This is a genomic window from Paraburkholderia nemoris (assembly GCF_905221015.1).
Lineage (GTDB): Bacteria > Pseudomonadota > Gammaproteobacteria > Burkholderiales > Burkholderiaceae > Paraburkholderia > Paraburkholderia nemoris.
On sequence record NZ_CAJNBO010000008.1, the window covers coordinates 229,361 to 285,023 of the forward strand.

Here is a 55,663-nt window from a genome sequence, read left to right on the forward strand (position 1 = left end):
ATCGATCGGTTTTGCGTAGGTGGGTGACGGGCGTTGACACGGGTCTGCCGGGGAAGGAGTATGCGTGCCCACAGACTCATCGACTATCGACGATATCTTGTCCGTAGCGAAAGAAAATCTTTCGCGTGGCACGCGATATCCCTCCACGGCTTACCCGTCATTCACCGCCTACGCATAAAACCGAACGATCGAGCAAGGGCATGCGGGCCGGACAGCAAGTGCACATGAAATGACCGCCCTGCCCCTGCTCCAAAGATCAGTACGATCCCATATAGTCGCGCTTGCCGATTTCAACACCGTTGTGGCGCAGAATCGCGTAGGCCGTCGTGACGTGGAAGAAAAACTGGGGCAGACCGTAGTTCTGCAAATAGGCGCTGCCGACCAGCTTCTTCTCTTTCGGCGTACCCGGGCGCAGGACGATTTCCTTGTTCTCGCTACCCTCGAACTGGGCGGCGTCGAGCGTACCGAGGTGGGCCAACGCTTTGGCGATCAGCGCTTGCAGATCGGCAAACGTCACTTCAGTGTCGGGCCACGACGGCACTTCTACGCCGGCCAGGCGCGAACTGACGCCCTTGCTGAAATCCGCGGCGATCTGCACCTGGCGCACCAGGGGAAACATGTCCGGGAACAGGCGCGCCTGCAGCAGCGCGTTCGGCTCAATGTTCTTTCCGGTGGCATGCGCTTCGGCTTTCTTCAGCACGTCGGACAATGCAGTCAGCATTTGCTTGAAGACGGGGACGGATGCGCTGTAGATGGAACTGGTCATGATCACTCTTTCGGTCGATGTTGGATGCCGGCGCGGAAGATGCCGCGCCGGCCGGTTGAATAGGCGGGGGGAAGGTTACCACCAAGCCGCGTAGAATCACGCAAGCTGGCATCACGACAGGGATGGTCCGGTCATGGCTGCGTTGCTCACGATACTCAAATTCGCTATCGTCATCGTCCTCGCCTCTTCATTGGTCGAGGCGCTAGTGCTTTCTGTTCGCCACGGCTGGCGCCGCTACGACTGGCGGGCGGCCAGTGTCTCGGTGGTCGACTATCTCGTGCGTGAGTATCCGTTGCGCTGGTTGCTCCCGCTCGTATTCTGGAGCGACGCCATGAACTGGTTCTGGCGGCACAGGCTCTGGACGCTACCGATGAACCATTGGAGCGCCTGGCTGGCGTGCTTCGTCGGCCAGGAATTCTGCTACTACTGGTACCACCGGGCAGCCCACCGCACACGCTGGTTCTGGTGCACCCACGCTATTCACCATTCACCCAATCAACTCAACCTGTCCGCCGCATACCGTTTCGGCTGGACCGGCCGTCTTACGGGTTCCTTGCTGTTCTTCATGCTTGCGCCGCTAGTCGGCATGCCACCCCAGATTGTGATGGTGCTGCTTTCGCTCAACCTGCTCTACCAGTTCTGGCTGCACGCAACCTGGATTCCTCGCCTCGGGCCGCTGGAATGGATTCTGAACACGCCTTCAGCACACCGCGTGCATCACGCGTCCAACATCGAATACCTCGATGGAAACTATGGCGGCGTGCTGATCGTATTCGATCGGCTGTTTGGGACCTACATCGCGGAACGGCGCGACGTACCGTGTCGCTACGGTCTGGTCCGGCCGATGACGACCTACAACCTGCTGACCATCGAGTTCGATCATTGGCGCGCGCTGTGGCGCGACCTGCTGGCCGCGCGCTCCATCGGCGAGGCGTGGGGCTATGTCGCCAAGCCACCGGGCTGGCGGCCCGATAACACCGGGGAAACGACCGAAGATCTAAGACGCCGTGCGGATCCGCACGCCTTCGGGGCGGAACAACAATAGCAGTCTCACATTGCCGGAACTCGGCCTGATGCCCGATGCCCGGTGTGCGTTTCCCCTCAGGTTGATCGATGAACAGAACGTCGGCATTTTGACGCGCGCTTGCGGTTGTGAAAAATGAATGGTATTTTTTCATGAAATTTACCTAGGTATTTTTCACGAGAGTCACTATGTTCGACCAGTCTGCCGAGCACGTCGCGAGCTACTACGCACGCACCTATCCTGCCCCGATCCCCCTACGGCCGGCGCTGGAAGAGCGTCTCGACACGGAAGTGCTGATCATCGGCGCGGGTTTCAGTGGCTTGCACACAGCGCTGCGTCTGGCTCTCGCGGGCAAGCGTGTCACGGTGCTCGAAGCCAGCCGGGTAGCCTGGGCGGCGTCCGGGCGCAACGGCGGCCAGGCCCTGCTCGGCTGGTCCTGCGACATGCCTCCACTGGAGGCAGCGTTGGGTCTGGAGCGTGCCCGTCGACTGTGGGACAGCATGCGTTGGGCCGCCGCAGAGATACGGGAGCTGCCGGCGCGACATGGCTTCGATGCGGACTACCGTGCGGGAAGTCTGTGGGCCGCGGTACTGCCGCGCCGCACCGCGCTCCTCGAACAGGCCCAACGGGAAGCCGAGGAAAAGTGGGGCTACGACAAGATGCGCTTCATCCCTCGCGAGGAAATGCCTCAATGGATTGCAAGCGAACGCTATCAGGCGGCACTCTACGATCCCGAGGCGGGCCATCTGAATCCGCTGAAACTGGCCCAGGGCCTGGCCGCGGCGATCGAACAGGCCGGTGGACGCATCTTCGAGCAGAGCCAGGTGCTGGACTACCGCGAGACGCAGGGCGGCTATGTCGCGCGCACCGATAAAGGCGAGGTGCGGGCGGACGTGCTGGTACTCGCCTGCAACGCCTATATCGACCGCCTCGACCGCAAACTTTCCAGGCGCATGCTGCCGGTTGGCACCTATCAGGTGGCCACGTCGCCGCTGCAGCCGGAGGTGGCCCGCTCGCTACTGCCACGCAATAGCTGCGTGATCGACAACCAGTTCGTTCCCGACTACTTCCGTTTAAGTCCTGACAACCGCCTGCTATTCGGCGGCGGCTGCACCTACGCGGGCGGCATTCCAAAGGATATTGCGGCGGCTACCCGGCCTTATCTGGAGCGCGCATTCCCGCAACTGCGCGGAGTGGAACTGGAGTTTGCGTGGGGCGGCCATATCGACATCAGCATGAAACGCACACCGGATATCGGCCGACAAGGTGAGCGCTACTGGTTGCAAGGTTTTTCGGGGCACGGCGTGCTGCCCACGCTCGCCGCCGGCCGGGCGGTCGCCGACGCTATCCTCGGTGACGACGAACTGCTCGACCTGTACCGGGCCATCGACAATCCGCCTTTTCCCGGCGGTACGCTACTGGCCGCGCCGCTGGAGGTCATTGGCAAGACCTGGTATCGTCTGCGCGACAGAGTCTGAGAGAAGAGGCAGAAGATGAACAAGCAGGAAGAAATTGAAGGTCTCGCGATACTGATTCGGGACCTGCGCAAGCATAAGAAGGTGACGTTGGGCGCGTTGGCGGAAAAGATCGGCCGCTCGGTGGGTTTCCTTTCCCAGATCGAGCGCGGCCTCTCGCGTCCGACCGTGGGCGATCTAACCGCCATCGGCGAGGCGCTCGGCGTACCCACCACCTATTTTTATAGCCTGAGCAAGCCGCGTGCGCTGCCTTGGGTGACCCGCCCGGATGAACGCCGCACGCTGTATTACGCCGAAGGCGTGACTGACGTGCTGGTGTCGCCGAATATGTCGGCAGGTTTTTCGATGCTGGAGAGCCACCTGGCGCCGGGCGCCAGCAGCGGCGACAAACCGTTGAATGACAGTGACGAGCAAGGCGGCTTCGTCCTTGAGGGCGAGTTGACCATCTGGCTGGACGACGAAGCGCAACCGGCAACGCTCGGCCCTAACGACGGCTTCCAGGTGCCCGCGCACGCCCGGTTCCGCTACGCCAATCTTTCCGACGAACCTACGCGAGTACTTTGGGTGTTCACCTAGGGTTCAGGCAGTACGTGACGCAGCAGCGAACGCTGCGCTGAGTGTCAATTCGGATGACTAATGGACGGCGTTGTGATTATCGCGTTCAGTTCTGTTATGTCGTCGACTTGCCTACGTTTCCCACGACAGCTTTTAACTAAAGCTCAATCATCGCGTCATTTTTGCGTGAGAAGGACAACAATATGACTTCCCCCAGCGCCGACCTGCTCAGCGAAGTACGCGCCTTCCGCGCGGCGTATCCCGAGGTGCGTTACGTCGACCTCATTTGCCTGGATATCCCCGGGCACTTCTACGGCAAGCGCTACCCCATAGACATGCTCGAGAAAGTCGCTGCCGGCAGTCTCCTGAAACTGCCGCAGAACTGCATTTTGCTCGGCGCGCAAGGTGGCGTGTTCCCGATCGGCGACTATTGCTTCAACGACGGCGATCCGGATGCGCAGCGCCGCCTGATAGCCGGCACTCTCAAGCCCGTGCGATGGGAAAGCCAGCCATTGGGACAGATGCTGATCAGCTCGGACGGCACCGAGGCGCCCATCGAGTTCGAGCCGCGCGAGGTATTGGCGCGCGTGCTGAAACGCTTCGAGCGGCGCGGCATCCGCCCGGTTGTCGCCTTCGAACTGGAGTTTTATCTGTTCGACGCGAGGCTGGCGGACGGTCTTCCGCAATTCCCACGCGACCCGTTCTGCGACGATCCGGACGACCAGTCCAACATGCACATCGAACGATTGTCGCGCTTCTCCAGTGTGCTCAACGAGATGGTCGACGCGACGCGCGAGCAAGGCGTAGACGCTACCGTGATCACTGCCGAGCTCGGGCCCGGGCAGTTCGAGATCAACTTTGGCCACAACGACGACACTCTGCGCGCCGCCGACTGGGCCGCCCTGTTCTGCCGCAGCACGCGCGGCGTGGCGCTGAAACACGGCTACCGCGCGAGCTTCATGAGCAAGCCGTACCTGCACGCGCCGGGCAGCGGCATGCACGTACATGTGAGTCTCTACGACGAGGCAGGAAACAACCTGCTAGCCGCTGACGGCCAGCGCCCGCTGCGCCATGCAGTGGCCGGGTGCCTCGCCTTGCTGCCGCATTGCATGCCTGTCTTCGCCGCCAATCACAACGCGTTTCGCCGCTATGGCTGGAAGACGAATGCGGCCAGCCGTGCCAGCTGGGGTTTCGAGGACCGCGACGCCTGCATTCGCATTCCCGAATCGGATGACCGCAACTTGCGCATCGAACACCGCCTGGCGGGCGCCGACGCGAACCCTTACCTGGTACTGGCCGCTATTCTCACCGGTATGGAACACGGGCTGGATGCAGGCCGTGAACCCATCGCGCCGCTCAACGAAGACCGCAGGAGCGGCGTCGACTTTCCGCAAGACATGCTCACGGCCGTCGCCGCGATGCAAAGCCATTCGGTCGTAGGCAGAGGCATGGGCGAAGAGTTCGTGATGGTCTACTGCGAGAACAAACGGCAGGACCATCTGGATTTCATGAACGAGGTGAATGCGCGGGAATACCGCTGGTTCCTTTGAGCGAGCAGCTAGGTATTGGCTACCAGCAGCTCCTCAGCATTCTTTGGCGGCCGCAGACCATCGGTTCTGCCCATGAAGTAGCGCTCGGTAAGATCGGCCGCCGAGACATGCCGTGCTTCTCTAAAGCCTGCTTCGCGGGCCAGCGCCAGAATCTCCGGCGGGGTGAAGAAGCTGATGAACGGTGTCCCGCTTGCTCGTGCGCCCTTCTCCGCCATCTCAAGTCCGGGGCGCACCTCAGGGTCTGCCATCTCAAGCGGGAGCAGGAACGTCATGGCGAGCGTCGATCCTGGAGCAAGGGACGCGACTTCGCGTAGCGTGGCCGCGTTCGCGTCCTTGGTGAGATACATGCTGACGCCTGTGGAAACCACGATTGCCGGCTTGCTCTCATCGAAGCCGGCAGTCACGAGCCCGTCTCGCCAGCTTCCCCCCGACTCGAAATCGACCGGCACGAAACGCAGCCAATCCGGAACGCCGAAGCCTAGCTCGGTCAGGCGCTGACGCTTCCATGCTTGAGGACCTGGCTGGTCAACTTCGAACACCTTGAGATGGGATGCGATCTCCGGCCGCCGCTGCGCGAAGCTGTCGAGGCCGGCGCCGAGGATGACGTACTGGTCAAGCCCGCGGCCTGCCTGTTCCACAACCAGATCTTCGATGAAGCGAGCACGCGCCACGATCGAAGCGCGAAAGGGTCGCGTGAATTGAGGGTCCATGTCACCGCGGCTGCGCCAACCCTCGTCCGGGGCCAGCAGCTTAAGGCCGATTACGTCTTCCAGAACATGCGGCGGCGGGTCGGACTGGACATGGAGAGCGCGCCACAAGGCGACTCGCGCTGCTGTACTGTCTGGCGCTGCATCTTGCTTGTCGGTCATGACTTTCGATCCTCCTGTAGGCGAATGTTGTTGACGTTACCCCATTTGATGCCTACGAGGGCAAGAGCGCTTTTTTCATCGACGGTGCGGGATGGACCACGTAATTCTGTCGCTCATAAAAGGGAACGGCATCCGGACGGGCATCTAGAAACACCGCAGTCATATTGCGAGCTCGTGCGTCGGTTTCAGCATAGTCCGTCAAGGCGCGGCCCGCGCCGCTGCCCCGTGTCGCCTCATCGACGACGAGATCGTCGATGTGCAAGTGCGCCCCGCGCGCCAATGTGTGGACCGGCCTCATCCCCATCACGCCAATCAGCTTGCCACCCTGAAACGCGCCGACAAGCTCATAGCCAGAATGCGATTGCAGCCTCGCTCTTCTGAGAAATTCGTCTTGATCAAGCGCCCGCAATTGCGCGATCACCGGAAAGGCTTGTGCCCATTCTGCTGGGGCGAGCCTTCGGATATCCAGGCTGTCGTTGTGATTGTCGGCCATAGCGGCATTCTGTCCTCGTTGGGAGAATGCCGATTCTGGCACAGCTACAGAGACATGCCGCCCGAAACTTCGATGCGCTGGCCATTGACCCAGCGATTGTCCTCGGACAGCAGCGACGCGATCATCGGGCCGATGTCGTCGGGCAAGCCCGCACGACCGAGCGCCGTGCCGTCCGCCACCAGCTTGTTGATCTCGGGATTGTCGCGCACCATGCCGCCACTGAAGTCCGTAGCGACTGCGCCTGGCGCGACGGTATTGACGGCAATTCGGCGCGGACCGAGTTCCTTCGCGAGATAACGAGTCAGAACCTCGACCGCGCCTTTCATGGATGCATAGGACCCACTGCCTGGAAAAGTGAAACGGGTCAGTCCCGAGGAGATATTCACAATGCGGCCACCGTCCTTGATCAACGGCAGAAGCTTTTGCGTCAGGAAAAACACGCCCTTGAAATGGACATGGTAAAGACTGTCCAACTCTTCCTCGGTAGTCTTTTCGAACGGAGTGTGATTCGACGTGCCGGCGTTGTTGACGAGGTAGTCGAAACGCTCGGCGCCCAACTGCGCAAGCGACGCCCGAACCTGCTCCACAAACGCGTCGAATGTGCTCACTTTTCCGGTATCGAGTGGCAGAGCAATGGCTCTTTGCCCCTCCTCCGCCACGAGGCCGACAACCTTGTCGGCTTCCGCCTGATTGGCGCGATAGGTAAATACGGAACTGACGCCGCGCTTCGCAAGGCTCAGGACCGTATTGCGCCCCAAACCGCGACTCCCGCCTGTCACGATGGCGATCTTCGAAATGGCGTCTGCCGATTGTCCTGCTGTCATTTTTGCGCTCCACGTTAGAGGTGTAGACGCAGCTTATTCCGGCCGATAGCGAGGCTGAATGCCCTAACTGTCCTTCTTCTTGCCTAATCCTGCTCAGGCTCTGCAGCTCGACACGCGAGGCAGTAACATGCGGAAATGCTGGCGCGAAGGAGTTTCATATGTCAAATGCCTTGGTCGAAGGTGTCAAACGCTACACCGACAATCAAGCCGGGAGCGAGGGTCCGTTCATGACCGCCATCGATGGCTTAATCATCATCCGGTCGGATCATGAAAAGCATCCCTCTCATCTGATCATGAAGCCGGCCCTCTGTGTCGTCGTTCAAGGCGCCAAGTGGACGACATTCGGTGACAGGCGCTACGACTACAGGGCAGGACAAGCCCTGATCGTCAACGTCGAGATGCCGGCGTTCAGCAGGATTGTGAAAGCCAGTCCAACCGAGCCCTATCTCGCGATCGCCATGGAGTTCGACCTCGCCATCATGCGCGATGTCATGGCATGTCTCGATACGCCGCCTGCGCCGGAAGACGAACTCGGCCACGGCGTTTTTGTCACCGAGATGGACGGGCCGCTCGCTGACTGCATGCTGCGCATGGTGCGTCTCCTCGACACGCCTCACGCTATTCCTATTCTCGCGCCGATGATCAAGCGGGAAATCTGCTACTGGTTGCTCACGGGGCGTCACGGCAACGAGGTCGCCCGGGTCGTGCTGGCCACCAGCCATGTGCATAAAGTCGTGACTGCCATCCATGCGTTAAGAGGCCAATTCACCGAGACCGTCCGCATCGAGGAGCTGGCCGCCGTGGCACAAATGAGTCCGTCGGCATTCCACAGGCAGTTCAAGGCGCTGACATCGATGACCCCGTTGCAATACCAGAAGCAGCTTCGCCTGCTTGAAGCACGCAACCTGATGGTGGCAGGCATTGCCAATGCCGAAGCGGCGGCCTATCAGGTGGGTTACGAAAGCGCATCGCAATTCAGCCGCGAATACTCGCGCATGTTTGGAGCGCCACCTCGCCGTGACATAGAGGCTTTGAAAACGGCAACGACCTAGTGCTTCACGCCGCCGTGTCAATTCGCATCGCGCACCCAGTTGCCTCCATGCGCCGCGGCCTGCGCAGCGGGCGAGGTGGCAAGATAGGCGAGTGCCTGCTCGGTCGAGCCTTCGTGATGCGGTGTATAGCGCGGATTGAAATAGCGTAACGCGGCTGCGATCATCTTCCAGAACGACGGCAGGCAACCGCGCCGCGCCCCGGCGCGCCATGCGAGGATAAAACCGCGGTACGTGCCGGCGTCAGGATCGCGCCGGTGCATGAAGCGCGCGCCGTGCGTGAGAAAGTACAGTAGAAGAATCACCGTCGACAACATGTGGAAGCAGCGTTCGAAGTAGGTGCCGCCCATATGCCGGAAGATGTCGAAGGCTACCGTGCGATGCTCCACTTCCTCGGCGCCGTGCCAGCGCAGCAGGTCGAGCATGGTTGGGTCGGCATGAGCGGCATCGAGGCCGTCGGCATTGAGCACCCAATTGCCGAGATAACCAAAAAAGTGTTCCAGCGCGGCGATAACGCCCAGTTGCTGGCGCAGCCAGAAACGCGTTTTGCCGATCTTCAGTCCGAGCGGTTGCTCGCCGAGCAGTTTGCCAAACAGCCAGTCGAGTTTCTTTGTGAAAGGCTGCGTGTCGATTCCGTGAGCCTTGTAGTAGTGCGTGAGCACACCGCCGTGCGAGCGCGAATGCACCGCTTCCTGCCTGAGAAATCCCTCTGCGTCATCGCGCAGCGCCGGGTCTGCAATCAGCGGCAGCGCCTTGTTGTAGACGCGGCAGAACCATAGTTCGCCTGCAGGGAACAGCAGGTTCAGCACATTGATGATGTGCGTGCTCGACGGGTCGCCGGGAATCCACTGGATCGGCGTTTGACTCCAGTCGAATTTCACATGGCGTGCCCTGATCTTGTATTGCGTGTGTTCTTGGGTCATGACGGTCTCCGGCATCCGGTGGATAAGATCAGCGCGGCACCATGCCGATGCGAGCGATCACGCGGCTTAGTCCAGGCATGTAGCGTGAGATGAAACGCATTGAATGCGCCTCGATGCCGATGGCGACCACAGGCTTGTTGCGCAATACCGCACGGAGCGCGGCTTTAGCGACCGTCTCGGGCTGCAGGCCGCGCAACTGGTAAAGCTTCGCGGCTTTCTGGCGCATGCGGTCCTGCTCCTGAGCGCTGGCGCCGACATACTGGGTTGAGGCCATGATTCCCGTCTCGGCGAACCCCGGGCAGATTGCGCTGACGCCGATACCGTGCGCTGCGAGTTCTCCGCGCATGCACTCGCTAAGCATCAACACGGCAGCCTTGGTGGTCGCATAGGCCGGCAGGTCGCGCGAAGGAGCGAAGGCCGCGGCTGACGCAGTGTTGATGATGTGACCGCCGTTCCCGCGCTTCACCATCTGCCGGGCGAACAGGCGCGAGCCATGAATCACGCCCCACAGATTGACGTGAAGAATACGTTCCCAGTCTTGTGCCGAGGTGTCGAGCACGCCGCCTGCCATGCCAATGCCCGCGTTGTTGACCATGATGTCGGCGCCGCCGAGGCCCTTCCCGACCCAGTCCGCCAGCTCTTCCATCTGTTCGGCGCTGCCGACGTCGGCCTTGCGCGCATACGCCTGGCAGCCTGACAACCTGGCCAGGGTAGCGGTGCGTTCCGCACTTGCAGTGTCGATATCGACCGCGACCACCGCGGCGCCTTGCTTCGCGAATTCCAGTGCAATGCATCGGCCGATGCCGCTGCCCGCACCGGTCACGACCGCGAGCTTGCCGCTGAGCGGTTTGCGTGCGGCGTCCATACGGGCGCGTTGCAGCGTGTCCGGTTCGGCGCCACCTTCAGCGTGATCGACGAGTTCACGCACCATCCGGGCCATCTGTTCGGGATGCGTAACCGGCAGCCAGTGCCGCGCGGTCAGCTCACGGCGCCAGTACTTCTGCACCCATCGCGAAAGATCTTCGGACAGGGCCGGGCTGACGTATTTGTCCAGCGTCGGCACGATCACCTGGACCGGTGCGTGCGCGTAGCACTTGCGCGGCGTGAACAGGCAGCGGATGAAGTTGGCGCGATACAGCGATACGCCGCGCACGCCGTCCCGGGTTTGCGTCGGGCGCGGCGCGATCTGCGTCTTTTCCACGCGACGTAGTACTCGCGGCCACGCGCGGCCGAGCCACATGCGCCAGGTCAAGCCTGGCAGCACCGGCAAATGGAACAGCAGCACGTACCAGGAGCGCACCAGTTGCCCCAATAGCTTGCCGATCGAACGCGGCGTGGGACGCAGCAAGCGTGCTCGGATCCAATAAGCGACGTGATCGAGGCAAGGGCCCGAGCACGACGTGTACGACGCAATGCGCCCGCGCAAGCGCTCTTCGGTGACGAACTCCCAGCCCTGGATCGAGCCCCAGTCGTGCGCGACCAGATGGACGGCGCGATTGGGGCTCACGGCATCGATGACGGCGATGAAGTCGTCGGTGAGTTTTCCCAGACGGTAAGCTGCTGTCCCCTTCGGCGCAGTGGATTGCCCCGCACCGCGAACATCGTAGGCAATCACATGGAAATCGTGGGCCAGCAATGCGGCCACTGCGTCCCAGACTTCGCTGTTGTCGGGATAGCCATGCACTAACACCACAGTCGGCCTGGCGGGGTCGCCCCATGCTCTCGCGGCAAGCGTCACGTCGCCCGAGCTCACCGTGAATTCGGTGCGGCGAGTGACGGGCGGCGCCTCGTACAGCGTGGGCGATATCGGCTCGGTTAGAAGTTGCATGTGCGCCTCCGTCATGCTGCGGCCAACGCACGCCCACGCTGCGCCCAGCGGCGCACATGCGGCAGGTCGTCGTCGAGCCAGTAGGCGTCGTCATCGGTGATGACCAGCAACTCTTCGAATTTGGCGCCCACACCTTGAAAACCGAGATGCGGCTCGACGGCCCAGAGGCCCGGCGTCGGCGCATGATCGGAGCGGCGATCGATCGACCATAACGGCGACCAGCCCTCCTTCCTGCCCGCGCTAACCTGGTCGAGGACGAGGTTGCGCGTGGCGTTCAGGCCGAAACGCGCCACGAAACGCGGCTTGGCCGGCTGCTTCAGCTTCGCGACACGATGCGCGAGCACCTTGAACGGATAGGCCTTGTGGCGCGGCTCGACGCCCTGCTTTCTGCACAACAGGTCGACCGCGCGCGCCACGTCAGCAAGCGTATGCCGTTGCTTCACCATGGTGACGATCAACTCGCGGTGCTCGGCCAGGTCATCTTTCAGTTGTTCGAGAGTGGGATTCGTGCCGACGCAAGTGGCGTAGCCGACATCGGCGATCACACCGTTCAGCACCGGCGCCACGTCGAGAATGACCGGCATGTTTTCTTCCAGCCGGCGCGAACTCGGAAAGAACGCCAGGTTAAAACCGGCCATGTGCGACAGCCCGGAAAAACCTTCAAAGGCGGTACGGTCGCCAAACCAGGCGAAGGGTTTGTGCAGCCAGTCGCGCACGCCGTGATCCTGCAGCCATTCGGTCAGCAGCCGGGCAGCGTCTTTTTCCGTCATGCCCGGTTGGAGCATTTCGCCAACGCTCTCGACGCAGCGATAAGCCAGTTGCTGGACTTCGCGGAACTGCGTCAGTTCTTCCACGTCGACGTGTGGAATGGACTTGTCACCCATACATGCCTCCCGAATATGCTGTCGACGGGGGTGCGGCCGCCCGTCACGATGACATTTTTTATTGTTACATTGTTTGATGTAACGATTGGATCGTACACCACCCTGGGTGCTCGTCCACTCGTTGTTTTCCCTGGGGACTGGTTGGGGGATGGAGGCGTGGAGGCCGTCCGGTTGGCCGAAGGTACGAATGCCTGAACTCAGTCAGGCATCGACTCCGGCATCAGCCGTGTGGCGTGGGGATCTAGTGGCGTACGTGCCGGAACGTTGATTGTTCTTCGGCTGCGTATCTGTTCCGGCTGTTGAGCGGCCGCTGACTGGTCGCTGACTTAAGGAACCGGCGGAAAGTGCCGCTTGCCGGCGGGAATTGGCAAACGCCGGAAGCGTTCTTTCTTGTGCTCTTCGTCGAAGTGCGCAAGTGACGGCTTGACCAGATCGCTGCGCGACACGATGCCGACCAGTTGCAACGTTTCGGAGTCCGTGACTACGGGCAAGCGTTCGAGACCGTGCACCGCAAGCCGCGTTGCGACGAGCCGGCACGTTTCACTCGGCAATGCAAATGCGAGGGACCGGTGGCGCAACATGTCAGCGAGGCGCGAATCGAGCGCATCCGCGGCGGCGTCATCGCGAATTTTTTCCAGTAGCGCGCGATCGACCACACCCGCTAGCACGCCTTGACGCACGACCGGATAAGCACGATGTGTCTGCGTCGCACCGAAGTACGTTGCTAGCGCTTCACCCACGGACATATCGCCATCGATTGTCTCGACCGTACGCGACATCACCTCGTCGACGTGGTGGCGCTCAAGCGGATCGACACCGTATTCCCGGTAGATGTGATAACCACGCCGGGCGATTTTCTCGGTCATGATGGAGCGCTTCATGACGACCGTTGCAAACCCATGCGCGATCAGCGTCGCGGCGAGCAGCGGCAGCAATGCGTTGCTGTCGTGCGTGAGGCCGAATGCGAATACGATTGCGGTCAACGGCGCGCCCAAGGTAGCGCCAAGCGTGGCTGCCATGCAAACGAGCGGCCACAGGGCTGGTTCACCGCCAGGCAACACGTGACCGAGCACCACACCGAGTCCCGCACCCAACATAAGCAACGGCGCCAGGACGCCGCCTGAAGTGCCCGAGCCCAACGCCACGACCCAGATGATCGCTTTCACGATCAGGATCGCCAGCGCGATCTGGATTGCAATGTGCTGGTGTAACAGATCGCCGATCACGTCGTAGCCGACGCCCAGCGCGCGAGGTTCGAGAAAGCCGCCGATACCGACAACGAGGCCGCCGAGCGCGGGCCACCACATCCAGTGGATGGGCAGCTTGCCGAACAGATCTTCGGTCTTGTACAACGCGGCTGACAGGCCCGACGCGAGCGCGCCGGACAGCAGCCCTGCAATGACGCACGACACCAGCGACAGCGCGCCGGGAGGCGCAGTCTCAAGCGGAAACAGCGGCCCCGTGCCGAAGAATGCCACGCGTGCAAAGCCCGCGACCGCACACGCAAGGGCGACCGGTAAAAAACTGCGCGGACGCCATTCGAACAGCAGCAGTTCAACCGCCAGCAACACGGCCGCCACCGGCGTGCCGAAGACCGCTGTCATGCCCGCCGCTGCGCCGGCAACCAGCAGCGTCTTACGTTCAGCGGACGTGACCTTCACGCACTGCGCGATCAGCGACCCGAGCGCGCCGCCTGTCATGATGATCGGGCCTTCCGCACCGAATGGTCCGCCACTGCCGATCACAATGCCGGACGACAGCGGTTTGAGAATCGCCACTTTCGGCGACATGCGGCTCTTGCCGAACAGGATGGCTTCGATCGCTTCGGGAATGCCATGTCCGCGGATCTTTTCCGAACCGTAACGGGCCATGAAACCAACGATGAGACCGCCGATCACCGGGATGATCACCACCCAAATGCCCAACGTGTTGAGGGCCGGGGAGCGCTCCGCAAACGAAAATTCCTGGAAGAAAAACAGATTGGTGAACAGATGGATCAGGCTCAGCAGCACGAACGCTGCAAGCGTACTGAGCGCACCAATTCCCGCGGCGAGTGCGGAAATACCGGGAAGCCGCGCGTTGGTGGAAAAATCGCGCTTGTGGGTATCGAGACTCATGGTGACTCAAATATCGATCTGGGGAACACTGAACGTGCCTTTGAGCGACTTCAGTTCGGCACGGTGCATCTCGGCGAGGCGGGCCAGCAGTTGCTCGCCAGCTTTCAACAAATGAACCTCGACCTGGCGACGGTCCGTCTCACTGACCTTTCTGCGGACCAGTTCGAGCGCCTCACAGCGGGACACGAGCGCGACCACGCCGTGATGCTGCGCCTGAAGCCGTTCCGCAAGCTCGCCGACGGTCGCCCAGTCACGCTCCGGATAACCCTTGATATGCAGGAGCAACAGATACTGCAACGGTGTGATGCCTTCACCCTGCGCGGCCTGCTCAGAAAAACGCTCGAAGCGACGCATCTGGTAGCGAAACTCGGACAGTTGCTCGAAGTTCGCCTTGGTCAAGCCGCGAGTGAGTGTTTTCATCGGAGTACCGTGGAGAAATAGGTGATGCGAAATTCTATCACGTTGTGATATTTATGCACGTACTCACGCGCAAGTGCCTACGATAGTGCGATTGCCATTGCTATGCCGCGTGTCGCTGCCTGGCGTAAGCCTGGCGATAGAGTCCCGCGATGAGGTCGGCCTGCGTGATCATTCCTGCAAGCCGCTGATTCGAGTCCAGAACCGGGATGTGATGATGCCCGTAGTTCGCGAACACCGGCACCAGTTCGACGATCGGTGTCGCCGCGTCGACCGTGTGAACGTCGACGTTCATCAACGCACCGACGAGCGGCGCCGGCGTGATGCTGCGCCGGAACCAGCGTTGCATGGGGGACGACAAACCGGCGCCTTTGCTATACGCCCGTTTGTCGACAAGGTCGGCGCGAGTCACGATGCCGATTACGTGCTGTCTCTCGTCAGTGACCGGGAGCGCTTTGATATGGCGCTGTTTCAGCAGACTCCATGCGGCCGACGCTCTCGTGTTTGCCGACACGGCGACCAGCGAGCGCGACATGATGTCCGTGCAGGTCAGTTCATTGAACGTGCGGGCGTAGGCCTGCAACTGAACGTCTCGCAGCAGGGATTCCAGATCGTCCGTGTCGATATCCAGCAATTCCCCGCGGCGGTTCAGCACTGCCTCGAGGTCAGCACGCGTGAAACCTTCGTTAGACGCCGCAGACGAAGCGGCCGCGCCTTTGCCCGAACTCTGCGCGACGTGCGGATATCGATGGCCGGTCGCAGCGTGGTAAACGATGGCCGCGCACAGCAGCATCACCGACTGGATCGCAATCGGCTCGGCCACAAATCGGTATCCCAGCGCATGCACGGCCGGACCACCAAGAACCGCGGTCAGCGCAACCGCACCTGACGGAGGGTGAACACACCGCAGCGCGAACATGGCACAGATCGCCAGCGAGACGGCCAAAGCAGCGGCGCCTAACGGATCGACGATCCAGCTTGCACAGGCAACGCCAACCGTCGCGGAGACGATGTTGCCGCCGATGATGGACCACGGTTGCGCAAGTGGACTGGCGGGCACCGCGAACAGCAGCACAGCCGACGCGCCCATGGGCGCGACCAGGAGCGGGATATTTGCTGCCGGTCCGAGAAGGACGTGCATTGTCCCGCCGGTGAACGCAATCCCTAGCAATGCGCCGAGACACGATCTCAGGCGTTCCGGCCACCGGACGGCGATGGGATGGGGAGCGAAGCTGGAAAGCCAGCGGATGAGAGCGTAGCGGGACAAGGTTTAGATGGGAAAGTTGGCGGGTATGACGTGGGACTGGATCGCACCTTAAGGTGAAAATCCTCACGAAATGAAAGTGCGTCTCGCCAGCATTATATCTCGTTGTGATATAAAAGTCCGTTCCGCGCCGCCATGCCCTGATAGCACTGGCCTTGCCACGCGGATGCCGCGCCCCGCCCCGACGCGCTCGATCCGGATTCACCGCGCGGTCCATCCCCCGTCGATGACCAGATTTGCGCCAGACATGTAGGCCGAGTCGTCGCTCGCCAGAAAGACTGCGGCGCCGGCTACTTCGTCAGGAGAACCAATTCGCCCCAGCACCGTCGAGGCTTCGAAAGAACGCCTTAGACCGGCCGGATCGGCGCTGCTGGAAAACACGTCCTCTAGCAATTGCGTCGTAACGGGTCCGGGACAAAGGCAGTTCACCCGAATACCTTGACGACCGTGGTCGATCGCCATCGCCTTCGTCAACATCACCACCCCGCCCTTCGAGGCACAGTAGGCGGCCACATTGGCCTCGCCCACGAGTCCCAGTTCAGATGCAATGTTAATGATGACGCCCCGGCCACGCCGTTGCATCGCCGGGATGATGGCCTTCGAACACAGGAAAACGCCTTTCAGGTTAACGGCCATCAACTGGTCCCATTCCGCAACGCTCGTGTCGAGAACAGTTTTCGCGAATTCGATGCCGGCGTTGTTAACCAGTATGTCCACGTTTCCGAATCGTGCTTCAGCGAGGCGGACCATTTCGCTCACATCGGATTCCAGCGACACATCCGCACGAACGTAGCAGGCTTCGCCGCCCGAGGCGCAGAGCGCGTCTGCCTCGGCGGTCGCGTCCGTTACGTCGGCAAGCAATACCTTCGCTCCTTCGGCCACGAACCTTTCCGCAATTGCATATCCAATACCTCGTTGAGCACCCGTAATCAGGGCAACGCGGTCTTTCAGTCTCATGTCGTTCTCTCGCTTAAACAGGGTGAGCGTCATGGTATCAGCCGAGATCGCCTTTGATTCTCCGATCCGGTCCAGGCAATTGAGGCCGTCACCCACGTAAGCCGACACGCCCTTCCCGCGCGCGATGCTCGTACGAAACTTCGCAAATCCGATTGATCGCGAGCTACGTACGAGGCAAAATCATCCTGTTAAGTTGGCAACTTTATTCGGGTATACGTCTTAACAGGTTAAGCATGCCCCAAGTGAACGACGACGAAAGCAGCAACCGGCTCGGCAACTATCTGAAGAACCGGCGGACCAAGCTCGATCCCGCCTCCTTCGGTATTTCCGGCGGCCGGCGGCGCACGGCCGGACTACGCCGCGAAGAGGTGGCGCAGCGCGCCAATATCAGCGCGGCCTGGTACACGTGGCTGGAGCAGGGGCGCGGCGGCAATCCGTCAGCGGACGTGCTGGACCGCATTGCCAAGGCACTCATGCTGACCGAAGTCGAGCGCGAACACGTGTTCCTGCTCGGCCTCGGCCATCCGCCCGAAGTCCGTTATCGCGGCGGCGACGCAATCACGCCGCGACTGCAGCGCCTGCTCGATGCACTGCCCTACAGTCCGGCGATCGTCAGGACTGCGACGTGGGATGTGGTTGCCTGGAACCGCGCCGCCGCGACCGTGCTCACCGACTACGGCTCCCTGCCACCCGAACAGCGCAACGTCCTGCGCATGATCTTCTGCGATCCCCGCGTCCGTGCCGCGCAGTTCGATTGGACAAGCGTGGCCCGCTTCGTGGTGGGCGCCTTCCGGATCGATGCCGCGCGCGCAGGCGCCGACGCCGAGGTGGCGCCGCTCGTCGACGAACTATGCCGCTCAAGCCCCGAGTTCGCCGCCATGTGGCGGGACAATGAAGTGCAGACCCACGGCGAGGGGGTCAAGCGCCTGCGCCACCCCGTGCTGGGGCCGATCTCACTGGAATACTCATCCTTCGCAGTCGACGGGCGGCCGGATCTTCAGATGATCGTCTACAACCCGGCGACACCGGTCGATCAGGAGCGGATTAGATCCCTGATCGAAGACAAGCAGGCAATTGCAACGAAGTGAGCCCGAAGCACCCTCGAATCGCGAGCGCCAGAAGTCATTGAGCCGGCACAGATCTAAACGCGCGTTTCCAACATGCGCCTCAATAGATCGGACTCCGTATAATGACAACGCCGTCTTTTGTCTGAACTATTTGCGCGGCACGACGTGTAACGGCGAGGTTACGTTCGATGTGATGGGAACACGTAACACCTGGGACGTAACACGCGCCACGCGATGCCGTCACGGCGTTCCGTACCTCTCCCGCTCTACCCTGTCCAGCAAGACCCTCATCGCCGCACGCCACTCAATTTCAGCACTGCCCGTGCGCGGAACATGCAGCGCTCCGTAACCGGCGCATTGGCTCGGAACTTGCAGCGACCAATTGCCCGAGCAAGCCACATCCGAGCATGGCGCTACCGCGCCAGTTCCAAAATTAATCGAAGGCGACGCGCACAAACGCGGTCTCGGGCTAGAAAAGCAAACGTTTCTGCAAGACCGATCAGCGGTTTTCCGGGGGCACTGATTACACCTTCCAATCAGGACGCGATTTCATCGCGAAAGGACTAATCATGGCTCCCTTCAAACACACTCTTGTTGCATCGGCGAGCGCACTCCTATGGTGGTCGCTAGCCACTTCTTGTCAGGCCGGAGACGTCACGACCACACCACCGCCCTCGTTTACGCAAGGCAGCGGATGGACGACAACCGGGCAACCAGGATCGGGATACGCGTGGACAGGAGGCGGTACCACATCCGGCGCATGGGCCGGCAGTGGTACGGGTAACGGCTCGGCTTGGGCCGGCGGCTCGGCATGGGGCGGCGGTTTTGGAGACGGCGGTTATGGCGGCGGCTCGGGTGGCTCCACTGGCTCGGGCGGTTCGGGTGGTGGATACGGAGGTGGATCGGGGGGCTCCGGCGGCTCGGGTGGTGGGAACGGCGGCGGCTCTGGAGACGGTGGGCACGGTGGCTCAGGTGGCGGGTACGGCGGCGGCTCTGGAGGTTCCGGCGGCTCTGGAGGTTCCGGCGGCTCTGGAGGTTCGGGTGGCTCCGGTGGCTCCGGTGGCTCGGGCGGCTCCGGAGGTTCAGGCGGAGGGAACGGTGGTGGCTCTGGAGACGGCGGCCACGGCGGCTCAGGTGGCGGGTACGGCGGCGGCTCTGGAGGTTCGGGCGGCTCTGGAGGTTCCGGTGGCTCGGGCGGCTCGGGCGGCTCAGGCGGCTCAGGCGGCTCAGGCGGTTCGGGCGGTTCGGGCGGTTCGGGCGGTTCGGGCGGTTCGGGCGGTTCGGGCGGTTCGGGCGGTTCGGGCGGTTCGGGTGGTGGGAACGGCGGCGGCTCCGGAGACGGTGGCCACGGCGGCTCAGGTGGCGGGTACGGCGGCGGCTCTGGAGGTTCGGGTGGCTCCGGTGGCTCCGGTGGCTCGGGCGGTTCGGGTGGTGGGAACGGCGGCGGCTCTGGAGACGGCGGCCACGGCGGCTCAGGTGGCGGGTACGGCGGCGGCTCTGGAGGTTCGGGTGGCTCCGGTGGCTCAGGCGGTGGCAACGGTGGTCACGGCGGCTCCAGCGGCTCCGGCGGCTCCAACACCGGCGTTGGCTCCAGCAGCGGCAGCCAGACCACCGGCGGCCTGCTTGATCCGATCGTGAACCTGGTCGTCAGCGTCGGCGCGATCAGCGTGCCTATCGTGCCGATCACCGTGGGCAACAACAGCGGTAGCGGCAATGGCAACGGCGTGGCCAACGGCACAACCGGTGGTTCGCATGGTGTCACAGGCGGATCGAGCGGACATAGCACCGGTGGCCTGCTGGCACCTGTGACCGCGTTGCTCGGCGGACTGTCGGTGGCCTCAGTGAACGGCGGCTCGCAAGGCAGCGGCGGCCCCCTCGCGCCGGTCACTAGCTTGCTCGGCGGATTGACCGGAGGTCTAGGCGGCGGCACCTCGCAAGGCAGCAGCCCTCTCGCACCGGTTACCACCTTGCTCGGCGGACTAACCGGAGGCCTGGGCGGCGGCACCTCGCACGGATCGTCGACGAACACCACGTCCAATCCGGTTGCACCACTGACCAACCTGGTCGGCACACTGACCGGCGTACTCGGCGGCGCCAGCGGCGGTTCGTCTCCGCTCGCCCCGTTGACGAACCTGCTCGGCGGCCTCACAGGTGGACTTGGCGGCGGCAACGCGCCGTCCACACCCAAGCATTAGTCCGCAACGCGAGGTGCCCCGGGGGGCACCTCCAGCGCGATCTCGTGGGTGCAACAGAGAGAACGGCCGGACCTGACAGTCGTCACAGCCTCACAACGTCAGGCCCGGCACATGCATACGAGTCAGCCTGCGCGATGCTTCACACGCTGCGTCCGCCGACGGCTGACTACGCCAAACGATCTCTCCTAGTCGACCCCACACACCTTCGCGAACGCCGCGACATGCAACCGGCACGCGCCGAAGCGATCCGGCAGAATCGTTACAATGCCCGCATGAATCCCCCCTCAACTGAATCGAATGCGCGACATGCTGACCTCCTATTACTGGAGTGACGACGCCATCCGCAGCCGAAGCGTGAGCGACATCGTGCTATCAGGCACAGTCGACGTCCCTATGCCCCCTGCACGTCTGCTTGCGGATTGGGAACGAGAGATATCGTCGCATCTGGTCCTGGAACCCGGGGACGTCGAGCCAATGCCGTTGCCGCGAGCGCGGGCGCGCTGGCCGGACTACACGCGCTGCGTTCAGGCCGTATCCGATTGGACGCGCGCGCTTGGACTGCCTGAGGTGCTCGCCGCGAGTGACGTAGCCCTCATGGCTTGCCGCGGCGCGCGGTACCACCATGACGGTGCGCAATATGGCGACGCGGCCTTCTGCAATCTCTTCATGAGCGAAGACCGAGGTCTGGACTTGAATTTTCCCGCTTTGGGCCGGCGTATTCCGCTGACCCGTGGAACGGTTGTGCTATTCGATACTGGCCAGCCTCATGGCGTCATCCAGCGCGGCAGCAGTAGCTTTAATGCAGCCGACTTCGCGCCGGACCAGGATTGGATCCAGATATTCCTGACCTGGGAGCTTCCCATCGAAAATGCCCATGTTGGGCACGCACTGAAGGTGGCCTTCGACGTCGCCCCTTCGACCTCGCTGCAACTGGATAGCGAGCAAGTCCAGCTGAACGGCGAACGGGTGATTGTGTGCCCTGACTCGGGTCGTTGGTCCCGGGCTGACTAGTCGTCAGGATCACCGCGGCGTTGCCCTGACACGCACGCGGGTTAGCGGCTGACGCCGCCGGCCGCCTGTATGATGGCGGACTTGCGTCCGACAACAGCCCGCACCGGCGATCCGCTTAGATCGCGTACCGCCCGCTGCCGCTACGCGGCGCTAATGCATCCATTCACGATGACCCAAAGGAAGACCGCCATGACGGCCACAACCCAATTCGATCAGGTTTCCGTTATCAAACGCGCTAACGTCTACTTCGACGGCAAGTGTGTCTCGCACACTGTTCTCTTCGCCGACGGCACGCGCAAGACGCTCGGCGTGATCCTGCCCGGCACACTAAACTTCGGCACCGACGCGCCGGAACTCATGGAAGTGCAAGCCGGCCAATGCCGCATCCGCCTCGAAGGGAACGACGAGTGGAAGACCTATGGCGCGGGCGAGTCGTTCTCGGTGCCCGGCAAGAGCCGCTTCGATATCGACGTGATCGAAACGCTCGACTACGTCTGCAGCTATCTGTAAAGACGGACGGATGCCGGGTCATTCACCCGGCACCGTCACCTACTTTGCTGACTTTTCCGTTGTGTTTTCCGTGACGCCCTTTCCTTAGGAACGACTGTCTGCGGCAACCACCACACGGTTCACGTCTACGTTCCCGCGCTAGTCACGATTGCAAGGCTTGGGCAATAGTGTGTTGCGCTCAAGTACGGCGCTTGCTGTGAACGAGCTCCAGCAGCATTAGACGTGGGCGGATCGATAAAAACTGATGCATTGTTCGATCCCGCGGGAGCGGTGAGGGTCATCGTCACTTTCCACCAGTTACCCGATTTCACGGCGCTCAGTGAGGTTGCCTGTCCAGCGCCCCATGTCCCGCGCACTACGGCGCCCGTATTCGTATTGAGAACCCAGCCAAATTCGGTGCCGCTCGGGTCATCGGTCTGGATTGATCCGCCAGGAAAGACCGTCGCGTTGGTGGTGGCGAGAACATAGTCAGTAAAACTATACGATTGGCCACCCTGAACCCTGATGATTTCGCGGACATTCGAGACTGACGAGCCGTTCGTGCTGGTCACCATTGCTGCCCCCTTGTTCACTCCGGAGACATCGGTTGCAGGCACAGCGGTACCTCCATTTTGTTGCGACCATGCATCCGGTGTAGCGAGACTCAGCGGCGAGTTGATCAGATTGTTTGCATAGCAGGCAGCCACGGCCTTGTCAGCAGGCGGTCCGTAAAACTTTGCAATGCTCGCCTGGATCGCGTTATCGGTCGTGTCGGATGTCGCCTTGGTGATGATCGCTCCTTCGAAGAACTGGATGGGAGCACCGCTACCGTCGCCGCCTTCGCCAAGCGAAAGACCGCCCTGCCATTGCCCATTAAATGCATGACCCGCGTCGTTGCCAAAGTTCAAGGCTTCTGGGGGCGCCTGGTCATAGAGTGCTGTGAGTACGCTCTGCGAGGCGGAGCCGCCTTTGACCACGAAGATATTTGACGCGGTTACCGGTGAGTATTTAGAGAGCACCGTGACGAACTTTTCTTTTGGAGGCTGCTGCGGACCATAGAGATAAACGCCTGCCTCCGCGTCGACGCCCGGCCAGTTAATATCGAGTGCGTTGCATACAGGGTCTTTTACGTTGGGTGCCTGGTTCGAGTCGCCGTCACAATAGCCGAACACAGCTGCGTTGCCGTTCGAGAACGCCAGCGCGAACATTTCCCCTTCTACTTCTCCATGCGCATAGGTGCCCGGGTTAGCACTGCTTTCCATATTTCCGTAGGTCCCGCAGCACGTGGACGACTGGCTATAGTGCGCTCCCGCCACCATATATTCAGCGATATCGCTATCACCAATCGACTGGTTCACCGTGCCGAACCTGTTGCGATACGCTTGCCCCGCCAAAGTACCGAGCGCTGGAATCTGGACGCCTTGCAACGGCACGAAGCCTAACTTGGCCGGCGTACCGGGCAGCGCCGGCAAATCGTTTCCGATCGACAATTGGAGGGTCGGTGACTGGGTGGTCAGCGCGGTGGGAGGCTGGAGCAGTTGAACGGTCAGTGCTCCACTGGTTCCTGGAAGCGTGATTGTCGCAAAGCCGTTGAGAACCGGAACAGTCGTCGCCTTTTGCTTCCCTGAGCCGCTATTCGGCAGGGTCAGTGACTCTGTTCCGTCCGCGTTGAGTGTGAGGGTGGCCGGCACGTTGCCAAATGCTCCTCCCTTGAGAGGCGCAACCAGGTCAATCTGATCGTAGATGTAGGTGACGGAGCAGCTTGTATTGTTGCAGAACGCATTTGCGCTCTTAACGTTGGCCGAGCCGATCAGCGTGCGGTCGGCTCCGTTCGGCAAGCTACCCGACGTATAGGGGTAGATGTCCTGCGTTGCACTATCGGACGCACGTCGAACCTGGAATAACGGGCCTCTGTAATTCTTTGTCAGCAGGCGAGTCACGCTATGAGCCGCGGAACACGGCGTGTTGGCAGTTGCTGCAGCGTCGCAAGGTAGCGGGCTCGCGCTCGCTTGTTCCGCTTGCGCACTGTCATTTGACTGGGCCGTGTCATTCGTTGGCGACGGCGACGTACTTGAGTTCGACACCCCTGTCGCTTGAGATGCGGACGTGCCGCTACTGTCTCCGTTACATGCGGCAAGCCCGACGGTCATCGCTAACAAGACGGCAATTAATCCGGTTCCTCTGGACATCATGACCTCCTCCTATGAAACCACGCTTCTGATTAGACTCATTCAACTTAGTCATGCAAAATGATTTATAAAAAATCATCACGGGTCAGGCGAGTTCAGAACTGCCACTCATTGCCGGCAGTTAGAAAATGTGCTGCCGAGCGATACAGCGCGCCGTCCCAGCCATACGGTGCGCAGGAATGAGGTTGATTGTCTGGTAGACCGCGAAGATGCCGGCATGCGTGGCGGCCGTGCAGTCGAAGTGCGTTGGCTGGCCGTCACGCAGGATCTCGCCGGCCACTGGCGGCGGCATGGTACTCATCGCGTTCGTGAGCGCGGGTGGCTAGTACACGAGGTCAGCGATCAGGATCGCCAACATCCATTGCGGTACACAGCGGCTCGCCATGCTCGTCTCCACTATCGTTGTATCGATCGGCTGCCCAGCGGGACAGCATCTGACAACGCGAGACGGTAGGGTCGCCGCGTTAGGTAATAATATTAGTCAACAATATCGACTTATTGCCTCGGTATAATCCCGTACATGCGGATTAAGGGATCGAACAGTAACGTCCATATAGTGGGGAAGGTAGCGCGCGACGGCCCGAATTTCGCCAATATTATCGCTAATACAATTTGTAATAAATCAGCGAGCCGCTAGTCGAACGTTTGTTCCGCAAGACGATTGAGTACGCGTGGCAACTGAGGCATGCCTAGCGAACATGTGGGGGCCGACCTGGTCGTACGACACACTGAAAGCGCTCGTTTTTTGCGGTCAGCGCCGTTTATGTAGCCACTTCTCGGGAGTCATACCTGCCACGACCGGCGTATGCGCTCACGAATGTCATGCAAGCGCGAAACGGATTCGTTGGAGAAAACGAAACGCAGATAGCGGTCTGCGCCAGGTCCCCAATTCGTCATCGGCGTGGCCGCGATCTTGCCGCGTTCGAGCAGCAGCTTCGATGCCTCGGGTGGCTCCAGACCCAGTTCACGGGCATCGATGAGCATCGACCAGCCACCATGTGGACGGATCACCGGCAGGTCAGCAAGCGCGCCGATCAGGAAGTCGCGACGGCGCTCCCATTCCGCGACCGCAGCAGCCACGCCGTCGTCGGTTGCCGTCAGCGCGGCAGTCGCGCCGGGCATCCCGATTCCAACCTGACACACCACGTTCGACAAACTCACGAGACGTACGTCGTTCATGATCGACGCGGGCCCAACGATCCAGCCGACGCGCCAGCCGATCATCCGATACTCCTTCGACACCGCGCCGATGGTGATGGTGCGTTCGCGCATGCCCGGCAAACCGGCGGGATGAATGACCTCGCGCTCGTCGAACAGGATGCGCTCCATCGCCGCGTCATAGACCAGCCAGATGCCATGGCGTGTGCAATGTTCCGCAATCGCAAGCCATTCGTCCCGCGACGCGACGTAGCCGCTCGGCATCGAAGGCGACATGATCAGCAACGCTTTCGTTCGCGGCCCGATCGCTGCGGCAAGACTGTCGAGATCGAGCCGCCAGCCGTCGGCACCCGGCTGCAGCCGCACGAATTTCGGCACGCCTGCGGCCAGATGCACCCGGTTGATCAGCCCAGCGTAGGTGGGATCCGTTAGCACGACCTCGTCGCCCGGCTCAAGAATCGACAGCAGCACGTTAAAAATCCCCGCCAGGCCGCCGGCCGACACGATGCATTCACTCGCTGCGTCGTATGCGACGCCCGCGGCACGGCCGACCCGCTCGGCAGCCGCCTCGCGCAACGCACGCTGGCCGGTAAAGGGCAGATAGCTGTTTGCCGCGTCGTCGTCGATGGCCTCGTGCGTGCGAGCCAGCGCCGACGCCGGCGGCCGCAGGTCGGTATCGAGATTTTCAAGCCTTAGAATGTCCGCGTCGCGCAGAGAATCCGCGGCGTCGCCGATTCGGTCGACTCCAATGCCAGGAATATTTCTTAAGCGAGATACTGTCACACGGGCCTCCGTTATCGTTTTAATATATTAAAGTGAAAAAATCTCCAGATAGCAAGCCCTCTTCGACTGCGCTCGCCGAACTCCTGCGCGAGCGCATTGCGAACGGCATCCTGGTGCCGGGAACGCAGTTGCGCCAGGATCTGATTGCGAAGGAATTCGGCACCAGTCACATTCCGGTGCGGGAGGCGTTCGTGCAGTTGCAGGCGAGCGGGTTCGTTACGCTCGTGCCGAACCGGGGCGCATTCGTCTCCGCGATGACGAGGCTCGAAGCGTCAGAATTGACGGAAATGCGGATCGCGCTCGAACTGCTAGCGCTCGACTCCGCGATCGATGCGTTCGGCGCGGACGACGAGGCCACGGTCCGCGCAATCCTCGAGCACGACGAGAATGCGCACGAGGTCGAGCACTGGTCGATCGACAACTGGGCATTTCATCGAGCGATCTATCAGCCATGCGACAAGCGGCATCTGCTGGAGACGCTGGAAGCAATCTGGCGCAAGACTGACCGCTATCTGAGGCTCGTCTGGCAGCTAGAGCGCTACCAGGGCATCTCGCTCGCAGAGCATCATGCGATCCTCGATGCCGTGCTCGCCCGAGATCGACGCGCCGCCAAGCGCCTGACGAAAGCGCATATCGAGGCGGCCGGCGTCGTGATGCAGGACGCGCTGCGTGAAGCGCGGCAATGACGAAGCCGGTAGTCAACCGGCCGAAGCTGTCGCGAGGAACTGCGCCAGACGCGCCCACATTTCAACGGGATTCGAGTACATCGGGAAGTGCCCGCTATGGGATATTTCCGCCAACTCTATTCCGTGAGCCCGCAGATAGGGCAGATACGACAGAGAAGCGTTCTGCTCGCCATACATGAACATCCGCGGGAACGGCAGTGAAAGGAATTTCGTCATCAGGTCGCCATGGTCGGACAGTTCGACCATGGATCTGAAGATGCCCGGCACCGCCTCAGCGCGCACCTTGTGACCCAAGCTCGCTGCATAGAGCGGACACGAATAAAACGGCGAACGCCAAGCCCGTTCAATGAAGTCATCGAAGAATGCTTGCGCGTTCTCCGCCGGATAATCGATCACCTGTCGGCTCAGGAAACAGTCCTCGGGTGCCACGTTACCCTCGATATCGGTGAAGCTCAGCACGCGCTGAGGTTCTTCATGCGCCAGCATGAGCGCGGTGAGGCCGCCCATTGAGTGGCCGACGAGATGGAACCTGTGGATGCCGAAGTGCTCAAGCACGGCCTTCGCAGTCGCGACCAGAAACGGAATCGAAATCTTCGACAGATCGCTGCAATGCGTTGCGCCGCAGCCGGGTGCGTCGTATGCCACAACCGCACGTCCAGCGAACGCCGGATGGCGAACGACATCGGCGAAATCTTCTTTGGTCGAACCGAAGCCGTGCAGGTACAAGATCGGCGCCAGTTCGCCCACTCTGCGCATTGCGGCGATCTGGAGGTCAACACCTTGTACGCTCAGCGTCAGCGTTTCTCTTGCAAGCTCACCTGGCGACGGCATGATTTTCCTGACTAAGTAATTGGCAAAAGCTTGTGATCGCACGGCAGGCCTCGATCAGTGCGTCGTCATCGAGCGCATAAGCGATCCGGATATAGGGGCCGAGCCCAAAGGCGCTGCCTTGAACGACGGCGACACCAGCTTCGTCCAGTATGGCGCCTGCTACGTCCTCGTCGGTGTTGAGTTTTGTGCCGGCCGGCGTCGTGCGTCCGATCAGCCCCTCGCACGAGGCAAACGCGTAAAAGGCGCCACTGGGTGAGGCACATGTCAGGCCGGGGGCCTGATTGAGCAGCTTCACCATCAGGTCGCGCCGCTGCTCGAATACGGATCGCGATTCGGCGATGAAGTTCTGAGGGCCGGTGAGCGCTGCCAACGCTGCATGCTGCGAGATAGCACTGGCGCCCGAGGTCTGTTGCCCCTGGAGTTTTTCCATTGCATGCAGCAGCCAGCGCGGACCGGTGCCGAAGCCGATGCGCCAACCCGTCATCGCATAAGCTTTGGACACGCCGTTCATCGTCAGCGTGCGAGAGATCAGCCGCGGCTCGACCTGAGCGATCGTATGGAAGGTCGCACCATCGAAGATCAGGTGTTCGTAGATATCATCCGACAGGATGAGCACATGCGGATTAGCCAGCAGCACTTCGGCAAGCGCGGCAAGCTCCTCACGCGTGTAGACCGCACCGGTCGGATTGGAGGGCGAGTTCAGGATCAGCCAGCGCGTGCGTGGTCCGATTGCGTCGGCCAGCGCCTGGGGCGTCAGCTTGAAACCGTCTTCGCCTCCGCAGGTGACGACAACCGGGGTCGCACCGCACAACTGAACCATCTCCGGGTAACTCACCCAGTAGGGTGCGGGCACGATGACCTCATCGCCTTCGTTGAGGGTTGCGGCCAGCGCGTTGTAGATAACCTGTTTGCCGCCGCTGCAGACGATCGTGTCCTGCCAACTGACGTCAAGGCCGTTCTCGCGCTGGAATTTGGCGGCCACGGCCTCGCGCAGCGAGCGCATGCCGGCGACCTGCGTATAGCGAGTATGTCCGGCACGAATCGCGTCGACGGCCGCGTCGCAGATATGCATGGGCGTGTCGAAGTCCGGCTCGCCAGCGCTGAGCGAGATGACCCTGGCACCCGAGGCACGGCGCGCTGCAACGCGGTCCATCATGCGGTAGGTCGCCGAAGCTTGGGCCTTGGCGAGGTGAACGTTCAGGCGTTCCTGATCTTGGCGATTCATCACCTGCACCCTTCCTTGATGGCGTCGAATTCCTTGTCGTGCATGACATCGGCGACCGATCGCCCGGCACGCACCGCCTGCACCATGCCGTCCTGGCGCCGCGCGATGCGCTCACCCAGTTCAACGACTTCTTCGATGCGCGCAGCCGGCACGAACACCGTGCCACAACGGTCCGCGATGACGTAGTCGTCTTCATGAACGAGTACCCCGGCGACGCGGACAGGCTCGCCTGAGGAAACCTGAACGACTCGATTGCGGGCGCTGATCATGGTGACGTCACGCGCAAAAACCGGGTATCCGATTGATTCGCTGCCGTCGATATCGCGGCTCATGCCGTCGATTACCGAACCGCGAATGCGCTTGAACTGGGCAGCGTTGGCAAGAATGTCGCCCCAGCACGAAATCCCATCGATGCCGCCAGCAATAACCAGAATCCGGTCGCCTGACTGGATCTGGGCGATAACCGGTGAAATCAGGTGGACGGTTGGTCCCGCGTCCTTCTTCGGTCCCAGTTGAATGGTGCTGGCGCGTCCGACGATCTTCGGACAATCCCACAGAGGGCGCAGTCCGAACGTAGCGCCGGGAAGATCAAGGAAGTCCAGCGCGTCCGACACCGTGTTGGTGTCGAGCGCGGCAAAGCGGTCAAGCAGTGAGGTCGAGGTCATGGAAGCGCCACGAGATGGTTGCGATGCCCTACTTTCACGCCTACAGTTCGATATGTAAATTCCGAATCTTGGAAGCCTTCGATACGGCAAACCTATCAGTCAATCATGATCAACTTCCGGCTTATCCGTCATTTATGGCTCTTCCTCGCCGTTGCCGAGGAACAGCACTTCGGGCGTGCCGCGCGACGCCTGGATATGTCCCAGCCTCCGCTGACTGAGCAGATCCAGGCGCTCGAACAGGCGTTGAAGGTGAAGCTGTTCGAGCGCTCCCGGCGTGGAACGCAACTTACGCCGATTGGCGCTGCGATCCTGCCTGCAGTGCGTAAGTTCGCGGAACAGCTCGAGCGACTTGAGCTCTCGGTGCGCGAGGCCGTCGCCGGACGAAGTGGCGTCCTGACAATTGGGGCGATTTCGTCGGCGATGCTGGATATTCTGCCGCCGCTGGTCGAGCGGCTAAAGTCCGAGTACCCGCAACTCACGATATCGGTCAAAGAGATCGACAGTGTGGAGGCCGTCCCAGCGCTCGAGGCGGGCGACATTGACCTGGCCTTCGCCAGACTGGAGGGCGAACTTGGCGGGACCATTCAGTCATTGCCGCTGGCCCAGGATCGGCTGGCGGTGGCCATGCATCGTGACCATGCGCTGGCTGGAACGTCACGCATCAGGCTGGCATCGCTCGCAGATCAGGATTTCGTGATGTTTTCGCGGCAGGTAAGCCCGGTGTACTTCGATAGTCTGGTGGCGTCTTGCCGGTCCAACGGGTTCTCTCCGCGAATCCTGCATGAAGTCCGTTCGGTGGCGTCTCAGGTTGCTTTCGTGGGCTGCGGGCAAGGCATTGCCCTGGTGCCGGCTTCGTTGAAGAAACTGGCTCCTGAGAATGTGGTGTTTCGCCCACTCAAAGAAAACGTAAGTGAGGTGACTACCGCTGTGGCCTGGAGTACCGGGCGGGATAATCCGCTTATAGATGCCGTGGTTGCCGTATTGGGTAGTACCGGAGGGGGTCCGAAGATGCGTAAGGTGTTGCGTTAACAAAATCACGTTGCTGGAGTTCACGCCATGATGAAACCTTTTTGCTTCGCAGCGGCCCTCGTCGTACTCACCGCCGGCTGCGCCTCGACAGGGTCGCCCGCGAATAATCAGAACGCCGGGCCAAGTCCGGCCGGCACGGATACCTATATTCTGCACACTCCCAACGGTGCGGCGCCTGGTGGCCCCACGTCAAGGCGACCGAGGCTCAGCGTCGGTGTCAGCGATCCCGATACCCAATTGATTCTGCCGTGGTTCCTCAATGACATCATCAACTTTGTTAACTATCGCTAATGTCTGGGGCTGGCAAAGCGGATCTCGACTGAGGCAGTTCGCAGATTCGAAAGTAGGGGCGAGGGTCGACGGCCGTCAACTTCCGGGCTCTACAGGAAATCGGGCATGGTGAGCGGCGGGCCGTTGCGGCGCGGCGGGCGACCGCTCTGGAGCAGCAGGTACGCCACGCCGATCGCGACTCCTGTGTACATAGTCATGGTGTTCCACGGAATCGACACACGCTGGAAAGGCGCCGGCATATACCTGACCAATGACGTACCGATAGAAAGACAGGTCACAAGGGTGCCGCACATCGCGACGGAAAACACCATCAATGTCATGCCGCCATTCCATGCGCGCTTGCCTCGGGTCGAAAGCGCGATACCGGCGATGAGCAGAACCGCAGCGGGAACAAGCAGGTCGAGCGGGCGCAATTGCGGCAGCAGATAAACGAGCAAACCCGCCCTGATGGTCACGGTCGACATTGCCCAGAAGTGCAGCGCACATGACACAGCGAAGCAGGCAAAACAGGCAGCGCTTCTATAGCCAGGCAGTTTGGGGCGCGCCCGCGAGTGCAGAAAATCGCTGCTGAGACGGTTGTACAGCAGCGCAAAACTGACGAGCACCTGCGGCAAGTAAAAAAGCAACATCAACCGAGAAGGAAGCACAGCAGATAGTGCGATGCAAATGGCGGTAACCCAAACAAGAAGCGTGCGTCCCCACGCACGCCGGAATGCGAGCGCCACATGCGCGACCAGGCCAAAGATGGCCCCTACCCCCGATATGCCATACAACGCCCACGTCTGCCAGGGCCAATGGAGATGCGCCACTGCTTGCCAGTTCTGTCGATATAACTCGCAGGTATATGCGAACTGCACAAGCGAATAGATGCATCTGCAGGATGCCGCAGTACGCGATTACCTTGATGGTTGTGTATCGGCGTGGGAAATGCGCTGCAGATCCGGTTTCGATAAGAGTTGAACCCATGTGAGAGTCGGTTATGTCGGTTGTCGGCGAAACCATACGTTGGCCCTGCACGACGTATTAACGTCAATTTGACTCTGGACTTGAGGTTTAAGCGGGCAATGTGGCTGGTTTCGCACAACGCGGCAAATAGGAGGCGACTTCACGCCGCCACTCTTATGTAGATGAAAATTGGCGATTTGGGGTAATCTTTCGCCGCATCCTTATCATCCTATTTCGCCACAGGATTGCTTTTTTATGGTCGCGAACGCCATCGCCTACAGCCGGTTCGATGTTGCCGGGTTGCCACCGCAGCAGCAATTGCTGGCCTATTGGGAACGGCTTGGCCATGTAATCGAGATCGTGCCGTCGCGTGAGCAGGTCCGACAGCCCTTTATCTGCGTCAGTGACCGTTACGATATCGGCGAATTCAGTATTAGCGACCTCAACGCAAGCTCGCCGACCTGGTTCAACTGATCGTGGCCGCATTCGGGGAAGAGGCTGGTTTGAGCGGCAGCAAGCGAGCCGTCAACCGTGCGCTGATGTACGAACATACGCGAAGCTATGTACGCTCTAACCTGCAGGAAGGCGGGTTATCGCCCGAGGGCGTCATTGAATCGCCAGGGCTTCCGCGCAGCACAATCTATCGGCTGTTCGAACATGACGGCGGCCTTGGCGCTTACATTCGCCAGCTTCGCTTGCGCGCCGCCGCAGACGATCTCGTTCGATTTCCGAAGACTGCGATCAAAGACATTGGCTATTCAGGCGGCTTCATCAGCCCATCCCACTTCACACGTGCCTTTCGTGATGCTTATGAAATTACGCCTCAAGAATTGCGTTTGAATAGCTACCGATATCTCCACGCAGAACAGAGATAGCCAGCCTCATTGGCGCTCTTGCTTGTCAACGGCTGCTGCGCCGGCCGCGCTCAGCGGCTCGCAGATATTCGGGCGGTCGTGATTTCAATGCTCGATGCCACCCTTGAACATGATCTGCGCGGTGCAATCAGGCGGTAACCGCTAGAATTGCGGTTTTAGCCCGGAATACGCCAATGTCTTTTGCCTCGCTTGGCCTGATCGATCCCTTGCTGCGTAATTTGCAGGACCTCAACTACCAGACACCTACGCCGGTGCAGGCCAAGGCGATTCCTGCTGTGCTCAGTGGCAAGGACGTCATGGCTGCGGCACAGACCGGCACTGGCAAAACGGCGGGTTTTGCGCTGCCGCTGTTGCAACGACTGGTGCAACACGGCCCTGCGGTGTCCAGCAACCGCGCGCGTGTTCTGGTGCTGGTGCCCACCCGTGAACTGGCCGAACAGGTGCTGCAGAGCTTTATCGATTACGGCAAAGGCCTCGATTTACGATTTCTCGCCGCCTACGGCGGTGTGAGTATCAACCCGCAGATGATGAAGTTGCGCAAAGGCGTGGATGTGCTCGTTGCCACGCCGGGCCGTTTGCTGGATCTCCATCGCCAGAACGCAGTGCAGTTTGATCAAGTACAGACGCTGGTGCTGGATGAAGCCGACCGCATGCTGGATCTGGGCTTTGCGCGCGAACTCAACGCCGTCTTTGCTGCGTTGCCCGCTAAGCGCCAGACCTTGCTGTTCTCTGCCACGTTTACCGATGATATCCGCGCCATGGCGGCGGGCATTCTGCGCGGCCCGGTCAATATTAGCGTCAGCCCGCCCAATGCCACGGCCAGCAAGATCAAGCAGTGGGTGGTGACGGTGGATAAAAAGAACAAGCCCGATCTCTTCATGCACCTTGTGGCTGAGAACAACTGGGAGCACGCGCTGGTGTTCGTCAAAACCCGCATTGGCGTGGATTACCTGGCGGCCATGCTGGATGACGCGGGCTACGCGGTCGACACCATCCACGGCGACAAACCGCAACCCGCGCGCCTGCGTGCGCTGGAGCGCTTCAAGACGGGCGAAGTCCATATGCTGGTCGCCACCGATGTGGCTGCGCGCGGGCTGGATATCGACGACCTGCCGCTGGTGATCAACGTTGATCTGCCGATCGTGGCGCAAGACTATGTGCACCGTATTGGCCGTACCGGCCGCGCGGGCGCCAGCGGTGTGGCGGTGTCCCTTGTGTGTGCCGATGAAGCGCCGCAACTGGCCGCGATTGAAGCGCTGATCCGGCAAACACTGCGCCGTGAAGAAGAGCCGGGTTTTGAAGCCGAACACCGCGTGCCGCAAACTAGCGCGACAGGCGAGATCATTAAGAAACCTAAAAAACCCAAGAAGCCCAAAGTGCCGCAAGCTGCGCCGGGCGCCATGCAGGTGCCCAGCAATAAACCGCGCCCCCAAGGTGGTGAAAACAAAGGCAAGCGCGCTGTGCCCGCGGGTAAAGGCACAAGCTTTTCCAGCGGTAGCCCATTCAGCGTGCAAAAGCCACGCAGCAAACCCACCAGCAAGCCAGCTGCGGGTTCACATAAGCCGGCTGGCAAACCCGCTGGCGGCCGCGGCAAACGCCAACCCTAATCCGTGGCGATGAGTAACGCCGGCCCAGGAACAGGCTGGCGGTTTGCTGAACAAATTGGCGACAATTTTGATTCGAAGTACTCTTGCGAATTGTCTCTACATCGCCCTCATCGCTGCCATGTTGCCGTCTATCGACGAACTCCTCGCGCTTGACGCGCTGACCTTACGCGAACACACCGAGCAGGCTGGTGATGCCTTTGATGTTGATGAGCACCGAGTCCAGTTGCGAAAGTCCCTGAAGGTCAGCGAGGTGTGCTCAGTGCGACGGGAAGGCAAACTCGTTGCCTATGCCATGCTTCGACCGCATTCAGGAGCTTGCTGGTTCGTTGGCGCATTTGGTACGCATCCTTTGTATCGAACGTATGCCGTTATAACTGAGCTGCTCGCAAAGATGGCGACGCTGGCGAGCGAACAAGGGATCGGTGAGCTAAGAAGTCATGTCTACAAGACCAACCGATTGTCTATCGCTTTCCATCGCAAGCTTGGATTTCAAGTGACGCGCGAGAACGACAAAGGCTTTGAGTTCTTCATTGCAATACGTGAACTGACCACGAAGCCAGCGATTCAACGCGCCACTGCCAGAGCGGCAAGCAGCCCCGCGTCCGGCGCATCGGAAGCACCGGCAATTCTGCGAAAAGTGTGACGCAGGTACGTTGATTTGTTCGTCGAGTCATAGCGGGAACATTGGGAATTAGATGCCGTTCACGTAGCACCTAGTCCCTCCGCTCGGGGTGGCGAAACCGGGAGCGAGGAATTTCAGCGATAGCCGCGATCTCGATCATCAGTTCGGGTCGGTATAGACGTTCGACCTGGACTGTCGTTGTGACTGGATACGGCATGACAAAGAATTCTTGTCGAATGTCTCCTGTGGTCATGAATGCTTCAATGTCCGTTGCATAGTGAACCATCGAAATCACATCCGCCATTTGCCCACCCATCGGTGCCAGCATGTCCCGAACATTCTCCAGGACCTTGCGCACCTGCGCTCTCATGTCGTTTTGCCCGATGACTTGCCCATGCCGATCGAGTGACACCTGCCCTTTCAGGTGAACGATCTGGCCATCGCCTTGGATGACGGCCATCGAGAATGCGCCGAACGGCGACCAAACATCGGGAGGGTTCACTGCATTTACCATTACCGAACTCCTATGGCCAGTTTGAGAGATTCGACCTCGCCGCCTGGATTGCTGACACTCACGTTATCACCCAAATCGAAGCTGATGAGCGCAGTTATTCGCAACTCCGGCATTCGCTATGGCCGGGAGATCCAGGGACCGCAATCTATCTGGCCGACTGTATTCAGGGCGAGGCGCAATTCCCAACACTCGATGTGTTCTTCTGCGCGGAAAATCAGCGCCTGTGCGATCGGGACGCGAGCTGAGGTCGTGGTGGTGTAGATGGCAAGGTAAACGCAAGCTGGCGTGCGCGCGACGCCTGAATCTAAGGGTTTGTACTTATTTTTTCAACATTGTTTTGTTCCGCAAGTACTTAATTGCGAGCAGGCCACGGCCTAGACTGCAAGCACTGAAACGCAAACGGGCGTTTGCGGAACAAACGAAGTCTGGAGGTAAGTATCATGAAACTCGTTCAATCGCTCATCGTCGCAGCTGCTCTTGCAATTCCGGCTGTCTCATCTTTTGCTCAATCCAACGAAGCGGCCGCTCCGGCCAATGTTCAGGCCACACAAACTAGCGTGAGTGCAGGAAGTTTTGGCGGTGTTGCTGACGGTACTTCAGCGTCGGGCGGCCGTCATGAACTGCGTTCGTTCGGCACTGCCGTCTCCCACTTGGGACATAAAATTCAAGGCTCTATTCGCCCCGACCCGAATGATGGAATGAAGTCCGTGTTTTTCGGCGGCGCATAAATTGACTGGGTTGATTGCAGCCTTGTATTGTTGATCAAGTGCTGCCTGGACATCCCTGGTCTGTTGAGGGAATGACATAGAGACGCGCAGATAAATCTGCGCGTTTTCGTTTTCAGGGATCGACGACAGCGCTCCGGTAGACTGCAACTCTCGCCCTACCTCGCCGCGATCGCATGGACACCCAGCTTTTGATCATTTGCGGACTTACATTCGTAATCCATGTCATCGCGACGCTGGCTTATGCTGTGCGGATCGCCGGTGTTCGCACTCGACGTATCGCTGTGTCGTTCTCGCTGTTCGGAATCATTGCCCTTGTCTCCCGAACGGCGAATTCCTTTCAAGGGCCGTTCATAGCCAAGCGTGTGGAGCTTGATATCTCTCGGCACCTTGAGGGTGGCCTGCTCAGCGATTTTCGGCTCTTCCTGATTACAGCTACAGCGGCAAGCATAGTCGGCGCGTTGCTGATTCCAACGTTCCAGCGTTATTTCAGCCGTGCTGTCGAGCACTTTCAAGCTAATCGCTCATTGCCGCGCCTTCTGCTCCACATCTTCAGCCGTGGCGGCATCAGCTATATGCGGGACGGCGCACGGGTTCCATCGCGCCAAAACATTTCTCAGCTAGCGAGCGGTGCCGGTGTATCCGGAACGGTGATAGCGCTCAACATCTTTGCGATGGCCATCTGGACTGTCGGTGTTTTCGCGTCACTCTACGCGGGATACCTCAAGCCAGATTTGCGCGTGACGTGCGCCAATCTATCGTCGGTCATTAATGGCTTTGCAACCGTTGTATTGGCGGTGGTCATCGACCCGCAGGTTTCCGTCATGACGGACGACGTGATCGAAGGCCGAATCTCCGAAAACAGCTTTCGACGAGCCATCACCACCCTCGCCGGGGCACGAGTTGTCGGAACCTTGTGCGCACAGATAATGCTCGTCCCGGCCGCACTCATTATCGTACGCGTCGCGGAGCTGATTTAGCATCTCCAGCGTCTCGTTGCCGAGCATGCTGACTCGCGCCGCCGTAGCGTCAGACGTCACCCATATCGCTTCATTCGAATGCAGCAGACGTCGATATCTCGACGATCCAATCAACAAACGCCTTGATCGCGGCAGTGGCATTCCGGCCGAGCGGATAGACGATGGAAATTGGCACCGGCGAGCATCGCGCGTCAGTGAGAACCTCCCGCAGGCGCCCGGTTTGAAGGTATGGAGATGCGGCGAATCTTGATATCTGGATCAGTCCCAGTCCTTCGAGGCCGCATTGCAAATAGGCCTCCGTTTCGTTGACGGAAAAATGGAGCGTGGAAGAACTGAAGCGGAAACTCGCCGAGGAACCGCATGACGCTCTCCGGAAGTACCGCGTCGTCTTTGTGGAAGGGCGTGGTGTAGCGTGGGATCAGCAAAGCACGTTCAACGCGCAACAGGGGATTGCCGTATGCGGACTCGAGGAGTGGATGCGAAGCAACTCCGTGACAAGCGAGGCTGCTCAGACCGCTTGACGATCCCGTTACCGGGTGACCTGGCACCAACTTGTGAACCACTAGAGACCGGCAATCATTTCTCTCGTGTCCAAAGGATAGCGTGCAACGTGGAGTTACCCGCGATGTCGCCGCGCCCGGTGATCCCGACACCTTCGCTGAAGTTGTCCCCCGGGAGCGTGCCCAGGTCGGTCATCGCCCCGTGCTCAAACAGAAATGCGTGCGGTAAGTACGGGTTGGTTCCGGCATCCGACTCGCCGACCACCTGCCCGCGATTGTTGATCCCGAAAGCGTTGCTATCGTTGCGGCCAGGGAGCGAGCCCAGGTCCGTCATCACCCCCTTTTCGTACAGAAAACCGTGCACGTCCCCGCTTGCGATAGACGATATGCCGATCACCTGGCCGCGATCGTTGATCGCCTGAGCATGGCTGAGTCCGGTATCCTGGAGCGTGCCCAGGTCGGTCATCACCCCGTAGTCATATAGAAAGGCGTGCGCGAATCCGCTTGCAATGGACGAATACCCCACCACCTGGCCACGATTGTTGATCGCCAAGGCTCCGCTGTCGCTGCCACCGGCAAGCGTACCCAGATCGGTCACCACCCCGTTGTCAAACAGGACAGCGTGAAGATACCCGCGCAAATTGGACGATAAACCGACGACCTGGCCGTGCTCGTTGATCCCGGAAGCTATGCTGTAGTTGCCACCGGGGAGCGTCCCCAGGTCTTTCATTACTCCGTGTTCGAACAGAAAGGCGTGGGTTTCCCCGCGTGCGGTGCTCGAGTAACCGACCACCTGGCTGCGATTGTTGATCGCGTTAGCTGAGCTGTTGCTGCCACCGGGGAACGTACCCAGATCGGTCACTACGCCGTTTTCAAATAGACAAGCGTGCGTGTTCCCGCCCGCCGTGATCGAGTAGCCGACCACCTGGTCGCGCTCGTTGATTCCGAGCGCGTTGCTGTAGTTGTATCCACCGGGGAGCGCACCGAGATCTTTGATGACGAGACTCTGGCCTGCGGCAGGCTGGAATGCGGCGACCGTGATCAGAGTGAAAACAAATAAGGCGCGGCGAACACAACGCACATTGCCAATCACATTGCATGCGGATTGCATAGTGATCCCCTTTCCTGGAGTAAAACCTATCGGCCTTTTGTGTTGGAGAATAGGGTATGTATGCAAATAGAAGTTACCGACCACTCTAGTCTACGGAATGCCTTGTTTCAACTTATTAAATAGCGAGGCAAATTAATGACAATGAAAAGCTGTGCCAACCTCAATGTGACGAAACATACATCGCATCATCGAACGCTGCCGGAATAGCAAAGCTCTCGCGCATACGCTTCGCCTCCGCCGCCGGTGTCAAGCCAAAAAGCCGCTTGAACTCTCTGCTGAATTGGGACGCGCTCGTATAACCCACTGCGTGGCTCGCGGCCTCCGCAGTCAAATCCTCGCGGACCATCAACAGGCGAGCCTGATGCAAACGCGTTGACTTCACGTACTGCATCGGCGAAACGTGAGTGATTGCCTTGAAGTGGCTGTGGAAGCTCGGAAGGCTCATTCCCGCTTCCTCTGCCAACTGCGTCACGTCCAGCGGCTGCGCGTAGCCGGCATGGATGAGGCGTAGCGATCTGCCTATCCGGCCGAACTGCCCTCTCATCGCCAACGCCTCGCGCATCGAGCCTCCCTGCCTGCCGGTGAGCACACGGAAATAAATTTCGCGCAGCAGGCCCGGGCCCAATACAGCAGCTTCGAGCGGCCGATGCATCGCCTCGAGGAAGCGCAACACGGACGCCTGCATCGCGTCATCCATCGGCGTCGATATCATGCTCTGAGGCGCCTGCACGTGTTCCATTGCGCCTTCGCGATCAATCTGTACAGCGAGTTCGGCGGCCACTGTGAAATCGAGGTGAAGATACAGCGCGAGCAGCGGGCGCTCCGGAGTTGCCTCGGTTTCCATGCTGAACGGAACAGGCACGGACACGGCCAGGTAGTGATGCTCGTCGTACAGGTAGAGCTGGTCGCCGAAATAACCTCTCTTGCGGCCCTGACAAACAATCACTATGCCGGGATCGTAGAGAACCGGCGTGCGTGACAGAGGCCGGTTTGAACGCAAAATCCGCACGCTCGGCAGCGCCGTGAGGTTGTAGCCCTCCTCCGGCGCCAACGCGCGGAGCAACGCAATCATGCGTTTCTGGCTTGCCGGGGAAAGATCCGGATTGTGCGCAGAGGTTCGCTTCGCACTCATAGTTTTGGGCAAGAAAAATAGCGAAATATGGCTTAGTTAGCCTCGTTCTTCATACTAGTATGCATTCTCCAGACACCATTTGGGAGAAGCTTCAATGGCATCCAGCAAAATTCTGCTCATCACCGGCGTCAGCAGCGGCTTCGGCCGTGCGCTCGCACAGGAGGCGTTGGCGGCGGGACACCAAGTCGTCGGTACGGTGCGAAGTGCACAGGCAAAACTTGATTTCGAGTCTTTGTCCGCGACGGCTGCTTTTGGACGTGTACTTGACGTGACCGACTTCGATGCCATAAACGGCATCGTGGGGGAAATCGAGGCGAGCGTCGGCCACGTGGACGTTCTCGTCAACAACGCCGGCTACGGGCACGAAGGCGTCATGGAAGAATCGCCTTTGTCAGAGATGCGCAGACAGTTCGACGTGAATGTGTTTGGCGCTGTTGCCATGATGAAAGCCGTGCTGCCCTTCATGCGTGAACGCCGACGTGGTCACATTCTGAATATCACGTCGATGGGCGGCCATATCACCATGCCAGGAATCACCTACTACTGCGGCAGCAAATTCGCGCTGGAAGGCATTTCCGAGGCGCTTGGCAAAGAGGTCAAACCATTCGGCATCGCCGTAACAGCCGTCGCGCCAGGCTCGTTCCGCACTGACTGGGCAGGTCGCTCGATGACGCGAACGCCCCGTTCGATCGCGGACTACGATCCGATCTTCGAGCCCATCCGCAAAGCGCGTGAGGAGAAGAGCGGCAAGCAATTGGGGGATCCCCCAAAGGCGGCACGCGCGATGCTCGCCGCAATCGCCGCGGACCACCCTCCCACGCATCTTTTGCTCGGCAGCGATGCACTCGGGCTCGTGAGGGACAAGCTGTCCGCGTTGGGAAACGAGATCCGTGACTGGGAGTCTGTCACGGTCTCGACTGACGGCTGAGGACCGCAGGCGCCGGGAGGACACGAGCGCCTGCATCTGCACGCTGGGGCGCCGCGCTCAGTGCTCGAGCAGATCCTGCGGCTCGATGCCTGCCTCGCTGCAGTAGCGCTGATAGTCGGCAAGGCGATCGGCGGTTGTGATGCGGAGTTTGACCTCGCCATTGTGGCCAAGATACTCGACGGTGCCCATCACCACCACCATCACGACCAGTGGTTTATCACCGACCGCCTCCCACCAGTCGACGTTGCCGGTAGACTCATGCACGTAGTCGCCGGGTTCGACAATTTCTCCAGTACAAAGGCGACGCTGCCCTTCAAGGTTGAAGGCGTGCACTTCGCCGGTATGACGGTGCAGGCCAAGCTTGGTACCTGGCGCGAGACGCATCAGCTCTACCCAGCCGCGGCCATCTTTCAGGAAGCGCAGCGGCCGTGACCACTTACCCGGACCTTCGGGAATCCACAACCCGTCTGCGGACAAGGGGCTGGCACGGGTGACCGTATGTCGTTCATTGATCATGCGATGGCTCCGAATAGATTGTGATGTCGTTGTTCGCTTCGTTGTTCGGTTAGCTACGCACCGCGGTGCGTAGAAAAGTCTATCACCCGTGTCAGGCACGTATCTCCGCGAGTTTCCGTAGTCCGGAGATTGAGCAAGAACGGCTAGGCGCGATGTTTCGAGCATGAGCGACCATAACGTCAGTCGCACAATCCAGATATCCAGACCATGCAAGCTCATGTTGACGCCACTCATGCTTACACGAAGCGCTTCCATGCCGTACTCGCGTACATCGAAACGAACCTCGATGGCGACCTGTCAGTGGAAGCGCTAAGTCGCATTGCGAACTTCTCGAAGTTCCATTTTCATCGGCAGTTTGCCGCCTATGTGGGGGTACCGGTCGCACGCTACGTGCAACTGATGCGCCTGCGTCGGGCTGCCCACCGCCTGGCCTCACGTGAGTTCTGCTCGGTGCTCGACGCCGCGTTCGACGCGGGCTTCGACAGTCCCGAAGCCTTCAGTCGCGCATTCAAGCGCGCGTTCGGCACGGCGCCGAGTTCGTTTCGGCAGCATCCGAACTGGCAGATCTGGAGTGCGACTTTCGTCGTCCCCTATCTTTCAAGGAAACTCACCATGCAAGTACAAATTGTCGAATTTTCAGAAACCCGCGTCGCCGCGCTTGAACACTGCGGACCGTCTGGGCTCGTCAACGAGAGCGTGCGCAAGTTCGTCGACTGGCGTAAGCAAAGTGGGCAATCTCCGGTTGCGTCGAGCAGAAGTTTTGGTATCCCGCGCAATAATCCGGACACGACACCGGCGGATGCATTTCGCTTCGATATCTGCGGAGAAATCGACGAGCCGGTCGCGTCGAACGTCTACGGCATCCGCGAACTCGTCATTCCGGGTGGTCGATGCGCCGTGGTTCGGCATACGGGATCGACCGACCACGTCGGCGAGACAATCTATCCGATCTATCGCGACTGGCTTCCGGCAAGCGGAGAGGAACTTCGGGACCATCCCTTGTTCTTTCACTACCTGAGCATCTTTCCGGAAACGCCGCAGGACCAGTGGCAAACCGATATCTACATTCCCCTCGTGTGACGGGCCGGTCTGCGGCAGCGACCTTGCGGTCGCTGGACCGTTGCTCCGAACCTGAGCGACAATGCGACATCCACTGTTACTGCCTGACTATGGAGTTCGATTGATGGATCGTCCGACCAAAGCAGTAATCGGCGCAGCATTGACGGTCTGCGCGATATGCATTGTCATTGGTTTCTACTACTTCAGGTGGCAGGGCGTCGACACGTCGATTGTCAACGACCCTGGCTACCTTTCCGCAGGTGGTGTGCGCTGACGTTTCCGAGAAAATCTTCATGCTAACGCTAGCCGGTCCCAAGATTCGCCGAGTATTCGACTCAGTCTGGCGCATGGCGCTTCGCGTCGGATTCCCGCTCGCTCGCGCCTGGTGGCGCCTTCGGCGGCCTCGCCATGAGGGCGCGCTAGTCGCAATCTACGTCGGGCAGGCGCTGTTGCTCGTGAAGTCATCGTACCGGGCCGAGTGGAATTTTCCGGGCGGTAGTGTCCAGTCCGGTGAGACGCCTGATGCAGCGGCGCAGCGCGAGATGGAGGAGGAAATTGGTCTGCCGTCGTACACATTACTCCCCGCGGGCAGCGTCTATGGCACTTGGGACGGGCGAAGAGACCGGGTGCATTTCTTCGAACTGCACCTCGATTGCTTACCCGAGATGCGGCTTGATAATCGTGAGGTTATCGCCACGCATCTGGCATCGCCGGAGGAATTGCACAGCATCGCGCTGACAGGGGCGGTCGCCGCGTATCTCCGCAAAGATCTCAGCAGTTAGTTGGCACGTTGCCTTTCAGGACATCTCAGCTCGAAAACTCTGTGCACACCGAGCTTGACTCGTACACGCTGGCACTCATGTCCTTGCCAAGCTCGACACCGCATACCGCTCGCGCTCTATGCGCCAATGCGAGGCGACGCAAGCGCCGCCCTACTTCTGCTCGCCAGCTGCTTCGAGGATCAGATTTGCCACTTCAGTCGGATGCGACAGCAGCGACACGTGGCTCGACTTAAGCTCGATCGTATGCGCGTGCATCCGGTTCGCCATGAAGCGCTCCAGATCGGTGTTGATGGTCCGATCTTCAGTCGACACCGCATACCAGGTCGGCTTGTCGTGCCACGCGGCGACGGTCGTCTTCGCCATCGTGATCGCCTTGCCAATGGGCTGCTGAACCGCGTAGTACGTTTCTGCTTCAGCCGTCGGCAGATCGCCGGCGAAGTCTTTCACAAAGGCCTGCTCGGAGAGCTTGCCGTAGCCATCGGCCGACCACTGAAGCCCCGCCGATGCGGGCGCGGCCGGGAATTTCTTCGTCAGTGCCGGATAGTCCTCGCCGGCATCCGGCGCACGCGCGGCAATGTACACGAGGCCGGCCACCTTCGGATCATCGCCGGCCTGGCTGATCACCATCCCACCGTACGAGTGCGCCACTAGCAGCGTCGGGCCATCCTGTTGCGCAAGTGCGCGCTTGACCGCGTCCACGTCCGCGTCGAGCGAGGTGGTCGGATTCTGCACCGCCGTCACGTGCAGGCCCTTTGCCTGCAGCAGCGGAATCACTTTCTGCCAGCTCGAACCATCTGCGAACAGCCCGTGAACCAGCACGACGTTCCTGATCGGTGCGGACGGGGCGGCGGCGCTGTCCTGCGCGAATGACGTCGTTGCGCTCAGCAGCGTGGCGCAGGCGAAACCGGCGAGGACAAACGAATTCAACTTCATGAGACTTCTCCGAGATGTGTGAAGGATGAGATTCGCGGATCTCGCTCAGCCACACTGGCGAGTCGATAGACGAACCATACCCAGCCAATCATCCGGCCGATGCTTCCGACTGGAAGCGGGCGCTGGATGCTGGTGTACGAAGGTGCAAACACAGCCTCGGAGCAAACATTCCATTCGCTGCAAAGTTTTTTATGAGCCAACGTCTGCAAGCAGTCATTGCATCTGGACAAGCACGAACGGCTGATGCGGCGGCCGTCCAATCGCGGTGTAGTATCCCGGCATGCCTACGTCATTGCGCGGCCTCGACGGCGCGCAGAGTTAATGTATCGATGACGAGGATGGCAAGCTGGCCGAAAAGCCCGAAAACTGGTCCGACAGTACCTATGGCGGCGTCGGCCGTAACAGAGACATTGATCGGAAATACATCATGTCAACCGAGTGGAAGCTCCGCATCAAGCTGTTCATCCAGCGTTTCTGGCAGCCGACCAGCGCATGCATGACCTGCATGCCGGGAAGCTGGGGCAATATCATGAGCCTTTCCCACTGGGTGATTGCATTCCATACAGGTCTGCTCACCGGACTCCTTGCCGTAATTTTGACCTTCACGCCTGCGGCGAAACTCTACTCGCATCGATACGGCAATGCGTTGATCGTCGGACTCCTGACCATGTTAGGCGACGCCTACGCGCACGCGAGTCACTACCGCATCCCCTATGTCGAGCACATCGTGACGGGTGTTATTTCAGGCCTCCTGGCGCTGGCTGCGTCATATCTCTTTGAAGACCGCGCGCGACGCGTTCGGGCGGCATGGTCCCGGGTTTTCGGATGACTTGTCCGCTGACTTTCTGAACCCTCCTGGTCGCGCCGAAGGATGCTCCCCGGTTTGGTTGCGCATTATTGCAGGGGAGATTCGTGCGAAGGCGGCGGGAAACTGGACTCCGGGTGGGTCGCAAGAAAAACCGGCAGATCGGTAGCGGGCGGCCTGGCGGGAACATCGAAGAACATTTCGCAAACCCACCCGCGATGATACGAAGCGTGATTCACGAGATGCATGAACATCGCGCCGCGCGACATCGCCGAGCGCTCGCCGGAGATGAACGCGAACGACAACACTTCAGCCAGCGACGCGTCAGTCTGTTCATCCGCCCAGCGTTCGAACCACGCGTTCATCTCCTGTTGCGCGCGACGCAGGTCGCGCAGATCGGCATGCACGATCACGTTGCGTGTCGTGAAGCCGTGCTCCTTGCGTTCGAGGTGCGCCTTCCAGATCAGATCGACCACGTAAATGTGATTCAGCGTGCCGATCATCGACTTGAACAGGGTCTGCCGCGTTTTGCCAGCTTCACCGGGCGGCAATGCTTCGATGCAATCGAATAGCACGTTGTCGGCCCAGGTTTTATAGCGGGAAAGAATGCGGGTGGTTTGCGTATTGAGCATGACTCGTTTCCTTGACTATTCGCTCGCGTCGTTCAGCACGTCCAGCGCAGCGCGACACGCGCCGGCCAGTTGTTCGCGCATCAGGTCCTGCACGTTCGGCGAGCGATTCACAATGGCATCGCGAATTTTTACCGCTTGACTGAACGACGCCTGCATACGGCCGCCACGCGCCATCGCAATGCGCCGCAGGCGGCGCACAGGTCCGATCAATCCTGCGTGACTGTCCTGCAGCGTGCGGTTGTCGGCGATCGTCATCACGATTGCGTAGAAGCGGTCTAACGCTTCGACGTAACCCACCGGATCGCCGGCATCGACGCTCACCTGCATCGCTTCGATCACGTCGTCGAGTTGCGCGATGCCGAGCGTCGTAATGCGCTCCAATGCAGTGGCCGGCCGAGTGCAACGTGACTGGGTAGCAGGCTAAGTCGCACATGCACCCATATCACAGTCATAACGATAACGCAGACCTCTATTGCGGACACGCCCCGCTGGTGCGTGTGAAAGCCGACCAGATGAAATGCCATTGCGACGAGGAACACGACGACGCCAGTCGCCGCGATCGCGCAAATCACGAAGCCATAGGTCAGTCCGCAATAACACCAGTAAGGACACATTCCGTCAGCGTGACTGTTTGCATCCCCGTCTCCCGTGCGCCGTCTAACGGCACTCATATTATGTGATGTGAGAAAAATTGTTCTGCTATTCGATCGGCAACCGAAAATCGCGCCGCTATCGCCTGTAGTTGGCTAACACGGCGCGTATCGCCGGGTCATTCAAGTTTTCGCGTGTCACCGTCACCACGTCGACAAATATCTTGGGACGAGGCGGCTGGCCCTGCAAGGCAGCGACCAGCGTCTCGACCGACCGATAACCCATACGGTAAGAATCTTGCACAACGTCCGCGTGTATCACGCCGTGCTCAAGCGCATGCAGAAATTCCGGGCGCCAATCGAACACAACCAGACGAGGACGAGTACTCACGGGCATCTCTTCGACGACGTGCAAGGCCCCATAGGCTATCGTCTCGTTCGGAGCGAAGACCGCGTCGAGGCGCCCTACGTCACCGGACAGTGACTTGCGCACCTGTGCTTCCGTCTCGCGAAACTGATACCCGACGTAAGGGGCGATGACCACACGCCACCCCATTTCACGCGCGACAGCCAAAAACCCCTCTTCTCGCGCGGTTGTCGAACTGATATTCGGCGCGAGTCTTAGCACTGCAATTCTGGCGCCCTTGTGCAGAACGGGTACCAGACTCAGGGCCGCCGTTCTACCTGCTGCGAAATTGTCAGTGCTGACTGTGGAAATCGCGTTGTAGTCCGTGCTGCTCCGGTCGACGAATACCGTAGGAACGGCGATCGGAATCGGCGTCGCTACGTCTTGCAGTGGTTCGGGCGCCAACACGATACCCGCTACGCCGCTCTTCACCAGGTAGTCGATCATTCTCAACTGGATATTGGGTTCTGCGCCGAGTGACATTCCGTCGGAAGGGCTGCGCATTAGCAGTTCGACATGAAGATCGTCAGCGGCACGATGCATACCCCTGCTCATCGGCCCCCAGAAATCCAGGCCCGAGCCGGCGAGCACCACACCGATCTGGGTGGCAGACGCCGCCTGCACTACCCCCGCCAATACAGTAACCACTATAAGAAATGAAAGCGTTCTGCGCATTGAGTATTGCCGTCGTACCGAATATGGGTTCTGCTGTGTACGCAACGCGGCTCAAAAGGGCCGCAACTGATTTAGCCCGTGTCATCGCGGAATAACCCGGATGACTTGTCCCAAGCATTGGGAAATTAATTGCACCCGAAGGACGTGTCAATGCATTTCGGATATCAATTCTTCCACCTCCAGCTTGCCTCGGCGACCTGAAAGGCCCGCGGTCATTCCCTTAGCGGATTAGGGGTAACCCCAAAAACCGAAATACATCCTTGCGAACAATGCGCTTAATTATCAGCGACCGCTTTCCTAAACTTTGTTTTACCTGCTATGGCCCTAGGCGGCGATCTGTGGTTTGCGTCATGTTATTACCGTGAAAGGTCGCGTGAGTTTATTTGATCGCCACGAGCCAGGCGTGCAACGACGCTACGGAAAAATATGAATGAGTCGTTTGCGTCGACATTCCAGTCAAAACAAGGAGGAACCGGTCATGAAGAAGACAACCAGTACGTTAATCGCGGCCGTCGCCGCACTCACGCTGTCGGGTGGCGCTTATGCACAGGCCAACAACACGCTGGCAACCCCGAGTGTAGTGTCGCCGGCCGCCGTGTCGCCAGCCAATGCAACGAGCGGCTACGGCACGCCTGGCGCCACCAATTCGGACAGCGGCATGAGCACCGCGTCGCCGAACTCAGGCATGCCGAATGGCACGAGCAATAGCTCGACGTCTCTCACCAACCTTCCCGGGAGTCACAACACGCTGGCGACTCCGAGCGTAACGTCGCCCGCCGGCCAATAGTTCGAGTCCCTCGTTCGCCACCCATCATAAGAAAGACCGCTGTCCGTAAGGGCAGCGGTCTTTTGTTATTCTCCCCGCCCTCTCCCTGCCCTCATCCTGGCAGCGGTCGGGAATGGCCCTGGGTAGCCTCGATGCGTCAGATAAGAGCGTTGCTAGCGGCGGCTGCGCGACCGCGCAGCCAGTTAATACTCGCAAAGAGCAGCACGGCGAATACGATCAGCATCGTCGCCACGGCGAGGATCGACGGGTCGATCGAGTCGCGAATTCCGCTCCACATCTGCCGCGGCACAGTTGTTTGATCCGGGCCGCCGATAAACAGAATGACGATGACTTCATCGAACGAGGTCGCGAAAGCGAAGACGCTGCCGGTCGCAACCGCCGGCGTAATGAGCGGTAAGGTCACGCGCCTGAATGTGACCCACGGCGTCGCGCCGAGCCCGGAAGCGGCGCGCAACAGACTCTGATCGAAGGAAAGCAGTGACGCCGTCACGGTGATCACGACGAATGGCGTGCCGAGCGCCGCATGCGCCAGCACCACGCCAGGATACGAGTTCACGAGGCCGAGCGGTGCGAAGATCAGATAGAAGCCCGCGGCGACGACGACAATCGGCACGATCATCGGCGAGATGATGATCGGCATGATCAGCGAGCGCAGCGGAAACTGCGCGCGCGAAATGCCCAGCGCGGCGAGCGTGCCCAGACATGTGGCGATCAGCGTCGACGCCGCGCCGATGCCGATGCTGTTCAGGAGCGATCGTTGCCAAGCCGCGCTCGTGAGCGCCTGCTCATACCAGCGCAGCGAAAAGCCCTGCAACGGGTAAGAGAAATACGAGCCCGAATTGAAAGAGAGCGGGATGATCGCGAGAATCGGCGCAATCAGGAAGAACAGTACAAGCGCTGTATGCAGCCGCACCCAGCGCGCGGCGACACGTTCCGTCAGCACCGTGTTGCGTTTATCTGGCATATCGTTCCCTCGTCGTATTCGCGTGTGTCAACCGGGTCTCAACCGAAGCGCAAACGGTCGATGCCGACAATGCGGTTGAACAGGAAATAGAAGATCGCCGTGAAGATCACGAGATAGGCTGAGAGCGCACCGGCGAGGCCCCACTTGAGTTGCGTGTTGGTCTGGATCGCGATGAGCTGACTGATCATTTCGTCGCCTGCTCCGCCGAGCAGCGCGGGCGTAATGTAGTAGCCGAGTGCGAGCACGAACACGAGAAAGCACCCCGCCCCCACGCCCGGCAGCGTCTGCGGCACGTAGATCCGCACGAACGCGGTGAACGGGTGCGCGCCAAGCGATTGCGCGGCCCGCACGTACACGGGCGATACGCTCTTCATCACCGAGTAGATCGCGAGAATCATGTAAGGCAGAAGCACATGTGTCATGCCGATTAGCACGCCCGCACGGTTGAAGATGAGCGGCAGTGGATGGGTGGTGAGACCGAGCCCCATCAGCAGGCTATTGATAACGCCACCCGGTTGCAGCAAAACGTACCACGCGGTTGTGCGCACGAGCACCGAGGTCCAGAACGGTACGATCACAAAGAGCATCAGGCGGTTGCTGCTTTTCGCGGGCAGATTCGCGAGCAGCCATGCGACCGGATAGCCGAACACGAGGCACAGCAGCGTGACGGTGGCGCTGATTGAAATCGTGCGCACGAACGCTTGCCGATAGATGGAAGCGTTGTCTGGCACGAACGCGACTGAGCCTTGCGGCGTCACTTGCGCATCGACGGCCGCGAGCAGAAAGTCCGGCGTCGGCGACGTGGCGGCGCGCTTCAGCAAGCGCCAGATTTCCGGCGAATTCCAGCGTTCGTCGAGTTCGACGAGCGCCGGTTTCCACGCGGGCGGTGCATCAGCTGGCAACTGGCGCGCGGTGTGCATCAACAGGCTACGGAACTCGGCCTGATCGAAGTTAAGCCGCCGCGCGACCGTGCCGAGCTGTCCGCTTTGCTGCGCCTCCTTTAGCCCCGCAGCGAGCAGCGCGAACATGCGTTCGTCCGGCACGCCGTGCCCGTCCCATGCATCGAGCGCGCGCGTGAGCGCGGGCATGCTATCGGGCACTTCGTGGTTCTGCACGCTGCGCGCGAGCAGGAGCGCGATCGGCGCGATGAACGTCGAAAGCAGAAACACGATCAGCGGCAGCGCAAGCAAAAGCGCCTGCACCGACGCACGACGGCGCGCCTTTTGAAACGACGCACGGCCGTCGGCTCTCGTCGGAGAGCCCGGGGCCGTGGCTCGGGCCGAAGCGGGCATGTGGGTAGTCACGTTGGGCTCTCGTCGGATGATCGTGTTACTGCGTCAGCCACACCTGGAAGCGCTTATTGATCTGGTCCGCGTTGTCGGCCCAGAAGTTCGCGTTGATCTGCAAGGCGCGCTTGAAGTTTTCGGGGGCAGTCGGCAGATCGGCGAGGCGTTGCTTGTCGACCAGCGCGATTGCATCCTTGCGCGGCGGCGCATAGGCGATGTACTTCGACAGATCCGCATACGCCTTCGGCTGCGAAGCGGAGACGATGAATTTCGCGGCGGCGTCGGCGTGCTTCGCGCCCGTCGGAACGGCCCACCAGTCGAAGTCGTAAACCTGCGCGTCCCAGACGGTTTTGAACGGCTTGTTGTCTTTCTTCGCGGCGTCGGAGATGCGGCCGTTATAGGCCTGCGTCATCACAACCGCGCCGTCTGCGAGCAACTGCGGCGCCTGGGCACCCGACTCCCACCACACGATGTTCTGCTTGATCGTGTCGAGCTTCTTGAACGCGCGATCCACGCCGGCGGGCGTAGCGAGCACCTTGTAGACATCTTTCGGATCAACGCCGTCCGCAATCAACGCCCATTCCATGGTTACCTTCGGCGACTTGCGCAGGCCGCGCTTACCGGGGAATTTCTGCAGATCGAAAAAGTCGTTGACGGTGGTCGGCGCGGTCTTCAGCTTGCTCGTGTCATATGCGTAGACCGTGGACCAGACCATGCTCGCAACCGCGCAATCGCTGATCGTGCCAGGGATGAAGTCACTCGTCTTGCCGAGCGTCTTCTTGTCGAACTTCTGCAGCAGGCCTTCGTCGCAGGCGGTGATCGCATCGTTCGTTTCGAGGTCGATCAGGTCCCACGTGGTGTTCTTCGCCTGCTCCATCGCGGAGAGCTTCGCGAGGCCACCGTCATACGATTCGGTCGAGAAGCCAATGCCGGTGGCTTGCGTGAACGGTTCGAAATAGGCTTTCTTGGCCGCCGCTTCGTACGCGCCGCCGAAGGTCACGACGGAGAGCGTCTCCGCTGCCTGGACGGTTACGGTGGCGAACGCGAGTACGGCGAGTGCGGCGCTTTGTGCTTTGATGAGAGTGCGCATGTCAGTTGGCTCCTGCTGGTGCGGTCGTGATGATGGAAGGTGAGAGCGGTGTGGATGCGGGGATCACGGGCGCGCTGCGTGGCACGCTCATCGCGAGAATCTTGCAGTCGTCGTGGCGCCATGCGATCTCGATCGCGCTGCCGGGCGAAGGCAGCGCATGGCGCTGCGTATTGGGCACTTTCACGACGAAGGAATCGCGCGAACCGAGCGCGAGGTGCACGCGATGATGATCGCCGCAATACACCAGTTCCTCGACTCGTGCGCGCACCACGTTGCTGTGTTCGTCGACTGGCGCGCCTTCGGCGCTCGGGATATGCGCGCGTTCGGGGCGCAGCGCGAGCATCGCTTCGTCGCCCGCGCGCAGACCGGGTTCGCAGCGGCCACGAATCACGCTGCCGTCCGAGAGCGCGAGCGTGGCCCACTCCTCGTTCGTGGTGACGACGCGCCCGGTCAGCCCGTTATTTTCGCCGACGAAGTTGGCGACGAAGGCGTTCTGCGCGTTCTCGTAGAGTTCGCTGGGCGTGGCGGCTTGCTGAATACGGCCATCGGAGAACACGGCGACGCGGTCCGACATGGTCAACGCTTCGGCCTGATCGTGCGTCACGTAGACGATCGTGAGCGACAGCTCGCGATGCAGGCGCATGATTTCGTATTGCATGGTTTCGCGCAGGCGTTTGTCGAGCGCGCCGAGCGGCTCGTCCATCAGCACGACGCTCGGCTCGAACACGAGCGCGCGCGCGAGCGCCACGCGCTGCTGCTGTCCGCCGGAGAGCTGCGCGGGACGCCGGTTCGCCAGATGCGGCAGTTCGATCATCTCGAGCGCGCGCTTCACGCGCGTCTTCTGCTCGGCACGGCTTACACGCCGCACGGAGAGCGGAAACGCGACATTCTCTGCAATCGTCAGATGCGGAAAGAGCGCGTAGTTCTGAAACACCATGCCGATGTCGCGCTGATGCGGAGGCTTGTCGTCGAGCCTCCGCCCATCGAGGCGTATCTCGCCACGCGTGGGCGATTCGAATCCCGCAAGCATCATGAGCGTCGTCGTCTTGCCGGAACCGGACGGCCCCAGCAGCGACAGGAATTCTCCCTTGCTCACGTCGAGGTTCAAGTCATCGACGACGTATTGCGCACCGTCATACGACTTGCTTACGCCCGAGAACGAAATGAAGGAAGGGTTTGACATCGTGATCGCGTCCTGTCGATGGTGCTTCTTGATCAATGCGTTTTCTCGAGCTGCATCGCGGCGATTTTGCTAGCGACATAGCGTGCGAAATCATAGTTGGGCCGTTCGAGATGGCTTAAGTGACCGGGCTTCGCGAGCGGTGCATGCACGCCGCGAAAGACAGCTTCCACGCCACGCTTGTCTTCCGCATTCACGTCGTCGAGCAGTTTCTTCAACGTCGTCATGTGGGCGTTCGCCTCGCTATCCGCGACGAACTCCGGCGCAAGGCCGCCGCCGAAGCGGATATGCACACGATCCACGCCATGAGGCTGCAGCACGAGATACCAGAAGTAACCCGGCGTGAGCGTGACGAGATGCGTCGGGTAGATCGCGAGCAGCGCTGTGGTCTTGCGCCAATGTCCCGTGAGGCGTGTATTGTCCGGATGCGCGTTGCCGATGGGCAAGGACGCTTCCTTCGTAATCCAGTGATAGTTGAAAGCTGGATAACCCGGCGGGCATTCCATTTCATCGAGCCGCGAATGCGGCCCTACCGTCGCGCGATGCAGCATGGGCAGGTGGTAGCTTTCCATGAAGTTTTCCGCGAGGATCTTCCAGTTCGTGTCCCACACGTGCTCTTCATAGAAAGTTTCGATGTAGTCCGACATGCCGTATGCACCGATGAGCTCGCTCAGTTTGGCGAGCTGCGCGTGAACGGGCGGCGCGTTTTCGTCGAGTGTCACGTAGATCCAGCCTTGCCATTCTTCGCAGCGCACGGCGGGCAGCTTGTAGCTTTCCTTGCAGAAACCCTCTTGCCGATCCATGAGCGGCGCGCCTTGCAGGGCGCCATCCAGCGAATAGTTCCAGGCGTGATAGGGGCAGACGATGCGGCGCACGTTGCCACGTCCTTCGAGCAGCACCGACATGCGATGCAGGCACACGTTCGACATCGCCTTGAGCTGCATCTGCTCGTCGCGCAATACGACGATCGGTTGCGCGCCAAGTCGCGCCGTCATGTAATCGCCGGGCACTTTGAGTGCACTGGCGCGGCCGACGCATTGCCATTCGCGCTCGAAGATGGCGCGCTCTTCCAGTGTGAGGAATTCGGGCGACGTATAGACACCGGGCGGCATCGCATGCGCGTCGCCGAATGCCCGTTCGCAACCCGTCTGCAGTTCGTCGACCAGCGCTTGCACTGCGATCGTCCTTGCCGGGTTGGCCATGGTGTCCCCCTTGATTCTTCACGGTGGAAGCGCGGCAACGCAAGGCTTTGCGGCGTAGCGCTCAACATGGACACCAATCTATCAAGCCAAATTGCAAGCCAAAATATTGTTTTTAGATACAAAGCAAAGCTTTTGCCTATGCAGCGCGCGCCGGCTTAAAGCAGACAATCGCGCCTTCCTGATCATGCGTCGATATGCAGGCGCCGTATATAGGTCTCGCAGAACGACGTGAAGCGATGCACGACCTGGCGCGGCTTCATTGTGCGCGATTGCGCGATGCCGAGCATCGTTGCGTTGACGTTGTCTTTGAAACGCTTAATGACGAACTCTTCGCCATCCACGGTGCGAGTCGATTTGAGCGGAAAGTTCAGGAGGCTATAGCCGAGGCCGTTGGCCACCATGCCGCGCACGACTTCCGGCTGCGACGAGCGGAACGCGGGCACTGGGCGGCTGCCCACCGCATCGAAGAGTGCTGCGAAATACTCGCGGCTGTGCGGCAGGTCGAGCATCACATAAGGCTCGGGCAAGAGATCCGCGAGCGATACCTTGCGTGCGCGTGCCAAACGATGCGTCCTCGGCAGGATTGCGTAAGGCGGCAGCGAGAGCAGCGGCGTGAAGGCGATTTCCTCTGTCAAATCGAGGCTATAGGTGAGCGCAATGTCGAGCGAGCCGTCGTGCAGGCCACGCAAGAGGCCATCCTGATGCGCCTCGACAGTGCGAAACGAGATACCCGCATGCTCGTCCGTGAATCGGCTGATCAGCCGCGGCATGAGCGGCGGCGCAAGCGAGACGAGGCAACCGAGCGTGATGACGCCCGTCATGCCGCCGTCCATTTCCTTCGCGGTCGTCTGCAATTCCTCTGCAATCTTCAGCAGATTGCGCGCTTGCCCGAGCAAATCGCGACCGGCTTGCGTGAGCGAGAGACCGCTCGCGTGATGCCGTATGAAGAGTTGCACACCGAACGACACTTCGAGGTCCGCGAGCGCCGTCGAGATCGACGGCTGCGAAATGTGCAGACGCTTCGCGGCGGCAGTGAAAGACAGCGCTTCCGCGGTGACCACGAAATAGCGCAACTGGCGCAACGAGTAGCGCAACGGTTGACTCTCCATCTGCAACGCTCCGTGTTCAAAGTCCCCAATGGGCGGCATTGTGAAGCGATCAAAAAGGCTTGCATAGGTAAATCCGATGCTATGCATTTTTTAAATATATTTTTCAGATTCTGAATGGGCGCGTAGATTTTCACGAAAGACGAACGGACCAGGTGGCGACGCGCTGTCGGAAAACACTACCGGGTCCGCCACGATCGCGAGCCCTCGAAGGCTGCTACGCCGTGACACCGCGATCGAATCGAAACATTCCGCGTTTTCAGAAGGACACAGCTATGACAGTGGAAACAACGTCAATCGACACGCTCGTCGTCGGCGCCGGCCAGGCCGGCGTCGCCATGAGCGAACATTTGAGTAAGCTTGGCGTGCCGCATCTCGTGCTCGAACGCGCTCGTATCGCCGAGCGCTGGCGCACGGGGCGCTGGGATTCGCTGGTTGCCAATGGTCCCGCGTGGCACGATCGCTTCCCCAATCTCGAGTTCGCCGACTTTGACCCCAACGCCTTCGCGTCGAAGGAACAGGTCGCGGACTATTTCGTCGCTTATGCGGAGAAGTTTGAAGCGCCGATCCGCACCGGTGTGGAAGTGAAAAAGGTTGTGCGCAATGCGGGGCGCCAGGGCTTCACCATCGAAACATCGGAGGGCACGATCGAGGCCAATCGCGTGGTGGTCGCGACGGGGCCCTTCCAGCGCCCTGTCATTCCGCCAATCGCACCGCAAGATTCGAGTCTCACGCAGATTCATTCCGCCGACTATCGCAATCCCGGCCAATTGCCCGAAGGGGGCGTATTGGTGGTGGGGGCCGGGTCGTCAGGCGTGCAAATCGCGGACGAGTTGCAACGTGCGGGCAAGCGCGTCTATCTCTCGGTCGGCGCGCACGATCGTCCGCCGCGCGCCTATCGCGGTCGCGACTTCTGCTGGTGGCTCGGCGTGCTCGGAGAATGGGATGCAGAGGTCATGAAGCCCGGCCGGGAGCATGTCACCATTGCGGTGAGCGGTTCGCGTGGCGGCCACACGGTGGACTTCCGCCGTCTCGCGAATCAGGGCATCACGCTCGTGGGTCTCACGAAATCGTTCGATGACGGCGTGGTGACATTC

The 55,663-nt window shown here is 60.4% G+C and carries 59 protein-coding genes (1 of these 59 only partly in view); 26 read left to right on the plus strand and 33 right to left on the minus strand.

What is annotated here, in order from left to right; all coding sequences use genetic code 11:
• Window positions 1–256 precede the first annotated feature (256 nt).
• Window positions 257–766, minus strand: coding sequence for a DUF1993 domain-containing protein (locus KHO33_RS14890; protein ID WP_200564914.1), 510 nt, complete (start codon window positions 764–766; stop codon window positions 257–259).
• Window positions 767–899: 133 nt separating this feature from the next.
• Here KHO33_RS14890 and KHO33_RS14895 point away from each other — a divergent pair, with 133 nt between their 5' ends.
• From KHO33_RS14895 to KHO33_RS14910, 4 genes are all read left to right on the plus strand, one after another.
• Window positions 900–1,811 (plus strand): sterol desaturase family protein, encoded by a 912-nt coding sequence (locus tag KHO33_RS14895; RefSeq protein ID WP_200564915.1) that lies wholly within the window; start codon window positions 900–902, stop codon window positions 1,809–1,811.
• A 167-nt stretch (window positions 1,812–1,978) separates the two neighbouring features.
• A complete protein-coding gene (locus KHO33_RS14900) occupies window positions 1,979–3,268 on the plus strand; it encodes an NAD(P)/FAD-dependent oxidoreductase (protein ID WP_200564916.1) in 1,290 nt (429 codons plus the stop codon).
• Between the two features lie 15 nt (window positions 3,269–3,283).
• Entirely contained in the window at window positions 3,284–3,841 is a 558-nt protein-coding gene (locus KHO33_RS14905; RefSeq protein WP_097394205.1) for a helix-turn-helix domain-containing protein, read from the plus strand.
• Window positions 3,842–4,023: 182 nt separating this feature from the next.
• Complete coding sequence (locus KHO33_RS14910) at window positions 4,024–5,370, plus strand: glutamine synthetase family protein (RefSeq protein WP_200564917.1); 1,347 nt, start codon at window positions 4,024–4,026, stop codon at window positions 5,368–5,370.
• 8 nt (window positions 5,371–5,378) lie between these two features.
• Here KHO33_RS14910 and KHO33_RS14915 read toward each other — a convergent pair whose 3' ends face one another.
• From KHO33_RS14915 to KHO33_RS14925, 3 genes are read right to left on the minus strand one after another with little or no spacing between them, the layout of a single operon-like run.
• Complete coding sequence (locus KHO33_RS14915; RefSeq protein WP_200564918.1) at window positions 5,379–6,239, minus strand: class I SAM-dependent methyltransferase; 861 nt, start codon at window positions 6,237–6,239, stop codon at window positions 5,379–5,381.
• A 52-nt stretch (window positions 6,240–6,291) separates the two neighbouring features.
• Window positions 6,292–6,732, minus strand: a complete 441-nt coding sequence (locus tag KHO33_RS14920) for a GNAT family N-acetyltransferase (protein WP_200564919.1) — start codon at window positions 6,730–6,732, stop codon at window positions 6,292–6,294.
• A 44-nt stretch (window positions 6,733–6,776) separates the two neighbouring features.
• Complete coding sequence (locus tag KHO33_RS14925) at window positions 6,777–7,556, minus strand: SDR family NAD(P)-dependent oxidoreductase (RefSeq protein WP_200564920.1); 780 nt, start codon at window positions 7,554–7,556, stop codon at window positions 6,777–6,779.
• Window positions 7,557–7,714: 158 nt separating this feature from the next.
• On the opposite strand from KHO33_RS14925, the gene KHO33_RS14930 reads away from it, so the two are divergent.
• Complete coding sequence (locus tag KHO33_RS14930) at window positions 7,715–8,608, plus strand: AraC family transcriptional regulator (protein ID WP_200564921.1); 894 nt, start codon at window positions 7,715–7,717, stop codon at window positions 8,606–8,608.
• A gap of 17 nt (window positions 8,609–8,625) precedes the next feature.
• Here KHO33_RS14930 and KHO33_RS14935 read toward each other — a convergent pair whose 3' ends face one another.
• From KHO33_RS14935 to KHO33_RS14965, 7 genes are all read right to left on the minus strand, one after another.
• The gene (locus KHO33_RS14935; RefSeq protein ID WP_054038412.1) at window positions 8,626–9,528 is read right to left on the minus strand and encodes a metal-dependent hydrolase; all 903 of its coding nucleotides are present in this window, start codon (window positions 9,526–9,528) and stop codon (window positions 8,626–8,628) included.
• 28 nt (window positions 9,529–9,556) lie between these two features.
• On the minus strand, window positions 9,557–11,356 hold the full coding sequence (locus KHO33_RS14940) for an SDR family oxidoreductase (protein ID WP_200564922.1): 1,800 nt from the start codon (window positions 11,354–11,356) through the stop codon (window positions 9,557–9,559).
• A gap of 11 nt (window positions 11,357–11,367) precedes the next feature.
• Window positions 11,368–12,240 (minus strand): M24 family metallopeptidase, encoded by an 873-nt coding sequence (locus KHO33_RS14945; protein WP_200564923.1) that lies wholly within the window; start codon window positions 12,238–12,240, stop codon window positions 11,368–11,370.
• Window positions 12,241–12,566: 326 nt separating this feature from the next.
• A complete protein-coding gene (locus KHO33_RS14950) occupies window positions 12,567–14,357 on the minus strand; it encodes a chloride channel protein (protein WP_200564924.1) in 1,791 nt (596 codons plus the stop codon).
• Window positions 14,358–14,363: 6 nt separating this feature from the next.
• Window positions 14,364–14,777, minus strand: a complete 414-nt coding sequence (locus tag KHO33_RS14955) for a MarR family winged helix-turn-helix transcriptional regulator (RefSeq protein ID WP_200564925.1) — start codon at window positions 14,775–14,777, stop codon at window positions 14,364–14,366.
• Between the two features lie 100 nt (window positions 14,778–14,877).
• The gene (locus KHO33_RS14960) at window positions 14,878–16,041 is read right to left on the minus strand and encodes an HPP family protein (protein WP_200564926.1); all 1,164 of its coding nucleotides are present in this window, start codon (window positions 16,039–16,041) and stop codon (window positions 14,878–14,880) included.
• Window positions 16,042–16,239: 198 nt separating this feature from the next.
• Entirely contained in the window at window positions 16,240–17,028 is a 789-nt protein-coding gene (locus KHO33_RS14965) for an SDR family NAD(P)-dependent oxidoreductase (protein WP_234480542.1), read from the minus strand.
• A gap of 209 nt (window positions 17,029–17,237) precedes the next feature.
• Here KHO33_RS14965 and KHO33_RS14970 point away from each other — a divergent pair, with 209 nt between their 5' ends.
• The 4 genes from KHO33_RS14970 to ppnP all read left to right on the plus strand — a co-directional run bounded on the left by KHO33_RS14970 (window position 17,238) and on the right by ppnP (window position 21,778).
• A complete protein-coding gene (locus KHO33_RS14970) occupies window positions 17,238–18,083 on the plus strand; it encodes a helix-turn-helix transcriptional regulator (RefSeq protein ID WP_407946176.1) in 846 nt (281 codons plus the stop codon).
• Window positions 18,084–18,631: 548 nt separating this feature from the next.
• On the plus strand, window positions 18,632–20,257 hold the full coding sequence (locus KHO33_RS42615) for a hypothetical protein (RefSeq protein WP_200564928.1): 1,626 nt from the start codon (window positions 18,632–18,634) through the stop codon (window positions 20,255–20,257).
• A gap of 306 nt (window positions 20,258–20,563) precedes the next feature.
• A complete protein-coding gene (locus KHO33_RS14980) occupies window positions 20,564–21,268 on the plus strand; it encodes a hypothetical protein (RefSeq protein ID WP_200564929.1) in 705 nt (234 codons plus the stop codon).
• A 189-nt stretch (window positions 21,269–21,457) separates the two neighbouring features.
• Complete coding sequence (gene ppnP / locus KHO33_RS14985; RefSeq protein ID WP_054043344.1) at window positions 21,458–21,778, plus strand: pyrimidine/purine nucleoside phosphorylase; 321 nt, start codon at window positions 21,458–21,460, stop codon at window positions 21,776–21,778.
• 125 nt (window positions 21,779–21,903) lie between these two features.
• Here ppnP and KHO33_RS14990 read toward each other — a convergent pair whose 3' ends face one another.
• From KHO33_RS14990 to KHO33_RS15000, 3 genes are all read right to left on the minus strand, one after another.
• Window positions 21,904–23,949: an arabinofuranosidase catalytic domain-containing protein gene (locus KHO33_RS14990; RefSeq protein ID WP_200564930.1), complete on the minus strand. Its 2,046-nt coding sequence runs from the start codon at window positions 23,947–23,949 to the stop codon at window positions 21,904–21,906.
• Window positions 23,950–24,067: 118 nt separating this feature from the next.
• Window positions 24,068–24,247 (minus strand): hypothetical protein, encoded by a 180-nt coding sequence (locus KHO33_RS14995; RefSeq protein ID WP_054043324.1) that lies wholly within the window; start codon window positions 24,245–24,247, stop codon window positions 24,068–24,070.
• Window positions 24,248–24,729: 482 nt separating this feature from the next.
• Entirely contained in the window at window positions 24,730–25,887 is a 1,158-nt protein-coding gene (locus KHO33_RS15000; RefSeq protein ID WP_200564931.1) for a pyridoxal phosphate-dependent aminotransferase, read from the minus strand.
• Window positions 25,888–25,919: 32 nt separating this feature from the next.
• Here KHO33_RS15000 and KHO33_RS15005 point away from each other — a divergent pair, with 32 nt between their 5' ends.
• On the plus strand, window positions 25,920–26,573 hold the full coding sequence (locus KHO33_RS15005) for a GntR family transcriptional regulator (RefSeq protein ID WP_054043320.1): 654 nt from the start codon (window positions 25,920–25,922) through the stop codon (window positions 26,571–26,573).
• A gap of 12 nt (window positions 26,574–26,585) precedes the next feature.
• On the opposite strand, the gene KHO33_RS15010 is transcribed toward KHO33_RS15005, so the two are convergent.
• Genes KHO33_RS15010 through KHO33_RS15020 form a run of 3 tightly spaced genes read right to left on the minus strand, consistent with a single transcriptional unit; the run spans window position 26,586 to window position 29,294 of the window.
• Complete coding sequence (locus tag KHO33_RS15010; RefSeq protein WP_200564932.1) at window positions 26,586–27,404, minus strand: alpha/beta fold hydrolase; 819 nt, start codon at window positions 27,402–27,404, stop codon at window positions 26,586–26,588.
• Window positions 27,388–28,629 (minus strand): pyridoxal phosphate-dependent aminotransferase, encoded by a 1,242-nt coding sequence (locus tag KHO33_RS15015; RefSeq protein ID WP_200564987.1) that lies wholly within the window; start codon window positions 28,627–28,629, stop codon window positions 27,388–27,390. Before KHO33_RS15015 ends, KHO33_RS15010 begins: the two co-directional genes overlap by 17 nt.
• Window positions 28,629–29,294, minus strand: a complete 666-nt coding sequence (locus KHO33_RS15020; RefSeq protein ID WP_200564933.1) for an RraA family protein — start codon at window positions 29,292–29,294, stop codon at window positions 28,629–28,631. The genes KHO33_RS15015 and KHO33_RS15020 overlap by 1 nt, the downstream gene beginning before the upstream one ends.
• A 105-nt stretch (window positions 29,295–29,399) precedes the next feature.
• Here KHO33_RS15020 and KHO33_RS15025 point away from each other — a divergent pair, with 105 nt between their 5' ends.
• Window positions 29,400–30,323, plus strand: coding sequence for a LysR family transcriptional regulator (locus KHO33_RS15025; protein WP_200564934.1), 924 nt, complete (start codon window positions 29,400–29,402; stop codon window positions 30,321–30,323).
• 30 nt (window positions 30,324–30,353) lie between these two features.
• The gene (locus KHO33_RS15030; protein WP_200564988.1) at window positions 30,354–30,614 is read left to right on the plus strand and encodes a hypothetical protein; all 261 of its coding nucleotides are present in this window, start codon (window positions 30,354–30,356) and stop codon (window positions 30,612–30,614) included.
• An 89-nt stretch (window positions 30,615–30,703) separates the two neighbouring features.
• Here the strand turns inward: KHO33_RS15030 and KHO33_RS15035 are convergent, their stop codons facing one another.
• Window positions 30,704–31,078, minus strand: coding sequence for a hypothetical protein (locus tag KHO33_RS15035; protein WP_200564935.1), 375 nt, complete (start codon window positions 31,076–31,078; stop codon window positions 30,704–30,706).
• A gap of 736 nt (window positions 31,079–31,814) precedes the next feature.
• Here KHO33_RS15035 and KHO33_RS42105 point away from each other — a divergent pair.
• The 4 genes from KHO33_RS42105 (at window position 31,815) to KHO33_RS15050 (ending at window position 34,684) form a co-directional block, all read left to right on the plus strand.
• Window positions 31,815–32,033, plus strand: coding sequence for a hypothetical protein (locus tag KHO33_RS42105; RefSeq protein WP_054043312.1), 219 nt, complete (start codon window positions 31,815–31,817; stop codon window positions 32,031–32,033).
• Between the two features lie 29 nt (window positions 32,034–32,062).
• Window positions 32,063–32,434, plus strand: coding sequence for a helix-turn-helix domain-containing protein (locus KHO33_RS42110; RefSeq protein ID WP_054043310.1), 372 nt, complete (start codon window positions 32,063–32,065; stop codon window positions 32,432–32,434).
• 173 nt (window positions 32,435–32,607) lie between these two features.
• Window positions 32,608–34,041: a DEAD/DEAH box helicase gene (locus KHO33_RS15045; protein WP_200564936.1), complete on the plus strand. Its 1,434-nt coding sequence runs from the start codon at window positions 32,608–32,610 to the stop codon at window positions 34,039–34,041.
• Window positions 34,042–34,084: 43 nt separating this feature from the next.
• On the plus strand, window positions 34,085–34,684 hold the full coding sequence (locus tag KHO33_RS15050; protein WP_234477008.1) for a GNAT family N-acetyltransferase: 600 nt from the start codon (window positions 34,085–34,087) through the stop codon (window positions 34,682–34,684).
• Window positions 34,685–34,754: 70 nt separating this feature from the next.
• Here the strand turns inward: KHO33_RS15050 and KHO33_RS15055 are convergent, their stop codons facing one another.
• Window positions 34,755–35,177 carry a RidA family protein gene (locus KHO33_RS15055; protein WP_200564937.1) on the minus strand — a complete coding sequence of 141 codons (423 nt, stop codon included), beginning with the start codon at window positions 35,175–35,177 and terminating at the stop codon, window positions 34,755–34,757.
• 440 nt (window positions 35,178–35,617) lie between these two features.
• Between KHO33_RS15055 and KHO33_RS15060 the strand changes: the two genes are divergently transcribed.
• Together KHO33_RS15060 and KHO33_RS15065 are read left to right on the plus strand one after the other, a co-directional pair.
• Window positions 35,618–35,905, plus strand: coding sequence for a hypothetical protein (locus KHO33_RS15060; protein WP_128576734.1), 288 nt, complete (start codon window positions 35,618–35,620; stop codon window positions 35,903–35,905).
• A 173-nt stretch (window positions 35,906–36,078) separates the two neighbouring features.
• Window positions 36,079–36,882: a lipid II flippase Amj family protein gene (locus tag KHO33_RS15065; RefSeq protein ID WP_200564938.1), complete on the plus strand. Its 804-nt coding sequence runs from the start codon at window positions 36,079–36,081 to the stop codon at window positions 36,880–36,882.
• A 70-nt stretch (window positions 36,883–36,952) separates the two neighbouring features.
• On the opposite strand, the gene KHO33_RS15070 is transcribed toward KHO33_RS15065, so the two are convergent.
• The gene (locus KHO33_RS15070) at window positions 36,953–37,171 is read right to left on the minus strand and encodes a LysR substrate-binding domain-containing protein (RefSeq protein ID WP_200564939.1); all 219 of its coding nucleotides are present in this window, start codon (window positions 37,169–37,171) and stop codon (window positions 36,953–36,955) included.
• Between the two features lie 34 nt (window positions 37,172–37,205).
• Here KHO33_RS15070 and KHO33_RS15075 point away from each other — a divergent pair, with 34 nt between their 5' ends.
• Window positions 37,206–37,403, plus strand: coding sequence for a hypothetical protein (locus KHO33_RS15075; protein ID WP_200564940.1), 198 nt, complete (start codon window positions 37,206–37,208; stop codon window positions 37,401–37,403).
• 55 nt (window positions 37,404–37,458) lie between these two features.
• On the opposite strand, the gene KHO33_RS15080 is transcribed toward KHO33_RS15075, so the two are convergent.
• Both KHO33_RS15080 and KHO33_RS15085 read right to left on the minus strand, forming a co-directional pair.
• Window positions 37,459–38,493 carry an HAF repeat-containing protein gene (locus tag KHO33_RS15080; protein ID WP_200564941.1) on the minus strand — a complete coding sequence of 345 codons (1,035 nt, stop codon included), beginning with the start codon at window positions 38,491–38,493 and terminating at the stop codon, window positions 37,459–37,461.
• Window positions 38,494–38,653: 160 nt separating this feature from the next.
• On the minus strand, window positions 38,654–39,625 hold the full coding sequence (locus tag KHO33_RS15085) for an AraC family transcriptional regulator (RefSeq protein ID WP_200564942.1): 972 nt from the start codon (window positions 39,623–39,625) through the stop codon (window positions 38,654–38,656).
• 94 nt (window positions 39,626–39,719) lie between these two features.
• Here KHO33_RS15085 and KHO33_RS15090 point away from each other — a divergent pair, with 94 nt between their 5' ends.
• Window positions 39,720–40,553 (plus strand): oxidoreductase, encoded by an 834-nt coding sequence (locus tag KHO33_RS15090; protein ID WP_200564943.1) that lies wholly within the window; start codon window positions 39,720–39,722, stop codon window positions 40,551–40,553.
• Between the two features lie 57 nt (window positions 40,554–40,610).
• Here KHO33_RS15090 and KHO33_RS15095 read toward each other — a convergent pair whose 3' ends face one another.
• The gene (locus KHO33_RS15095) at window positions 40,611–41,069 is read right to left on the minus strand and encodes a cupin domain-containing protein (protein WP_200564944.1); all 459 of its coding nucleotides are present in this window, start codon (window positions 41,067–41,069) and stop codon (window positions 40,611–40,613) included.
• A 207-nt stretch (window positions 41,070–41,276) separates the two neighbouring features.
• Between KHO33_RS15095 and KHO33_RS15100 the strand changes: the two genes are divergently transcribed.
• From KHO33_RS15100 to KHO33_RS15110, 3 genes are all read left to right on the plus strand, one after another.
• Window positions 41,277–42,149 carry an AraC family transcriptional regulator gene (locus KHO33_RS15100; protein WP_200564945.1) on the plus strand — a complete coding sequence of 291 codons (873 nt, stop codon included), beginning with the start codon at window positions 41,277–41,279 and terminating at the stop codon, window positions 42,147–42,149.
• A gap of 103 nt (window positions 42,150–42,252) precedes the next feature.
• Complete coding sequence (locus tag KHO33_RS15105; protein ID WP_172737835.1) at window positions 42,253–42,402, plus strand: hypothetical protein; 150 nt, start codon at window positions 42,253–42,255, stop codon at window positions 42,400–42,402.
• A gap of 73 nt (window positions 42,403–42,475) precedes the next feature.
• On the plus strand, window positions 42,476–42,910 hold the full coding sequence (locus KHO33_RS15110; RefSeq protein WP_234480543.1) for an NUDIX domain-containing protein: 435 nt from the start codon (window positions 42,476–42,478) through the stop codon (window positions 42,908–42,910).
• Window positions 42,911–43,060: 150 nt separating this feature from the next.
• Here the strand turns inward: KHO33_RS15110 and KHO33_RS15115 are convergent, their stop codons facing one another.
• Window positions 43,061–43,843 carry an alpha/beta hydrolase gene (locus KHO33_RS15115; protein ID WP_054041367.1) on the minus strand — a complete coding sequence of 261 codons (783 nt, stop codon included), beginning with the start codon at window positions 43,841–43,843 and terminating at the stop codon, window positions 43,061–43,063.
• A gap of 427 nt (window positions 43,844–44,270) precedes the next feature.
• Between KHO33_RS15115 and KHO33_RS15120 the strand changes: the two genes are divergently transcribed.
• Complete coding sequence (locus KHO33_RS15120) at window positions 44,271–44,672, plus strand: hypothetical protein (protein WP_054041371.1); 402 nt, start codon at window positions 44,271–44,273, stop codon at window positions 44,670–44,672.
• Window positions 44,673–44,737: 65 nt separating this feature from the next.
• On the opposite strand, the gene KHO33_RS15125 is transcribed toward KHO33_RS15120, so the two are convergent.
• The 3 genes from KHO33_RS15125 to KHO33_RS15135 form a co-directional block, all read right to left on the minus strand.
• Window positions 44,738–45,280, minus strand: coding sequence for a DinB family protein (locus KHO33_RS15125; protein WP_200564946.1), 543 nt, complete (start codon window positions 45,278–45,280; stop codon window positions 44,738–44,740).
• Window positions 45,281–45,295: 15 nt separating this feature from the next.
• Window positions 45,296–45,661: an FCD domain-containing protein gene (locus KHO33_RS15130; RefSeq protein ID WP_234480544.1), complete on the minus strand. Its 366-nt coding sequence runs from the start codon at window positions 45,659–45,661 to the stop codon at window positions 45,296–45,298.
• 348 nt (window positions 45,662–46,009) lie between these two features.
• A complete protein-coding gene (locus KHO33_RS15135) occupies window positions 46,010–46,951 on the minus strand; it encodes a substrate-binding domain-containing protein (protein WP_200564947.1) in 942 nt (313 codons plus the stop codon).
• A 478-nt stretch (window positions 46,952–47,429) separates the two neighbouring features.
• Here KHO33_RS15135 and KHO33_RS15140 point away from each other — a divergent pair, with 478 nt between their 5' ends.
• Window positions 47,430–47,738, plus strand: a complete 309-nt coding sequence (locus KHO33_RS15140; RefSeq protein WP_200564948.1) for a hypothetical protein — start codon at window positions 47,430–47,432, stop codon at window positions 47,736–47,738.
• A gap of 136 nt (window positions 47,739–47,874) precedes the next feature.
• Here the strand turns inward: KHO33_RS15140 and KHO33_RS15145 are convergent, their stop codons facing one another.
• The 6 genes from KHO33_RS15145 to KHO33_RS15170 all read right to left on the minus strand — a co-directional run bounded on the left by KHO33_RS15145 (window position 47,875) and on the right by KHO33_RS15170 (window position 54,569).
• Window positions 47,875–48,702 carry an ABC transporter permease gene (locus tag KHO33_RS15145; RefSeq protein ID WP_093646123.1) on the minus strand — a complete coding sequence of 276 codons (828 nt, stop codon included), beginning with the start codon at window positions 48,700–48,702 and terminating at the stop codon, window positions 47,875–47,877.
• Between the two features lie 38 nt (window positions 48,703–48,740).
• Window positions 48,741–49,994, minus strand: a complete 1,254-nt coding sequence (locus KHO33_RS15150; protein WP_200564990.1) for an ABC transporter permease — start codon at window positions 49,992–49,994, stop codon at window positions 48,741–48,743.
• 37 nt (window positions 49,995–50,031) lie between these two features.
• Entirely contained in the window at window positions 50,032–51,078 is a 1,047-nt protein-coding gene (locus tag KHO33_RS15155) for an ABC transporter substrate-binding protein (RefSeq protein ID WP_093646128.1), read from the minus strand.
• A 1-nt stretch (window position 51,079) separates the two neighbouring features.
• On the minus strand, window positions 51,080–52,261 hold the full coding sequence (locus tag KHO33_RS15160) for an ABC transporter ATP-binding protein (protein ID WP_200564949.1): 1,182 nt from the start codon (window positions 52,259–52,261) through the stop codon (window positions 51,080–51,082).
• Between the two features lie 32 nt (window positions 52,262–52,293).
• Window positions 52,294–53,460 (minus strand): SRPBCC family protein, encoded by a 1,167-nt coding sequence (locus KHO33_RS15165; protein WP_054041381.1) that lies wholly within the window; start codon window positions 53,458–53,460, stop codon window positions 52,294–52,296.
• A 182-nt stretch (window positions 53,461–53,642) separates the two neighbouring features.
• Complete coding sequence (locus KHO33_RS15170; RefSeq protein WP_200564950.1) at window positions 53,643–54,569, minus strand: LysR family transcriptional regulator; 927 nt, start codon at window positions 54,567–54,569, stop codon at window positions 53,643–53,645.
• Between the two features lie 272 nt (window positions 54,570–54,841).
• Here KHO33_RS15170 and KHO33_RS15175 point away from each other — a divergent pair, with 272 nt between their 5' ends.
• Window positions 54,842–55,663 carry the 5' portion of a flavin-containing monooxygenase gene (locus tag KHO33_RS15175; RefSeq protein ID WP_200564951.1) on the plus strand. It continues 537 nt past the right edge of the window, so 822 of the gene's 1,359 nt are visible here — the first part of the coding sequence; its start codon is at window positions 54,842–54,844; its stop codon lies off the right edge, out of view.

Bases quoted from the DNA above. Each gene is read 5' to 3' on its own strand.
- KHO33_RS14890 (WP_200564914.1), bottom strand. From the start codon at position 766: ATGACCAGTTCCATCTACAGCGCATCCGTCCCCGTCTTCAAGCAAATG.
- KHO33_RS14895 (WP_200564915.1), top strand. From the start codon at position 900: ATGGCTGCGTTGCTCACGATACTCAAATTCGCTATCGTCATCGTCCTC.
- KHO33_RS14900 (WP_200564916.1), top strand. From the start codon at position 1,979: ATGTTCGACCAGTCTGCCGAGCACGTCGCGAGCTACTACGCACGCACC.
- KHO33_RS14905 (WP_097394205.1), top strand. From the start codon at position 3,284: ATGAACAAGCAGGAAGAAATTGAAGGTCTCGCGATACTGATTCGGGAC.
- KHO33_RS14910 (WP_200564917.1), top strand. From the start codon at position 4,024: ATGACTTCCCCCAGCGCCGACCTGCTCAGCGAAGTACGCGCCTTCCGC.
- KHO33_RS14915 (WP_200564918.1), bottom strand. From the start codon at position 6,239: ATGACCGACAAGCAAGATGCAGCGCCAGACAGTACAGCAGCGCGAGTC.
- KHO33_RS14920 (WP_200564919.1), bottom strand. From the start codon at position 6,732: ATGGCCGACAATCACAACGACAGCCTGGATATCCGAAGGCTCGCCCCA.
- KHO33_RS14925 (WP_200564920.1), bottom strand. From the start codon at position 7,556: ATGACAGCAGGACAATCGGCAGACGCCATTTCGAAGATCGCCATCGTG.
- KHO33_RS14930 (WP_200564921.1), top strand. From the start codon at position 7,715: ATGTCAAATGCCTTGGTCGAAGGTGTCAAACGCTACACCGACAATCAA.
- KHO33_RS14935 (WP_054038412.1), bottom strand. From the start codon at position 9,528: ATGACCCAAGAACACACGCAATACAAGATCAGGGCACGCCATGTGAAA.
- KHO33_RS14940 (WP_200564922.1), bottom strand. From the start codon at position 11,356: ATGCAACTTCTAACCGAGCCGATATCGCCCACGCTGTACGAGGCGCCG.
- KHO33_RS14945 (WP_200564923.1), bottom strand. From the start codon at position 12,240: ATGGGTGACAAGTCCATTCCACACGTCGACGTGGAAGAACTGACGCAG.
- KHO33_RS14950 (WP_200564924.1), bottom strand. From the start codon at position 14,357: ATGAGTCTCGATACCCACAAGCGCGATTTTTCCACCAACGCGCGGCTT.
- KHO33_RS14955 (WP_200564925.1), bottom strand. From the start codon at position 14,777: ATGAAAACACTCACTCGCGGCTTGACCAAGGCGAACTTCGAGCAACTG.
- KHO33_RS14965 (WP_234480542.1), bottom strand. From the start codon at position 17,028: ATGACGCTCACCCTGTTTAAGCGAGAGAACGACATGAGACTGAAAGAC.
- KHO33_RS42615 (WP_200564928.1), top strand. From the start codon at position 18,632: ATGGCTCCCTTCAAACACACTCTTGTTGCATCGGCGAGCGCACTCCTA.
- KHO33_RS14980 (WP_200564929.1), top strand. From the start codon at position 20,564: ATGCTGACCTCCTATTACTGGAGTGACGACGCCATCCGCAGCCGAAGC.
- ppnP (WP_054043344.1), top strand. From the start codon at position 21,458: ATGACGGCCACAACCCAATTCGATCAGGTTTCCGTTATCAAACGCGCT.
- KHO33_RS14990 (WP_200564930.1), bottom strand. From the start codon at position 23,949: ATGATGTCCAGAGGAACCGGATTAATTGCCGTCTTGTTAGCGATGACC.
- KHO33_RS14995 (WP_054043324.1), bottom strand. From the start codon at position 24,247: ATGAGTACCATGCCGCCGCCAGTGGCCGGCGAGATCCTGCGTGACGGC.
- KHO33_RS15010 (WP_200564932.1), bottom strand. From the start codon at position 27,404: ATGCCGTCGCCAGGTGAGCTTGCAAGAGAAACGCTGACGCTGAGCGTA.
- KHO33_RS15015 (WP_200564987.1), bottom strand. From the start codon at position 28,629: ATGAATCGCCAAGATCAGGAACGCCTGAACGTTCACCTCGCCAAGGCC.
- KHO33_RS15020 (WP_200564933.1), bottom strand. From the start codon at position 29,294: ATGACCTCGACCTCACTGCTTGACCGCTTTGCCGCGCTCGACACCAAC.
- KHO33_RS15025 (WP_200564934.1), top strand. From the start codon at position 29,400: ATGATCAACTTCCGGCTTATCCGTCATTTATGGCTCTTCCTCGCCGTT.
- KHO33_RS15030 (WP_200564988.1), top strand. From the start codon at position 30,354: ATGAAACCTTTTTGCTTCGCAGCGGCCCTCGTCGTACTCACCGCCGGC.
- KHO33_RS15035 (WP_200564935.1), bottom strand. From the start codon at position 31,078: ATGTCGACCGTGACCATCAGGGCGGGTTTGCTCGTTTATCTGCTGCCG.
- KHO33_RS42105 (WP_054043312.1), top strand. From the start codon at position 31,815: ATGGTCGCGAACGCCATCGCCTACAGCCGGTTCGATGTTGCCGGGTTG.
- KHO33_RS15045 (WP_200564936.1), top strand. From the start codon at position 32,608: ATGTCTTTTGCCTCGCTTGGCCTGATCGATCCCTTGCTGCGTAATTTG.
- KHO33_RS15055 (WP_200564937.1), bottom strand. From the start codon at position 35,177: ATGGTAAATGCAGTGAACCCTCCCGATGTTTGGTCGCCGTTCGGCGCA.
- KHO33_RS15060 (WP_128576734.1), top strand. From the start codon at position 35,618: ATGAAACTCGTTCAATCGCTCATCGTCGCAGCTGCTCTTGCAATTCCG.
- KHO33_RS15065 (WP_200564938.1), top strand. From the start codon at position 36,079: ATGGACACCCAGCTTTTGATCATTTGCGGACTTACATTCGTAATCCAT.
- KHO33_RS15080 (WP_200564941.1), bottom strand. From the start codon at position 38,493: ATGCAATCCGCATGCAATGTGATTGGCAATGTGCGTTGTGTTCGCCGC.
- KHO33_RS15085 (WP_200564942.1), bottom strand. From the start codon at position 39,625: ATGAGTGCGAAGCGAACCTCTGCGCACAATCCGGATCTTTCCCCGGCA.
- KHO33_RS15090 (WP_200564943.1), top strand. From the start codon at position 39,720: ATGGCATCCAGCAAAATTCTGCTCATCACCGGCGTCAGCAGCGGCTTC.
- KHO33_RS15095 (WP_200564944.1), bottom strand. From the start codon at position 41,069: ATGATCAATGAACGACATACGGTCACCCGTGCCAGCCCCTTGTCCGCA.
- KHO33_RS15100 (WP_200564945.1), top strand. From the start codon at position 41,277: ATGCAAGCTCATGTTGACGCCACTCATGCTTACACGAAGCGCTTCCAT.
- KHO33_RS15105 (WP_172737835.1), top strand. From the start codon at position 42,253: ATGGATCGTCCGACCAAAGCAGTAATCGGCGCAGCATTGACGGTCTGC.
- KHO33_RS15110 (WP_234480543.1), top strand. From the start codon at position 42,476: ATGGCGCTTCGCGTCGGATTCCCGCTCGCTCGCGCCTGGTGGCGCCTT.
- KHO33_RS15115 (WP_054041367.1), bottom strand. From the start codon at position 43,843: ATGAAGTTGAATTCGTTTGTCCTCGCCGGTTTCGCCTGCGCCACGCTG.
- KHO33_RS15120 (WP_054041371.1), top strand. From the start codon at position 44,271: ATGTCAACCGAGTGGAAGCTCCGCATCAAGCTGTTCATCCAGCGTTTC.
- KHO33_RS15125 (WP_200564946.1), bottom strand. From the start codon at position 45,280: ATGCTCAATACGCAAACCACCCGCATTCTTTCCCGCTATAAAACCTGG.
- KHO33_RS15135 (WP_200564947.1), bottom strand. From the start codon at position 46,951: ATGCGCAGAACGCTTTCATTTCTTATAGTGGTTACTGTATTGGCGGGG.
- KHO33_RS15140 (WP_200564948.1), top strand. From the start codon at position 47,430: ATGAAGAAGACAACCAGTACGTTAATCGCGGCCGTCGCCGCACTCACG.
- KHO33_RS15145 (WP_093646123.1), bottom strand. From the start codon at position 48,702: ATGCCAGATAAACGCAACACGGTGCTGACGGAACGTGTCGCCGCGCGC.
- KHO33_RS15150 (WP_200564990.1), bottom strand. From the start codon at position 49,994: ATGCCCGCTTCGGCCCGAGCCACGGCCCCGGGCTCTCCGACGAGAGCC.
- KHO33_RS15155 (WP_093646128.1), bottom strand. From the start codon at position 51,078: ATGCGCACTCTCATCAAAGCACAAAGCGCCGCACTCGCCGTACTCGCG.
- KHO33_RS15160 (WP_200564949.1), bottom strand. From the start codon at position 52,261: ATGTCAAACCCTTCCTTCATTTCGTTCTCGGGCGTAAGCAAGTCGTAT.
- KHO33_RS15165 (WP_054041381.1), bottom strand. From the start codon at position 53,460: ATGGCCAACCCGGCAAGGACGATCGCAGTGCAAGCGCTGGTCGACGAA.
- KHO33_RS15170 (WP_200564950.1), bottom strand. From the start codon at position 54,569: ATGGAGAGTCAACCGTTGCGCTACTCGTTGCGCCAGTTGCGCTATTTC.